We start from the raw sequence: 41,089 nt of genomic DNA on the forward strand, positions 1-41,089 counted from the left end.
CTTGGCCAACTTATCTCTCGTAGCCTAGCCTTATATGTGATTTCTGTCCGTCGGACCAGAGATTTGCTTACAGCTTCCTTCAGATTCCACCTCACGATGGACACCCTTGCTGTTCGGCTATACACTTCCCACTATCTGGGCGTGTTCGGGACTTGCACCCGTTAGAGCGCGCCCATGGCGCGCAAACCAAGAAAGAATGTCGCTTGCGACATTCTCGCGCCGAGCGCGGTTGCTGAAGGCAACATATTCCTATCGCGCGAGTGCGCATCCATAGCGGAGCGCTTTTTATGATATAGGAATTTCGGAGAAATTTCCTATATCACTAAAAAGACTGCCGCATTACTGCAGCAGTCCTGGCTATTTTAACTATCAATTTAAAATCTCATATATCTTGGACGACCTGAGCTGACAACATAATCCTCAGCAAAAATATAGGCCACAAGCTTATCGCGGTAGTAGAACTCACATCTGTTACCCACAAGCTCATCCATTACAAGAGTGATGGTGTCTACCCTTATACAATCCTCAGTCTCAGCGTACCAGAGTCCCTGCACATTCTGAGCGTAGGTGATAACGAAGTCCTTAAGCTCACAATAGTGGAATCTGTCATAGGTGATGAGCATTCGTGATCTCTTGCACTCTTCTCTTCCTGCCTTGGGAATCCTTGCGCCTATGATCTTTATCCTTCCACTCTTCATGTGTCTGAAGGAAATCATGATATCATGTCCCTCCTCAAGAGCCTGATAAAGAACAAAGGGATGTGTGCTGCAATAGAGCTTCTCACTGCCGTATCCAAGCTTTCTACGAAGCTGGGTAAGGACAAGTCTGATCTTCGCAAGAAAAGCTTCGTCCTCGCTGTCCCTTTTCACCTGGAGTCTGAGCATCACTGCATGCTCTGCCTGGAGATAATAATAGTAAGCCTTGGATATGTCCGAAGGTCCTCCTATACCCTTGCGGTACATATCACCCATCTCATAGGCGAGGTCTGCAAATCTGCATCTGTAATGACCCTTTCCTTCACTTATAAATTTCTTTAGCTCTCTTCGGTACTGGCTTCTGGTGGTGCGTCTGATACCGATTCTGCTTTCGTCTCTTTCTTTCATAACCCATATAATATCATATCTATGTTTCCTTTACACGCACGACTTTATTTCGTATACTTCTATTAGATTTTTAAGAAAAGGAGTTTATCTTAATGTCAGTTGCAAAAAAATATTCGCATCTTGGTATAGCTATAGTTTTCTACATGATATTATCCAACATTCTCGCATCAGTTGTGGTGGCAATTGCCTCATTTATTTATACACTGTTTTATATGTTTAGCATGATGGCAGATGGCGGCATGTCTACACCGACTATTGATCCGGCTCTTGCAACAGAGATAACTACCAGGTTCAGCTCAAACACAGGAATGATCAACCTTGCTTCCATGTGCGTAAGCTACTTTGTTTGTATTCCGCTCACAATTTTGATTCTTAATTCCAGAGGACACAGAGATATTCCCACACTCAGCGGTTTTAAATTCTCCACTCCTTACGAGAATTCCCTGAAAAGGAATCTCACACCCTGGGAATTTTTCAATTTCCTTATGTTTATGTTCCCTCTTGGAATAATCGGATCAGCGATAGGTGCAGGACTTGCATATCTCGTATCTCTTGTCACAGGCAACGATATGAACAACCTTCTGACCTCAATGATCTCGGATATGCCCCTGGGTCTTGTGCTTCTTCTCACGGTAATACTTGCTCCGATATTCGAGGAGATACTTTTTAGATACGCTGTTGTAGGCTACTGCAGACGTTACGGCGAATGGAATGCGATCTTTGTATCAGGCTTTATTTTCGGTCTTATTCACACCAATATATTCCAGTTCTTCTATGCATTCTTCCTGGGAATAGTACTTGCTTACGTATACGTTTACACAAGACGCCTTATATATACGATCATCATGCACATGACCTTCAACTGCTTCGGCGCCTTTATTCCGCTTTTGATCGATCCTACACTTAAAAACGCTACTTCACCTGGTATGATCATTTACAACCTCGTTCAGTATGGATTAGCCATTATAGGATTTATTCTTCTGATCATGTTTATTGCAAAAGGTAATCTGCTTCAGAACACTCCCGGAGCTCCGATCCAGGGTAAGTTCAGCATAAAGTCGATCCTGAATGTCGGCATGATCGCACTTATACTTGTATGTACCGGTCTTACAATACTTATCTCGGTGATGCTGTAAACAAGCAAAAATATCGCCCTTGTTCATTGCGAGCAAGGGCGTTTCTTATTTTTCCTATATAATTTTTTAAGCTTACAGCATCTCTACAATTTCCTGTGAGAAATCTGCATATCCGTTTTTATAGAGCTCCTGAACGAATTCTACAGCCTTCTGTCCGGATTCCTCGATCGGAACGCCCTGACTGTAAATGTACTCTATCTTATTACCGTTTGCCATGATAAAGTTCACCTGTGTTCCAATGATCTGTCCATCACCGACATCCATTCCTACTACTTCCACATCGGTAACCTCACGAACACGTCCGGCTGCAAATAATACTCTCATATAAAAACCTCCTTTTCCTGCTACTCATTAATCATCATCGGAATCGTCGGAATCAAAATTAATTTCCTTAAGTCTCTGAGCTTCCTTATAAATACCATCAAGTGAATCCTTGAAGTTCTCAAACTTCTCAACAGCATTCTGTGCATTCTTAAGTCCGTCACTGGAGAGGGCTGCAACCTCCTGGCTGGTAGCAGACAGATTGGAGATACTATCATTGATCTCATTTGTAGAGTTATTGATCATCTCCATGCTGTTTCCGATCTCTTCGATCTTGCCAATGAGATCCTCAACATTGCTGTCGATGGTTTCAAAGGCCTGTGCTGTATCACGGATAACTTCATTCTGAAGTTCAACGGATTCAACGGTATTATCGATACTTTCCATAGCCTTGTTGGCATCCTCGGTAAGCTCTCCGATAATCTTTGTGATCTCATTTGAAGCGTTGTTGGTCTGCTCTGACAGCTGTCTGATATCCTCAGCAACTACCGCAAATCCTTTTCCTGCTTCACCTGCTCTTGCTGCCTCAATTGATGCATTCAGAGCAAGGAGGTTTGTCTGTTTTGAAATCGCCATGATGGATCCCAGGATCTTCTGTACATCCTCCACCTTATTAAGAACGGCCTTGGTGGACTCTGCTGTAATCTGGCTGGCTGAGCGAACGCCTCTTGCCTTGTCACGCAGAACCTCGATTGTCTTTGCAACCTCTGCGATGGTTTCCTTGGTGCTGGCAGAAGCATCGATCATCTGCTGGCGCTGATCATCAGCAACCTGTGTCTGTTCTCTGATCTCTGCAACCTTCTGAGCCTCATCGGTAACGGCATTAGCTGTGCTCTCTGTAGATCCGGCAATATCCTTCATTCCATTAGAGGTATTCTCAATGATGGACTCCAGCTCTGCTATACTGCCCTGGGCCTGATCGAAGTGCTTGGCAATTCTGCGTGCAACCTTACCCATATCCTTGCTTGCAGCTTCCTGCACCTGATTGTGTTCTTCAATTGTTGAAAAATGCTCTTCATTAAAGGTGTACAGGAGGTTCTGAGCAAAATATGCTGACATGATAAGGAGTACTGTGGCAATTCCTGAAAGGACGATCTCTGTCATGCCCCTATCCTGTCTCGCCATAACACGGAAAGCGCAGATAACATACATAAGTAAGATTACTGTGCTTCCTCCGATTATGATACGCCTGTTCATATAGATAACGGCACATACGAGGATCGGAAGTCCGAACATAACATAGAACAGCTGGTTTTCAACGAGCATAACGATTATGAAGGTAACTGTAGCTCCAATCATAATAAGAACCGAGCCGAGCTTTTCCTCCTTGAATCTTGTAACGCCGGCACTCATAACAGCTATGCTGACGGCAACAGATACAAGCTCAAGTATTCTGCCTCCAGAAAAGCCCTGAGTAACCCCCTCAATAATAAAGGCGAGTGCACAGGTACACACAATAATAAGGCATACCGCATACGCTCGCTGATTGGCACGGGAGAATTGATATTTATCCATAATGTCCTCCTGAATAAGAAAATATATGATCGCAGTTACAAAACTTTTCCACACATATTATTTTATCAGAATAGACGAAATACAGTTGTTAATTTTTACTAAATAAAGATTTCTCCTCTTTATAATTAATTTATAATTCTACTGTCTCTCAAAATAGTCTTTTCCCGAACAAATAAAGTAGGTACGGATATATCCGTCAGTCGATACAAAGGCTATCTCATCGGTGGATTCCAGATAGTAAATAGCATCCCCGTCCTCTGCCTCTGTCTTATGAAGGGCCTCGGGGTTATTTATAAGCGCATTGGCTGCGTCAAGGTATTCCTTCTGAGTAGAAAATCCCATCTCATGGCCATGCTTTTCAAAGTGGCTTCTCAGCTTCTCATCGCTCCTAAAGCTGTAGGTGGCGGAAGCTGAGATTTTCTCCTTCTCCTCAATAGCTGCAATAGCTGCCTCGGCTGCACTTGTCGCCGCTTCATCCGTACCGGTTATAACCTCCGCTGCGTTCTCAACCTTCTCATAGGATGAGCTCTCTGCAGGCTCATCCTCAGTCTTCGCCTGATTGGGTGCTATGATGTGCGGATAGATTATTATGTAAATAGCGCACAGAAACAGGAGCGCCATCATTCCAAGGTTGTAGGTTTTTGATTTTTTTCTGGGTGTCGGTCTCATATTGCTCCATTTCTATTTATATACGAACTCGCGCTGAATCCAGAAGCTAAGCAAAAACAGGATACAGTCAACAGGTATCTTTACCAGCACTTCCGGAACGCCGGGGAAAAATCTGTAAATATAGGTAACTCCGTAGCCGCTGAGGAGAACGATCATAACTGCCAAAACGGCATACTTCACCGCACTCATCCACTTGTTCTCGGTTCCCTTAAATACCACCTTGTAATTCACACTGAAATTGTAGGTGGCGGATACGACTCTCGCTAAAATGGTGGAGAGCATGATGTATCCCACAGGAAGGCCCTGTACTCTTCTGAATATTCTGCAGAACAGAGCAAACATCAGCATGTCAACAAGGCTTGATGACAACGATGAAACTATGAACTTGCCAAACACTGCATAAATTCTGATGGAATCCCTGATAGGATGAAAATGGCTGGATTTATTCTCTTCGATATAGATGGTCTGAATATCCACCTCCCTGATGGGAACTCCCTCAGCCTTGGTAGCAAGGAGCATGTTGGTCTCAAATTCAAACCTCTCACCATTTTCATTTAAAAGATATCTCATGAAATTGGCAGGAATAGCCCTGAGCCCTGTCTGTGTGTCGGATACGTGGACACCCGCAAGGGATTTCATGACTCTGCTGGTAGTCTTATTGCCAAAAACGGATCTGGCAGGAATGCCACTCTCATCGAAATCCCTGCAGCCCATAATAAGGCTGTCCGGATACTCCATAAGCTCCGCCTTGACGCGGCCTATATCAGTGGTGGTGTGCTGTCCGTCCGCATCGGCGGTGATAACACCCACAAGGTCAGAGTACTCAACGAGACAGTAATTAAACGCATCCTTTAACGCTCTGCCCTTTCCCATATTGACTGCGTGCTTTAAGACTATAACGCCATAGTCATTTTCGGCTCTTTTAAAAATGCCACCGTAGACGTCATCGTCAGAGCCGTCATTTACAACGATTATCGGTGAAAAGCCTGCCGTATTTATCTCAGACAAAAGCTTTATTAATTTTTCATCAGGCTCGTAGGCCGGTATTATTATCGGTACTGTTGCACTCATGTTTTAAGATTAGTAACTCCATATCAGTACAGGTACACCGGTATGAGCTTTAAGCTATCTCCGGTATCCTCTACCTTATATAATTTCCAAAATTCAAATTCTTCGCCATTTTCCATAAATCCTGAAAAGGCATTCTTATCATAGAGCTGTGCAGACTCAGAAAAAACATACTCCGCATGGCTCTTTCTTATCTTATCTGTCAATGTAATGGCATCATCAGACTCAGTAAGTGTATCATAAACTGCGGGAACAGGGGAAACTTCTTTACTTAAATATGTATCGTGAACCCAATGTCCCGGATCGCCGCTTCGAAGGTTCAGTACGCGGTGTCCCCAGAGAACCCTGTGTCCGTACAGAGCCTCAATAAAGCGCTGACCGCCATCATCAATCATATCCGCATTATAAGCAGCCTTCTCCTCAAGGGTCTTTCGATATCCGTAAAGAGAATTGTAGGTGCCCACATAGTCCGCATTTAGAAGCACAAAAAGTATGATAAGAATATAAATGATATTCCTCTTGTTCTTCCAGTAATCATCATGGTCAGGATTCCCTGCTTCCTCGACAGCCCTCTTGCTGCCTGCATAGGTCAGGGCAACGCCCATAAGAAGATACATGCTTCCCATGGTAAAGGGTGCGCCGTATCTTGCAAGAGAATTAGTCATTGCGAAGGCATCAAGGTACTGATCCTCAGCCTGGAACAGAGATATGTGTGCTATGAAAATAATTCCATAAGAGATTATTCCTGAAAGCACAAAGAAAAGAGCAAATCTCTTCCTCTCTCTGTGAGGAATGATCTCCTTTTTAATCATCAGAATAAGTGCTGCAAAAATAAGGACGATCATCACTCCGATGGGCATATCAAAGGTGACGTTATGGTCTGCATGCATGGGCATGGTCCAAAGTCCCAGGAAGAAATACCACGCCTTCTGAGCGGCGTTGGCAGGTACAACGTAGGAGCCTGTAGCCATCCTTATTCCAAGGCCTGTAGCCTTGGCAACTCTTCTGTTAATAAAGCAGAACAGGAGCCAGCTTCCGTAAAAGGTCGCTGCAAAAAGTGCTGCAAGGCAGATGCCCTTTACCTTTGATGCTCTTCTTCCCTTTCCGGGATTGGTCATAAAGAAGAAAATAAGAGCGAAAACAGCCCACTCGATTCCAACGGATTTGGTCAGCAAAAGAACCGCTGTGTAGAGCGCAATCCTTCCATAATAGAAGATGTTCTGATGTCCGTCCTTATCCCAGATAGCATACAAAAGAGCACCGTAGACAATACCCATGGTAATGTCCGCGGGTGTTCCGTAAAAGATGATTCCGTTGATGATTCCGGGAAGCATGAATGCCAGGAAGGTTGCAGGAGCCGCAAGCTTGGTGCTGACTCCCTTAACGATCGGCATAAGAAATACAAAATTCAGTGTGTAGTAGCCTGCAAACTGAAGACTTTCCCTGTACTTTTTAGAACTGATCTCAAGGAATATCCACTTAAAAATGGAGGTCACCGGAGGGTAATCTCCAAACTCAGGAGATACATTTCCATATTTTCCGGGAAAGCCATTCAGATAATAGAGCTGCTTTGCATCCGATGACCAGAAGTTGATATCATCCCACCATGTAAAAATCTGATTCCTTGTAAGGAAGGTCACCACTGCAATGATAAATATAAACGCGAAAACCTCAGGCCTTGCAAAGACCTGAAGGCATCTCTTAAAGCTATGTCTGTTATGGTTTATATGTATGATCTTCTGACTGACTCCGGGGGTCTTTTTGAACATAAAATCCGCAAGACAAAGTCCGCCGAAGATCAGGATCGTTGCAATGGATGAAACATATATGAACTTCATCCCACGGAAGAGTGCCAGGACATACAGAAAAAGAATCTGTATAGCTCCTGTCACCGCAATGGTGTCACATATGCTCTCCCTGAATTTCACTGACAGCAGCGCTGCCGTTATGAAAAATGCTATTGGAATCAAAAACCACATAATGTTAATAAGTCTCCAAGTCTGATTATTTTAAAGCTTAAAGAGTGTTCCGATTATTCCTCTTCCAAGGCTGGCCCCAATATTGCCGCCAAGTGTCTTTCCGAATCTGCCAAAGCCCTTGCCGGCTGCCTTGCCGACCTCTCGTCCAACTGTTCCGCTGACAGTAGATGCGACGGACTTTGCTGCGCGCTTCTTGGCAGCCTCTTCCTGCTGCTTCTTGCGCTCCTCTGCCTTTATAGCAGCAGCTGCCTCACGCTCCTTAGCCTTTATAGCGGCAGCCTCCTCCTTAAGTCTTGCCTTCTCAGCCTCTGCCTCTGCTTTTGCTTTTTCAGCAGCTTCGGCATCAAGGACGCCCTTTCTCTGAAGCATCTCATAGGCTGAATCAGAGTCAACGGCATTAGCATATTTGCTGTAAAGGAGACTTCCCTTTATAGCGTTATCTCTTGCAGAGTCATCTATTCCGCCAATCTTACTCATAGGAGGAAGAATGAACGCTTTTCTTACAACGCCGGGTGTTCCGTCCTCATCAAGGAAGGAAACCACAGCCTGTCCTGTTCCAAGCTCCATTATCACATCAAAGGTCTTAAAATCAGGGTTCTCTCTAAAGGACTCAGCCGCAGCCTTAACCGCCTTCTGATCAGCGGGAGTATAGGCATGAAGCGCATGCTGAATCTTGTTACCGAGTTGCGCAAGAACTCCATCGGGAATATCCCTAGGATTCTGGGTTACGAAGTAAACACCGACGCCCTTTGAACGGATAAGCTTAACCACCTGCTCAATCTTAGCAAGGAGCGCCTTGGAGGTATCCTTGAAAAGGAGATGTGCTTCATCAAAGAAGAATACCATCTTGGGCTTTTCCATATCTCCCACTTCCGGAAGAGTCTCAAAAAGCTCAGAGAGCATCCACAAAAGGAAGGTGGAATATAAAACGCCGTTATTTATAAGACTCTCGGAATCAAGAATTGAGATCATTCCCTTTCCGTTAGTGTCTGTTGTAAACCAGTCTGTAAGGTTAAGCGCAGGCTCTCCGAAAAATACGTCGCCTCCCTGGGTCTCAAGAGAAACCACCGCTCTTAAAATAGCGCTCAGGGACTGCGGACTCATCTTGCCGTAGTCAGCAGCGTAATCCTTATTATTCTCAGAAAGCTCATTAAGAAGAGCCTTCAGATCCTTGGTATCAAAAAGGAACCAGCCGTTGTCATCGGCTATCTTGAAAGCAATTGTAAGAATGTCACTTTGAAGATCATTAAGTCCAAGAATACGTGAAAGAAGAATGGGACCCATCTCGGAAATGGTGGTTCTCAGCGGAATACCCTTTTCCCCGAAAATATCCCAGAATGTAACAGGATACTTTTTATATTCATATCCTGTATCCTCTAATGAAAAGCTCTGAATCCTATCCTCCATTCCGGAGCCTTCCTGAATCATGCCCGCAAGGTCGCCCTTTACGTCCGCAAGAAAAACAGGAACCCCCATATCGGAAAAGGATTCCGCAAGTACTTTTAATGTAACTGTTTTACCGGTACCTGTTGCACCCGCAATAAGTCCGTGTCTGTTTGCCATCTTAGGCAAAAGATACAGAGCCTCCCCATTATCTGCTCTGGCAACAAAAACCTTCCCATCTTTAACCATTTTTCATACCCTCCCATTTATTATTTTCAGAACTCGTCTACAACGCCCTCCATAAAGAAGTCCTTGTAGTAAGTCTTATAATCAGCATCAATCTTCCTGCACTCGGAAATGTATGCCTTCTTAACCTCATCAGGACTAAGCTTATAACCATGAGTGCCTGCAAACTCGGACATTCCCTCAAGTATAAGCTGATTTCTCTTATCATTAAGCTCATCCGTAAGGCTCGCAACCTCCCCGTCAATAGAATGAAGCTTGGCGCCAAAGCCCGCGCGAAGATCAGGATTCTGTTTTAACTTCAAAAAGAATTTATCCATGATATACCTCCGACAAAACGAATTATGCGAATAGCATCTTAAGGGCACTTTCGTACTCTTCCACCTGGCTCTTATGAACTGACTCACATATCTCGCGGCATTTCTTCTTAGATTCCGCAGAATCAGAAATGCTCATGCCATTCTCCGCGGCATAGTCCTTGATAGCGCCAATTACGAGTTCGTCCCTCTTCTTGTTGTACTCGTCGATTATTTCATTCATCTCATCAGTTTTACCTGCAAGAAAATCTCTGAGCTCATGTCTGAACTCTTCATCATTTTTAAGTCTCTCAATGAATTCGTCCACTCAAAATCCCTCCTGCCATAAGATAATTCTAAAAAAGAAAATCTATTTCTATTTTAACTAGATTTTGGGTTCAAAACAATAAACCAATAAATATATAATATTATTTTTATATTTTGGCTTTTGGGATTTTCTTTTCTTAATTTCTTTTATGTCGTTGGTATTGGTTTTTTGTGGGCATTTCTTTTACGTCAATTGGTAGAAATTGGGATAGTTGACGTAAAATTCACATTCTTGTGTTATACTTAGGAAAGTTTTTTGGGAAAACTCAGTCTGAAGGGTGATTTTTTGCAAGATTGACGTAATGTTTGTCGTATTATAGTTTGTTTGTATATGTTTTTCTGCACATCTCAGCACTCTGTTAAGTCAGTAATACAAAATAAGTCCGGATTGGTTGAAAAATTGCTGCCTTTTCGGAAATAAGCAAGCACAAAAGTAAGTCTATATAGTTTGCAAACTATATACTGACTTAACGAGTTCATGGTAGCGTTTACATTTAAACAATATATCGATAATCCAGTAAGTCAATCAAACAAATATAAAAATATTGACGTAAGAGGGACTATATAAAGACAAATCACATTCGAAATTCAGACAACAATTACCAGAATGGAGGAGACAATATGAAAAAAGGCAAATTTTTGGCGCTGGTAGCGTGTCTTGTAATAGCAGGCTGCGGTAACGCCACTAACACACAGACTCAGGAGACTCCTACTTCTTCATACGAAAGTATGGAAGCTGCTCCAAGTGACAGCGCACCGGAATCAGCAAATGATAGCATTCCGGATGACGGCGGTGATTATAGTACACCTTCAAATAGCAGCGGTGATGATCCTTCAAATGGATCCGATACTGATATAGATTTCGGAGGAGGACCCTCTTCATCAGTTGGTGATAATTCTTCTGATGATGACGGCTCTGACACAGACCACAACAACTATTCACCTGCTTCAGGTTTAGGCGGTGGTTCAGCCGATAATAGCAGCGACAATGATGACTCTTCAAATTACAGCAACAAAAGCACCAACACACCTGATGCTGATACAGATACAGACACCGATGATAGTGACTCATCAGATGCCGGAAAAACAGAAGAAAAAACTCCCGAGGATGATAGCGCAAATCAGCAGGACAACACCGGCTACGGCAATATCTTTTTCGTTGGAGATTCCAGAACCGTTGATATGTTTGATGGAAATGTTTCAGAAGTCTATGACTTAAACGCCGGCGGAATAAGAGTGTTTGCAAGAGATGGCTGTCACTGCGCGTACCTTACAGATGTACTTGGAAGCCACAGCATGGATGAGTTTGATACACTGGTTTCATGGCTTGGATGTAACGATAATAACGATGCCGCGCTCTATGAGCAGGTTTATCAGAATCTTCTTAACCAGGGAAAACAGGTTGTTATCTGCACTGTAGGTCCCACAAATGACGCATTCCTTAGCGGGGATTTTGACACAGCCAACTACCCCGATGCGAAGATGGTTGCCTTCAATCAGGAAATCACTTCATGGGCAAGCTCCCACGGAGTAAAGGTCATAGATCTGTATACCTTCGTAAAAGGCAATATTGAAATATCACCAGATGGAATACACTATAACCCTAAACCAACTACTGCTATTTGGAATTATATCCTCAGCAATTTATAAAGCGAATCAACCAGAATAGTATCTATATTTTTTCAAAACAAATAAGACAGATACTTATCATAAAAGCCGATGACACAGCGTCATCGGCTTTTCAATTACACTTAATTACACTTCCCTGATGTATAGCACCACCTGATTGTGGAGCTCCGCCTCATCCTCCCAGGTATAAGCCATGTCTGATATGGCACTTTTAAGTACTTTTATGGCAAGCTCGTCTCTCTGAGATGTCACATCAAATTTCGGACCGCCGTAGCGCACTGTCATAGTCGCCTGTGCATCCTTTTCCGAATATTCAATTGCCACATGCACACGTGGTTCTTCCAAAGCCGGAAGCAGTAATCCCATGATTTCTTCAAAGGTCAGCTGCACACGATTTATCAATTTAGGTACAATCTGATTTTTCTCACACCAGGTCCAGATTTCTCCGGCCATACCCAGGAAGTCATAATCGCGGCTTTCGATGTTAAGCTCCAGCACCTTCAGCTGATGTACAAAACGACGGGTTCTCTCCTTTTTAGGATGAACAAATATCTCTTCAGGAGAGCCGTCCTCGTATATGCCGCCTTCATCCATGAAAAACACACGGTTAGAGATTGCCCTGGCGAAGTTCATCTCGTGGGTGACGATCATCATCGTCTTACCGGTTCCCGCCAGATTCTTTATTACCGCCTGCACCTCGCCCACCATGGTGGGATCCAGGGCACTGGTAGGTTCATCAAGAAGAATCACCTCCGGATCCATTGCCAGGGTCCGCGCAATGGCGATACGCTGCTTCTGCCCTCCCGAAAGTTCATCCGGATAGTTCATGGCCTTCTCTGCAAGGCCCACTGTCCTTAGCAGCTGCATGCCTATGTCATAGGCTTCCTGTTTGGATTTTCCCAGAAGATCCATGGGTGCCATCATGATATTCTCTATTACTGTCTTGTGCCCGAACAGATTAAAGCTCTGGAATACCATACCCATCTTCTGTCGAACCTTGTTTATGTCACACTTAGGGTCTGTGATTTCCTGATCATCCACCCATATTTTTCCTGAAGTAGGTTTCTCCAGCTGGTTAATACAGCGAATAAGCGTACTCTTGCCTGTGCCGGAGGGACCTATGACGGAAATCACATCTCCGTCGTGGATTTCGACACTTACGTCCTTTAAGGGCGTGGCATTCGAATATTCTTTTTTCAAATGCTCAATCTTAATCATGTGTCCTGACCCCCTTCAGGATATCTTCCTTTCTTCGACGCTTCGGATTAAAATTCACACTGATTCTGAGAACAAACAGTCCTATCAATGCTTCCAACAGGAAATAGATGACAGTAACAGCAATAAGCGGGAAGAATGCTTCGTAAGTACGACTACGCACGATGTCACCCATCTTGGTCAGATCCTGTACAGCGATATAGCCTACGATGGCCGTAGCTTTTATCAAACCAACTATCTCACCTTTATAGGCAGGGAGCACATGGGGAAGAGCCTGCGGAAGTATTATTTTGAAAAACGTTCTTTGCTTTGAATATCCTAAAGCATATGCAGCCTCATACTGTCCGATATCCACCGCTCCGACGCCCATCTTAAGGAGTCCGAACACCGTAGCACCGAAGGTGAGGGTGAAGCCAATCACAGCGACTGCAACTCCGTCTATAGCCACCTTTCCAAAGATGATGTAATACAGAATCATAAGTAATACCACCATCGGCATCCCCTGTACTAACCAAAGGCAGAAACGGGTAACAAGATTTGCTGCAGGATTCCCGTCACGGCATAGCATGAAAACAGCAAATCCCAGGATTGTCCCAAATATTATCGATAATAGCGTGATTATAAGGGTGATCAACACACCGCTAACGAATAGTTTCCAGCGATCTTCCCGAAGAAAGGTCTTTTCAAAACTGGAGGCGATGCCGTCATCTGTTCTCTCGTCATCCGAGACTTCCACCGCAGCATCATTAAGATTACGTACGATCAGCACAAAGGCCGCAGGATAGTATTCAACGAAATCCACAGCCTGCGCCCTCTCCTCGGTGATTATGATGGATCCCGCCCCAATATCGGCTTTTCCTGACTGCACCGAGGCCAATATGGCAGCGAACTCCATACTGGTAAACTCCACATGCATATCCATTTCTTTTGCAATCATCAGGATCATTTCAAGGTCAAAGCCCTTCGGCTCTCCGTCTCCGCCGACATAACTCATAGGCTCCAGCGTGTCACAGGCTGCTACGCGAACTGTTCCATTCGCACCAGGCCAGTCCTGAGCAGGCAATACTTTGACGCTTTCATCCGCACCTGTCCATTTTTTCCAGGCTGCTTCCACAGCTTCCTCAGGAATGGCATCTAATGCCGCCTGCCAGTCATCACACCGGGCATCTCCCTTTTCAAAAGCAAGCCCAAACGTGCCTCCTTTTAGCTCCTGCGGAAAAAGTGCAAGGTCCTGATTGCGATTCACCGCCAAAGCTGCAATTGCGTTATTAGTTAAGACAGCGTCTGTTTTACCCGATTCCAGAGCCAAAAGCATATCAGGCGTACTGTTGAAGGATGTAAATCCACCTACATCCGGATTCTTGCTCTTCACCAGTTCTTCGAAGGGTGCACCTGTAAGCATGGACACCGTCTTACCGGAGAGTTCTTCAAATGTGCTATATTCCGGGCCGCCCCCTGAACTTATGGAAGCATCATCCTGACTATTCTTTGACCCACAAGCAACCATCATGCTCATAATAAGAGCCAACAGCAGAATACATGCAGTTTTTCTCATGAAACAACCTCCAGAGGCTCTTTTTCCAACTCCATGAGCCTCATATAATCAGCCACTTCTCCCCATTCCAATACGTTTCTTCCCCGCAACAATTGCATCCTCCGGACACACAAGCTTGCACAGATGACACCCCACACACTTACTTCCATCAAGCTTAGGCTTTCGGTCGTCAAATCTGATCGCCTGGTGCCCTCCGTCATTACAGGAGATAACGCATCTTCCACATCCATTGCACTTTTCAAGATCAAATGCAGGGAAAAGAATCATGTCTCTCTCCAGCACATCAGTTGAATCACTGACTGTATCAAGGCCTGCACCAATGATATCCTTCACGGATTTAATTCCCATTTGGGCAAGATAATAATTCAGGCCTTCCTTAAGGTCATCAATTATCCTGTAGCCGTACTGCATCACGGCAGTAGTGATCTGAATCGAACCGGCTCCCATCAGAATGAACTCCAGGGCATCTCTCCAGGTTTCAATTCCGCCCATTCCGCTTATATGCATTCCCTTAAGCTTTGGATTCTGTCCTATCTCAGCTATAAATCTTAAAGCTATTGGCTTTACGGCATTTCCGCTGTAGCCACCAACTGCTGATAATCCTTTTACAGCCGGTGCTGAAACAAAAGTATATGGACTGACACCAACAATACTCTTTATGGTATTTATCGCAGCGATACCATCTGCTCCGCCACGTAGTGCAGCCTCTGCAGCAGGACTCATGGTGGCAACATTAGGTGTAAGCTTTGCAAGCACAGGAATTGTAGTGCTTCTTTTTGCAGCCCTTGTGAATCTCTCCACCAGTTCAGGCACCTGACCTATATCTGAGCCAAGACCATCCTCCTGCATATTTGGACATGAAAAATTAAGCTCTATGGCATCCGCTCCGTTTTCCTCGCAGCACTTAGCCAGGGATTCCCATTCAGCCTCGTCCTGTCCCATGATCGATGCCAGAATAAATTTAGAGGGATATTTTTCCTTAAGTCGCCTGAATATCTCCATATTTTCTGCAACGCTATGGTCTGAAAGCTGCTCAATATTCTTAAAGCCGATAAGGCTTCCATTATCTCCCTTGATTGCGGAAAATCTTGGAGAAGCTTCATGGATATCAAGTGAACAGATGGTTTTAAAGCAAACTCCAGCCCAGCCTGCTTCAAAGGCCCTTGCACACATATCGTATGTAGAAGCCACCACAGAGGAAGACAGTAAAAATGGATTCTCAATCGGCACTCCGCATAAATCGCATTTAAGTCTCTCTTCATTATCAGGTATTGCAATCTCTACTTCAGGGCGAACCTTTTCATGTAAATCGGTCATGAGCTGCTTTATGGGAACTCTCCCACTGTTTACACACGCAGCTTCACACGGTGCATCACAGCCGGCGCATAGATTATTCTCACGAAGCTTCATCGCTGCCACGTCCTGATTGTCAAACCATATCCCACGCAAAGCCCTGGCGGGATCCACATTCGGACATGCAGCACTACAGGGAGCATCTTTGCATAATACGCATGAAATCATATCCAATCGTTTAATAACAGGTTTTATCATCATGATCTTATGCTCCTTTCGCATTCACGCTTACTCTATCTCCTGATAACATTCAGAAGTATCTTCTTCTGGGTAAGCTTAAACGGCGTTCTCTTCTCCACAACCTGTCTGCAGTAGTCCAACTTTTCCTGCATAGATACAACCATATCTTCAAGGTCTTTAATGATGGCTTCATCCTTCTCCTCTGCAAGTAGCAGGAAGGTCTCCTCTGTCATCTTCATGGACTTAACAGCAAAAAGCCTTTTGTTATGATTTATTTCCTCTTCGTCTGTCAGAGTGCTGATATCATAAAGTATCATAGGATTGCGGCTTGCAACCACATCGATTTCATCCGTAATACGAATCAGGGCTGCAAGATAAGGAAGGCATACCGTATTTCCATTTGGAAGCTTGTAATCCGAAGGATATTCATTCTCATCGAAAAGATCAGTTTTCCTGTGTCCTCTCGCAACCTGCTTAATGCAATAAGCATATTCAGGTGAAGGGATATCATAAATCTCCCAGTATTTATCAATATAAAGTCCACTGAACTCATGGTGGAAGATTCTTACATAATCTGCTTTAGTATCATTCGGATGGTCTGCAAAATAGTAATCTCCACCCAGTTTTTCCTTAAACTCCTCGTAATCCTTCTCGCTTATACCCATTCCAACATCGTGGAGATAGCATGCAACCAAAAGTATATATATTTCGTCAGCGTTTAGCTTTTTCACCTGACTCTCTCCGATCAGATGGTTGCAGGAATCGATTACGGTAAGGCTATGAAGCTCGGAATGGTCCGTATATTCCGGGAAAATTGCCCTGTATTTATTAAGGACGTTCTGAGACACCATTGCCACCTCCTTAAACCTCTTGTGAAGATCCTTATCAAGCTTCAGCAGGGTCTTCTCAAGAAGGAAATCATTAGCCTCAAGAGATGCAAGGTTATCCTCTTTTATAGTGGTTGTAAGGACATTTAATCCCAACAGATTCTGATAGGTAACCTCATCGGAAAGCTTGTATACCATCCTGATTCCTATGTTTTCAGTCTCTTCATTCTGAGCAACCATCTCTGCCATCTCTGAAGGATCAAAGGGTATACAGTCATCCTTGATTCTGAGCATTACATCGCCTCTTAAGTAGACAACCCTGATATTCAAAGCGTGCTTCTTTTTATCTGCAGTAAAACCATGCCTTACTACATTTCCTGCCATCTCCTCCAGACACAGAGCCGAGTACATGGAGGCCTTTTTTCCTATACCATGCTCTTCGCAGAAATTCTGTACCTTCTCGGAGGAGTCTGCCACATCGTTCATATCCCTTATCGGAAGATCAAGTGAATCCTTGGGTTCAACACCAAAGTTGGGCTTGAAGAAAAATACCTCATCCATGTTCCGGGGGATTCTTTTCCAATAGATAAGGCTATATACAGGAACAGTCAGTATAGTCAGAATAATTCCGATGGGGTTTGCTATCCATACTCCAAGTGTTCCCATAACAGGTGCCAGAATTATGGCAGGTATTACCATGGCAAAGAATCCATCAAATACCGACTGAACATTCACAAAAATATAATGCCCCGAAGCCTGAAGATAGTTGGTAAAAACCTGACATATGAGTACCAGGGGAATACAAAAGGCATATATGGCAAAAAGCTGATATGTAAGGTGGTATACGTTGGAATTTTTATCAGCAAAAAATATACTGGTGAGCAGGGGTGAAATCATGTAAATAAATGCCGCAAATACTATGCTGATAAGCAAACCCTTTGTCATAACTATTTTCATAACCTTTTTGATGGAATACTTATCCTCTTCTCCCACAAAGATGCTGACAAACATGCGAACAATAGATCCGTTTCCAAGGCAATATGCGATAAACATTCCGCTGACCATGCTAAAGGAGGCCATGGCAGAAAGTCCGTCATTACCTGAATATTTAAGAAGGATTCTGTTTATGACAATTCCTCTAAAGGACAGACAGAATATAAGAAGCGCGCCGGGAAAGCCTATACCGATAAGGCTCCCAAGATCACTCCACTTAGCCTTTTTAAAGCTGTAGTGAAGCTGCGCTTTGGAAGTAAAATAATAAGGTAAAAGAATAAACAGATAGATTGTATTACTGATGGAGGTAGCAAGGGCAAGGCCCCAGACTCCAAGCTTAAAAACAGCTACCAAAAGTACATCAAGAGTAACGTTTGAGATTATCATTCCGGCTACTCCGATATATCCGATCCAGTTCTGTCTCTCCAGCTGAAGAAATGATGCCAACTGGTCAGAAAGCAGCATTGGAAGAACACCAAAGGAATAACCGACAATATATGTCATCAGACTGGGCTTAAGTTCCTCGCTTGAGCCAAGAATATCCGCGACAAGAGAAGGAGCTCCAAGACATACGCCCGTGAAGACAAGACCTGTTATTACAGTAATGGTCAGGTTTAATGAAAAAACACCTTCCGTATTATCCATCTCGCCTTTTCCCATATATCTTCCGCACAGTACTGAGGTTCCTCCTAAGAATACTGAGCTTATCGCCAAAATAAGCCGAACCACGGAATAGAACAGTCCAATAACTCCGACAGATGCTGCATCGATAAATCTTCCTGCCATGGCACCGTCGACGATGGAATTTATGGATCCCATGGCAAATATCAGAATCTGAACAGGAAGCATATTAAAGAAAAGCTTACTCAATAAATCCTTTGAAGTTTTATTGCTTGCGCTCATCCCTTATCCCTCATTTCTTTGCATTTTGTCAGAAGTCTTTGCATGCGCTTGGCGACTGCCTTTTCATTTGATCCGATGCGCTCTGCAATTTCACCGTAGGAGAGCTCCATACCAAACCTGAGCATTAACAGCTCTCGTTCCTCGTCCGTCAGAGCTTTAAGTATGATATACGCCTCTTTGCTGTAATCATCTGACAGTCTGTCGAGCTCCGGATCCTCTGCCCCGGGGTCAAAGCCGTTCTCTAAATATACATCGTATGAAACTAACTTGTCCGATTTATCCTTCCTGAAAAAGTCCGTAAGAGTATTAGTCGCAATCCTGGAAATCCAGGTGAATACCGAGGCCTTCTCAGGATCGTAAGTGTCATAGGCATTCATAGCCTTGATAAATACGTCCTGTACGATATCCTCAGTGCTCTCCCGGTCAAGAATGCGCATGTACACACTCTTATATACCCTGTCGTAGCAAGAACTATAAACTTCTTCAAATGGCATTTTATCCTTCATCTGTTTCTACCTGCTGCCTCTTAACAAGCTCCGCAAAAGATCCGTTCAGCTTCATAAGTTCGTCATAGGTTCCATCTTCAATAATCTTTCCGCCATCAAGCACGATAATCCTGTCGCAGTTCTTAATGGTTGAAAGTCTGTGAGCGATAACAATCCTTGTACACTTAAGTGTCTCAAGGGAATCCGACACCTGCTTCTGAGTGATGTTATCAAGGGCACTTGTAGCCTCATCAAACATCAGAATCTTAGGCTTTGGTGCGATAGCTCTTGCTATCATAAGTCGCTGCTTCTGACCGCCTGATATTCCGCCGGCGCCCTCTGCTATCATCGTAAACATTCCCATGGGCATACGTCTTATATCATCTGCCATCCCGGCAAGCTCAGCCGCTTCCCAGGCATCATCCAGAGTAAGCTCAGGATTGGAGATAACTATATTTGCATAAATATCTCCCATGAAAAGTGAACCGTTCTGCATAACAGTTCCGATCCTGCTTCTGAGGGATTTAAGGTCGATACTCTTTATATCCTTGCCGTCGTAATAAATGGCACCTCGCTGAGGAGTCTCAAAGCCAAGCAGAATACGCATAAGCGTTGACTTTCCGCAGCCGGTTTTCCCAGTGATCGCAACGTACTGACCCGGCTTGATCTTAAGGTTCAGATTATCTAGTACAGGCGGTCCGTCCTCATCATATCTGAAGGTTACGTTATTAACCTCAACTGCTCCGGTTAGCCTTTCTATAACAGGCTTATCCTCTGCGACTTCGGGAACAGTCTCCATGATAGGCCTTACCATCTCCAGAATAGGCTTTATCTGAGCAACACATGTAACCATAACGGAGAAGGTTGCAAAGGAAGCACTCACCATTCCAAAGGCTGAGTCAAAGGCATAGTACTCAGGGATACTGACCTGAGTTTTTATGGCTATCATGTATATGATCACAGTTCCGATAAGAGAAATCGCCGTTATCAGAACTGAGCTTGTCTTTACGAAAAGCGGCGGATCATATTTATAAACAGCCTGCTCGGAGTACGCTCTGCCCCACTTTGCAAAGGCACGTCTCTCAGCACCCGAAAGCTTAATCTTCTCAATACCTGCAATAAGCGCATACGCAAGACCGCTCTCCTTGGCAGCAAGCTCCATCTGAACGCGGTTTATGCCTGTGCTTACAACAACCGCCATAACCGTAACTATGATGATAAGAAGCGTAACGGTGAGCGCCGGAACAGCCAGCGTTGGCGTAAAGGTAAATATCTGAATTATGTATATAAAGGACAAAAGCACCGTCAGTCCTGTTGAAAGTCCTATGTTAATAAGCTGCGTAACAAGGAGGTTCATGTAGTTTATTCTTGTGCTAAGATCACCCGATGCATAGTTCCCAAAGAACCCCGTAGGAAGTGCAAGAATTCTCATCATGGTGGCAGCTTCAACGGTCTGATCAAGCTTAAGGGCAATCCTCTCAAGGAAAAGATCACGAATCGTTCCAAACAGCATTCTTCCAAGAGATACGCTTATCATAAATATCGAAATTGCTATAAGAGCTACCATGTTTCCTGACACAGCAACGTCTGCGAACATGCTCTTTGTAATATAAGGAACAATAAGTCCAAGCAGAGCTATAAGGGTAAAAATCCCTAAATATGCGTACAGACTTCCCTTATCAATATTTGCCCAAATATAAGAGATCACATCTCTCATCCCCAGCTTCCTCACGGGGAAGGGCTTATAAAAAGCTATAGCATCAGTGGCTATCTGCTTCTCCCTTGCTGCCGTAACCCTTACATATTTTCCCGTCTCGGCATCTCTGTATTTATAGCCGGACATACCTGCCGGGATGAGCGCAAGGGGCGTATTACTGCCCTTTAGGGTGGTGAGCATGGCACCGGAGGCAGCCTTTCTCCAGCCTTCTCTAAGAGTCACTTCCCTTATCATCATTCCATTTGGTCGCAGTAGATATTCCAGAATATCCTCAAGAGAAGTGAGCTTTTCGGGAATCTCTCTTTCTGCCACGTGGTAGTATTTAAGCACCTCACCGATAGCGTCCTTAGCCTGCTGCCTCTCATCATGGAGAGCTGCAGTCAGGCTTTTTCCCATAACGGAACCCGCTATTCTAAGACATGAATCCTCGAAGGCCTCCATGTCGGCGTTTTCACGTATTTTAATTTGTTCATCAAACCAGCTCATATAAAAGCTCCCCGATTACTCACTGGTAACAAGCTGAGTATACAAACCATTCTTCGCCATCAGTTCACTGTGTGTTCCACGTTCTACGACCATTCCGTGATCAAGCACTATGATCTCGTCGCAGTCCCTTATGGTAGAAAGCCTGTGGGCAACTACCACACTTGTAATTCCTCTGTCCTTGATCGCCTTTACAACGCTGTATTCCGTCTGTGCATCAAGGGCACTGGTTGCTTCATCCATAATGATAAGCGTCGGATCCTGAGTAAGAATCCTCGTTATCTCTATTCTCTGACGCTGACCTCCTGAAAAGTTCCGGCCACCCTCCGTCATCTTATACTGATAGCCGCCGTCCCTTTGCATGATGTCCTCATGTATCTGGGCATCTCTGGCAGCAAGGATCATCTCGAAATCTTCTATGGACTGATCCCACATCTTGATATTGTTGGCGATCGTATCCTCGAACAGGATTACCTCCTGATTAACGACAGCTACTGAGGATGTAAAAACGCTTCTGTCTATCTTTTCAGCGGGAACGCCGTCAAATAATATCTCACCTTCCCAGGGCTGATACAGTCCTGAAATAAGCTTACTCAAGGTACTCTTTCCGCAGCCGGAGCCACCCACAAATGCAACGCTTTTCCCGGGATAAAGCTCCAGATTAAAGTCCTGAATAAGCGGCGGCATCAAATCTGAATAGCCAAAGGTAACGCCCTTCATTGAAAGCCTGCCGGAGAGCTTACCCTTTGATGCATCAATAGTGTCATCCACCTTTTCCTTAACAACCGAAGGATCCAGTGGATATTCCATAACATCATCGATACGCTCCATCTCGGTACGCATCTCCTGAAGACTCTGACCGGCATTTATAAATGACTCCACGGGAACAAGGAACTGTGCAAAAAGTCCCTGGAAGCCCAGCACTGTACCTGCTGTAAATCTTCCAGTCATGACCATGTAAACGCCCATTATAAGGATCAGATTATTGGTCAGCGTCATGATAATAAAAGGCACATTTCCAAAGTAGGCATTCAGCTTTGAAAGCTTAACATTCTGCGCATTCACACTGGCCTGATAGCCTGCCCATTTTCTGAAAAAGCCGTTCTCTGCGCCGCTGCTCTTAATGGTCTCTATCATCTCAATTCCGGATACAGTGGTTGAATAGAGCTTTGCCATATCACGCATCTGTACGCGGGTTATATTCACTCTCCTGGCACTGATAAGGTGTGACAGGAACAGATTTATGAAAACCGCACTCACACCTACGAGAGTCATGACCACCGAATAATTGATCATGAACAGCAGGTAGAACACAAGCATCGCGGCATTTATAAGGAGCGGAGCAAAGGTGTTAACAAGGACATCCGCTATGACCGCATTTGTAAGACGTCTCTGCTCTATGTCACCGGCCATTCTCTGTGAAAAGAACTTCATCGGAAGCCTAAGTACATGCCAGAAATAAGTGGCATTCCCTACCGCATCAAACTTACCGCTGATGCGAAGGGAATAAATGGCGCAAATCCACAACACAACTATGTGGACCATTGTGATCACAGATAAAAAGAGCAAGAACACATTTACAAGCCCCGGATTAGTGCCCGGAAGCATATAATCCATGAAGAACCTTGCTAATCCGGCACCAATAAGGAGACAAAGCGATGCCGTACATGTGGTAATTGCTACAAATGCAAAGGCTACCCCCGTTCCCTCGAGTCTCTTTTTTGCAAACTCTATCATGCTCTTCTTCTCACCGGATGGCTCGAACCCTTCTCCGGGAGAAAAAAGAATCGTAACGCCGGTAAAGCCCTCATCAAACTCCTCGTCTGTAAGGACCACATCACCTCTTGCAGGATCGTTAATATATACTTTTCCGTTCTTAAAGCCCTTAAGAACTATGAAATGGTTAAAATTCCAGTGAACAATGCAGGGAAAGGTGGCGTTTTCCCTAAGAGTCTCTATCTCAAAGCGATAGCCCTTGGCATTAAACCCATGAGCTCTGGCAGCCCTTGCAATATTGCCGGCCTTAGAGCCATCACGGGATACGCCGCAGTCCTCTCGTACCTGCTCCAGCGGAATCCATTTATCATAAAATGCCATGATCATAGCAAGGCTGGCTGCGCCGCATTCCAGTGCTTCCATCTGCATCACCACCGGAACCTTCGCAACCCCTTTCTCTACAGGCATTTTAATTCTTTTATTACTGCCCATGCTCATACGAAATTCCTTTCTCAATTGAGAATGCACGTAATAGGAGCAACAGTCTTTTCGCCAGCTTCGGTATTAACATGGATCTCACCAAAAATTCCCCATATGAGAGTTCCGGTTAAAAGTACTATAACCGCAAGCAAAATAATCCAGATCGAAGGCGTAGTAACCTGGATGTAATCGTTTAACTGTTCAGGAGAAGATACACGTTCTATACTTTTTTCTCTGAAAATCTTATTACCTTCCATAAGTCATCCTCCTTCGACACGATATACCACTTTTATTGTACAGTATGACGATTTTCCGTTTATAAACTATGTAAGAATATTTCATAAAAAAAATAAAACCCTGCATATTTACTGGGAAATATGCAAGGTTTCTACTTTAAATGGTCATTTATTCAATTAAATTTAGCAAATTGTAGTGTCGTTAGGTCTTCTCTGAGGGCCTCCGGAAAGTGTATTCTGTTTAAGCTGTTCAGGTCTTAAAACACAATCCTGTGCTATAACAGGAGTTTTTGATCTCATAACAAGATCACCTGCTATTACACCAAAAGCCAATCCACCGGCTGCATTATCAAGATCATCATCAGAAAGCTCATTTGCTAAGTTTGCATCCTGTAATTTCTTCTCGTCAGACATTTTTCCACCTCCATAAGTGTTATACGCTACTATATTTTCACTGAACAGCTGGGCTCGCAAGCGGGCTTTATGCGATTCATCGGTAAATGTTGCATTTTTAAAAATCTCTTCTATTTCTTTCATCCCATTTACTTTCACCTCCTGTTCTCTATATATTAATACGAATCAGAGACAAAAAAGGCGACATAAAAAATAATATTTTTATAATAAAAAACCGGTAGTCAGATGACTACCGGCTTTCTATTTGAAGTTTTAATTATTTCTTATTAACAAGATCCTTAAGAGCCTTACCAGCCTTGAACTTAGGAGCTACAGAAGCGGGAATCTTGATGCTCTCGCCAGTCTGAGGGTTCTTACCTGTTCTTGCTGCTCTCTTTGTGGTCTCGAATGTACCAAAGCCAACAAGCTGAACCTTATCCTTCTTCTTAAGCTGCTTTGAAACAACGTCAACGAAAGCCTTTACAGCCTTCTCAGAATCCTTCTTAGAAAGACCTGTCTCCTTTGCAATTGCTTCTACTAATTCTGTCTTGTTCATATTATTTTTCCTCCAATAATAAGAAAATTTAACTACATTGACTATACTAGCACCCAAAATGCTGAAAAACAAGCCTTTTTTAGCAAATAATGTCGAATTTTTCCGTATTTAAGCCTTTTTTAGTCATAAGTGTCAAAAAAATCTGATTATTCTTGTAAAAAATAGATATTGAAACTTCCAAAACTAGTGTTTTCAAGGTTTTCGAAAGAATACGTTCTTCTAATGCAAGTAATTACTTAATAGCTGTAAACTCCAATACGGGATGTTCCTCTCTTTCAGTCAAAAGCTTCTCAAATTCCTCACGACCTCCGGTAAATTCCTTATCGTTGTCGTAGGAGTTATCTTCTCTTAAGAAACCTGAATACTCTCCCTTTGCATCGCCATCAGTAACACAATCCTTTACCATAACTCCTACCGTTTCCTCATTTTCAAATGAGAAGTAGGAAATATACTCGTGATTGTCTCCTGCATAGAGGATGCCCTTTTCATATCTGAGAGGGTATGCGCTTCCATTGCCGGAAACAGTAGTAAGCTGATAAGGTCCAAAGCCTATATCGGTGTAAAGAGATGCTTCGTAAGCTGAATTATCCGCCTGGAAAACCATATCGGTTACCACAAGAAAATCCACATCGCTTCCATATAGATTAATTGTTGTATAGCCCTGTCCTTCCTTGAGGCTCGCAATAATCTCATCAAAATCCTTGAATTCCTTTTTTCCTGCCTGCTCCTGAACAAAATCATCATAGCCATCATAGCCCTTGCCGTCGCCAAGCAGAATCGGATCCCAGCCATAATCCTGATACTGGGTTATAGGAAGCTCATTACTGAATACATATTCGGCGATAACCTGTCTTCTGATATCCTCTCTGCCATCTGCATCTGAATAGATTGACATAAAGGCTTCGTAGTAATCTCCGAATATTCCCTTTACTTTAGCGTCAAATTCTTCGTCTTCCTCAAGTATCTCAAAATTTGTAACCTCATAGTCACTACCTGACTTCTTCAGATGAATCAGTCCGGGATAGTTTCCGCAGGAATCAGTCTCCAATGTGTCATCCTTAAGATTGTAATTAAATATCCAGAAATCTCCACCAACACGGATATCATCACTATTACTCTCATCTATGAAAATGTCATAAATAACAGGGATGCATACATCAGCCTTCTCATACTGACTTCCAAGCTTATCTATAAGGTAATTACTTACCGCATAAAGAACGGAATCCTTCTCCGGATACTCGTAAGCAGGAAGTGTAACGGTGGATTTCTTTTCGGGGATGGATGCCTTTGCAACCAGATCCTCACTGATCACTGCAGTCTTTTCATGCATCATCTCCCTAGCTGGCAATACCTGTGCGCTGCTCCCACAGCCGGTTACCGTTATAAGTGCTCCGCAAAAAAGCGAAAAACAACATTTACAAAATCTTTTCATATTGCATCTCTCCTTTACTCTTTTTTTGCATCGCTAGAACCCCAATATGTAATCCCCATCATTGTAAGATCGTCAAATAACGGAACCTTCCCGATAAACTTCTCTATACCACCCTTTACATGCTCCAGAATTTCCTTTTGATCAAGGTCATTGACCTCGTTTAACGTTTCAAGAAGCTTCTCTGCTCCGAAGAACTGTCTGTGGTGATTGGTCGCATCAATAACACCATCTGAGTAAATAAACAGTTTATCTCCAGGCTCAAGCTTCCATTCCGTCTCTTTAAATGTTGCTCCATCAACCGCTCCAAGAACCACTGAATGCTTATTCTTTATAAATTCGAATTTGCCACCGCCCTTGGCATAGGCCGGATTCTCATAACCTGCATTGGCTTCAAGAGCTCTTCCTGTCGAAAGCTCGATTTTCATCATCCAGAGTGAAATGATCATATTGTCCTCATTCTGTCCGATTATCCAGTCATTGGCCTCGGTAAGAATCTGTGAAGGAGTTTTCCCCTCCTCTGCCTTGAGCTTAATCAGCGTCCTTGCTTCCATCATGAAAAGTGCGGAAGGAATGCCATTACCTGTAATATCAGCTGCCATAAGCACCAGATGGTCATCATCAACAAAGAAGAAATCGTATATATCTCCTCCAATCTCCTTTACGGGAGCTAAGATTCCATAGATATCAAATCTCTTCTCTCTGTCCCTGTCAGGGAAGCTGTCCGGTATCATTTTGCGCTGGATATTGTTAGCTACATTTAACTCAGCCTTTATCTTTGTCTGTTCTGCAATATGTGCGCTTTTCTCTTCCTCGTATTTAGCAACCCTTTCGGCAAGAGCAGCTATATCATCGGCAAGTCTTCCTATCTCATTATTGCTCTTTATACTTCTCATCTTGCTGATCACTGTAAGAGAATTCAGATTATTGGTGTATTCTCTAAGTCCCTGCTGGATCTGAGTAATCGGCTTAATGACAGCACGATTGGTTTTTTCCAGCAAGAATCCGCACATACAAAATGACAAAAAGACAATTATTATAAGCAGAGTATTGGTGTAGTTAAAACTGGTCTCCTTAAGATAAGCCTCCCGGAGCTCAATGATTATAAGTCCTATCAGCTTATCCTCATATTTCACAGGATAGAGCACTCCTGTAAAATATCCGCCCTCATTATCTTCAATATAGAAAATACTGTCATCAACATCCTCTATTTCCTTCTCAGGATTATAAATCTTCTGAGCCTGCTTAAAGATCAGATTATCCCCTGTGGGAATCGGATTCTCAGAGGTGTTGATAAGCACGCAGTATTCCCGGTCTTCATTGGCCGTAGTAAGCATTGGACCATCGAGGGTATCCTTCTCCGTATCATTGATGAACGTAAAGTGATCAACCGCTATCCAGTAACTGAGTAATGCTATCTTACGCTTTTGTCCATCATCCATGTTCTCTACGTCTTCCATAGTGAAATCATATATAGAAGACACTTTGAATTCTTCAAACATGGCTGCAGGATTTTTCATGAATTCCAGCATCACATCGTCACTTTCCGACAGCTCATCCTTATGCTCATGCCAATATTCCAAAAGGAATGGATACGCCTTAAAGGTCTCGATGTATTCCTCTGTCTGCTGCGCCTGTGAATACGCAGTTTCACTCTCGCTTATTCTGGCCTGCTGTCTAAAGCCACGCAGGGCAAGAACTGCCACCACAACAGCCATGATAGCAAAGGCCAGAACAAACAAGTTTCCATACTGAACTAATATGTATTTATTTCGTCCGGAAGTTTTCTTCATTCTTTAATATTTTGTACCAGTTGCCTCAGGTGTAACAGCCATCAGATCACGGATAACATCATTGCCGAGGTCGCCTCTCTGGTGATAGGAGGTTGTTCCTGACTTAGTTTTCTAAAAATATTATACGTGAGGTGCTTTGAAAAAAAATATCACTAAACGTAACATATTCTGAAATTTTTAATAACAATATTAAGTGGAAATAAAGTCGTATCACCAAACTTAAATTTCCATAAAAAAAGAGCAAAACAGACAGTTTTTGCTGCCTGTTTTGCCTTTTTTGTCACATATTATTTTATATGAGCGGACTTTACTAAAGCCACAAATAATATCTTATTTAATCCAGCATAACCGGATCCCATCCGTAGTCCTGGAAAGCAGTGATTGAGAGATTATTTGTCTTAACATACTCGGAAATAATCTGCTTTCTCTGTTCCTCTCTGCTTGTTCCCTGTATTGTCTGGAACACCTTCATGAAATCGTCGTAATGCTCTCCGAAAATCTCCTTAGCACTGGAATCGAAGCTGCTACCATCCTTGCATACATCAAAGGAAGTAACTTCATAGCCTGTGTCAGTCTTCTTAAGGTGCATTGCTCCGGGATAATCACCACCTGATTCACACTCAAGAATATTTACGTTGAGATTGTAATTATCAATATAGAAATCACCGTATACAACAATGTCATCCGGGTTGCTGTCATCTGTAGTAGTTACAGTAATAACAGGTATGCTGACATCTGCAGGTTCATAATTAGTCGCAACATTTTCTATAAGATATTTATTCACTTCATAGAGAAGCGACGTCTTGTCAGGATATTCATAAACAGGAAGCTTCTCCGACGCATCAGCAACGGAGGATGCTTTTGCAGTTTCGCCATCAACAACCTCTGTCGTTTCGACTTCCGCTTCAGGTACTGCATCACTTCCAACGAGAGGCTCTGAATTACCACAGCCTGCTGCCGTTATCAGTATTCCACAAAACAATGCTAAAAATCTTTTGTCAAATCTACTCATGATATCCTCCTCTCACCAAGGAATTGTCTTACTCAAATTATTATAAGACAGACTGCATCATAAATAGTGTCACATTTTCTAAAGTTTTTCTTAAATAACCATAATCTCCTGACTTCATCATAACTAAATTTAGAAAAATTTTAGATTATTCACCGTTAATCCGCATTGTTCGCAAACCAAATAACTTTATAATTATTTTTGAAGGAGCATAATATGAGAACATATAAGTCCAAATTTGAAAACAATAAGAATATCGGAAAAATATCGATTTTTATAGTGATGCTATTTTTATGTATCACAGCGGTTGCAGGCTGCGGAATTACTAACAAAAACAGTGCTGGCACTAAAACTCCTGAAGCTGCTGTGGAATATAGCTATAAAGAAGTTCCGCTTGAAAGAAACGGTATCGCCCTGCATCTGGATTGTATGACTTCAGAAAGCACAAAAGCCAATAAGAATATTCTTCTAATTCACGGCGTCACCTATTCATCCCACGAATTTGATATTGATTATGAAGATTACAGTCTTGTGCGTTTTCTTGCACGAAAAGGATATGCTGTATGGCGCCTTGATATAGCAGGCTTTGGACAATCGGGAGAAGTGTCTGATGGCTTCCTTCCTGATTCGGATTACGCAGCAGAAGATATATATGCTGCAGTAGAAAAGATATGTGAAGTGTCAGGACAAAACAAGATAGACCTTCTCGGATGGAGCTGGGGAACCGTGACAACCGGCCGTTTTGTGACTACTCATCCTGAGCATATAGAAAAGCTTGTTTTGTATGCACCGATACTCTCCGGCGTTGGTAAATATGAAATAACTGAGTCTTTCCATCATAACAGCTGGGAACATGCTGCTGATGATTTTCAAAAAAATGAGGATGGTACCATTAATTACGAAGTTACAGATCCTGTTGTCATTGAGCTCTTTTGTTCAAGCTCCTGGCACTATGATAAAGAGACCAGCCCCAACGGTGGCAGGCGGGATATCTGTGTTGATAAATCAAAGTCACTTATAGACCTTTCAAAAATAACAGTCCCCACACTTGTTATATGCGGAGACTGCGATCCATATCTTAACTATGACAGAATAAGCGCGTGCCTTGATGAGCTGCCAGGTGACTCTGTACTGGAAGTAATCGAAGGCGCTTCTCATGTTGCTTATATCGAGAAGCCCTACTACCATGATTTCCAAAACAGATTGATACAGTTCCTGGATTAGGCTGATTCATGCGAAATGTTGATCATAAGAATATGGACCAGCAAAAAGCAGATTGCCATTCCCCAAGCAGTAAGCTTGGCTCTCTTCATGTTCATGAACATATAGCGTCATTGTCTCCTTGGAATTATATCTTTATTGTAAGAACATTGAGTCCCAGTAGACTCTGATAATTCATCTCTTTAGCGATTTTGTTTACAAGTCTTATTCCCACATTCTTTGTAATTTCATCTGTTTGAAGAATCGTAGTTCTTTCCAATGGATTAAAAGCTCTGCAATTATCCTTTATTCTAAGGATAATATCATTGTTTTTATGCACTATGCGTATATCGATTGAATGCTTTTCGGTGTCCTTGGTAAATCCATGCTCCACAACGTTTCCTGCCATTTCCTCAAGGGCAAGTCCGGCATAAAAAGCTCTCTTTTCATCAATATTTTTCTTTCTGCAAAAATCCACAACCTGCTCTGAAATAGCGGTCACTTCTTCAATCTGCGTAATACTGATATCTATTCGCTCGTCATCCGAAACACCAAATTCATCGGGAATAACCAATAGTTCATCCAGGTTCCTCGGAAGGCGCCTAAGACATGCCGCCGCGTATATAACTATAAACGAGCAGCACAAAACGCCATTAAGAACATTTGCTACATAAAGACCGTTCATTTTCATTATCGGGATAAGTAATATTGAGCACGCAATCACGAAGACCGCTCCATCCATAATAGGCAGTACATGTGACAGGCCCTTCTTCTGCATAGCCTGACCGTAACAGCCAAAATGCAGACACCACACGGAAAATCCCATACATAGCGGCAATATCCTAAAGCCCATAAGTGTCATGTTATAAACGGGGTCACTCATATCACGGTAAAACATTTGAGTAAGCGGTGTTCCAAGTGCGACTATAAGCATTGCTACTAAGACCTGAAAAATAGTGCACTTAACCAGAACTATCCGATTTATATTCTGCAGGGATCTGCGATCCTGTTCACCTATGGTAATTCCAAACAGCATACGCGTTACCGCAAGCATTCCATATGGAAGTGGCCAAAAAACAGCCATTACTGAATTAACAGCAGCAAAGGCTGACAGTCCAACGCTTCCCACATAGGTCAATATAAGAGCGTTTATGATAAAACACCTGAACATTTCCACAAATCTCGACAATGCCCCGGGATAGCCGCGCTTAATGATATGGATTGAATCACTGAATGAAAAGACTTTGCCCAGGAATTTCATCTCCGATTTCCCCGACAAATAAAACAGTCCCATAGTAATAAGAAAGCCCCACATACCAAGAGCTGTTCCAAGCCCGAGCCCCAGAGTTCCGAGCTTTAAGTACACTACTAAAACAGCATCCATTATTGTGTTGGTAATGATACATATAAAACTGGCCATCATGGTACGTTTCGTCTGATTTTCAAGTGAAAGGAACGCAAAGAACTGCTGCCCCAGAACAAGAGCCGGGATTCCGAAGGCCTGACCTATAAGGTACAGATTCATGGCACTTCGTTCTGTCTGATCAGGGATGAAAAGCTGCGTGAAATTGGTAAGTGCGCACAGTGCAAGAATGATTGATGTGGTAATTCCAATCACTACCGCGGCAATGACATCCGTGGAGAAAAACTTGTTAACTGAATCCATGTCGTTTTTGCCCATAGCCTCACCCACTAGAAGCTGTGAACCACTGACAAGAGTTATGCTGACTGCAAATAAAAAGTGATTAAGCGGCGAATAATAACCGATAGCACTCATGGCAACTTTTCCTATAAAGTTGCTGGCAAAAAGGCTATCAACTATGCCTGTAAGAGCGTTAATAATTAGCAAAAGAACCTGATAAGGCAGCAGTCTGAAGTATAGCTTTGTAAGCAATGCCTCTTCTGATGTCTTTTTCATGTCCGGATCCCCCTCCTGATGATTTATCATAGATACATCAATCATGCTTGAACCAGTTCACTTGGAACTGAAGCATTCATCTTTTTCTCCTTTACTTTTTCTTCATTACTGCCACTAATATGTCTGAGTAGTATGGAACTGTACAGATCGTACCTTCGGGCATATCAGCTGTATTATAATGATCAAAATCTGATAATAAGTCGCCGATTTTTCTATGGGCTTCAATTTCTTCATCAGTCATTTCTGATTCATTTTTTTCTGCTTCAGCTGCTCTTTCTTCTTCTGACATTTCAGCAAAAGCTGATGCAGCTTCATTTGTTCTTGTCCAGAATACTGCGTCTACTGTTCCGCTTGATAGTGCCGTTGCACGTCCGATACTGTCTACTACAACAATTTCAATATTCTTTCCTATACGTTGACTGATCTCCGCAAGAACAGCGGTATTAAAACCTGCAGGTGTGCCGTCAGCAGCCACATAATCCATTGGTGGAAGTGAACCTGTAACAGCTACTTTAATAGTATCAGCTCCTTCGATTTCCGGCATTGATATAGCCTTGGCTTCGCCTCCATTGATAAGAGTATCTATTTGTTCCTTTACAAGTTTATCCAGAGTTCCATCATCTTTCATATCTTGGATGGCAGAACTAAATTCGTCTCTCAGTGCCTCATTATCTTCCATCATAAGGAACGCAAAATTGTTACTCAGGTTACCAGATAATACAATGTTGGCAAATGTATTACGTTCTTTTTCAGTGTCTACGATATACCTAGGCTTCAGACTATCATCTGTAGCACAGAGGTATTGTCCGACCTTGTCATAAACCATCATTTCACCAATATCGCCAGCATTTAGCGCCATCAACATAGCATCCATGCTATCATAGAAAACAATTTCACGCTTAACTTTATTTGGCACTTTCACTGGAGAATAATTATTCTCTGCATAGCCATCCACATGCAAAGTGCTTAATGCAACAATCATCGCATCCCTGTATCTCACCATCTCTTCTTCTGTCATATTAAGCATGGTCAGAACACCAATTTTTCTAACTATTACTTCATCTGTAGGTGCTTCGGTCTGTTCTGCTGTAGCGGTATCACCATTACTTGCTGTTTCAGTAGTAGCTTCTTCGCTGCTACCCTCTTCACTACTTGCAGTTTCAGCCGCTACTTCTTCGCTACTTGCAGTCTCAGTGCTTACAGCCTCACTAGTTGCTGCTCCGCTATTTGCATTGTCCTTCTTTGCACCGCAGGCGCACATTGTCAGAATCATTGTAAGTACAAGTGTAATAGAAATAAGTTTTTTCATTGAAATTTTCCTCCAACTAATAGCACATAATATCGAATTAATTATACAGTCTCAGATACCTGTCTATTATTAGGGTTATATTATGTTTTTCTAAACACTATATAAAATCTGCCCCGTATTCATATACCGGAGGAAAAAATGAAATATAATATTTGTAAAGGAGGATATGTCCTATGAAGCTGATCGGTGATTTGAAAAAGAATGTAGAAAAAGCGGCTGACCTGAAGGAAGCTAAAGAAATCATCAGGGAAGCCGGTGTAGAATTAACAGACGAAGAATTAGAGCAGGTTGCAGGGGGAATAACAAGCCCGACCCCTCAAAAACTTTACTATAGTGGTAGTGCACAATGAAACACATTATAAAGAGAGGGCTGATTGCCCTCTTTTTAACAAGATTGTCTTTTCTACTTGACTCTATGAAGATTTTAATACTTGTCGCGTAGTTTTTGACTCAATATTGACCTATCCTACGCGACTTTTCTATGTCTAAGCAATTTTCACGTAGGCAAATGCTTCTAGGTGTCATTTTCTACACGACTAATCTCTGTTCAGCGTAATATGTCGCGTAGTTACTTCCCGACAGCCAATTTGGCCTACGCGACTTTACTGCCCTGTGGCATTCGACGCGTAGTCACTTCCCGACAGCCCATTTGGCCTACGCGACCTTACTAGCCCTGTGGCATTCGACGCGTAGTAACACTTTTGTAGAAAAAAATATGTTGGCCCAAAACTTTACTCAACACTTTTTCTGACAAAAAAGTGTTTGCCCCAAACTTTACCCAACACTTTTCCACCAAAAAAGTCCCCATCAACTCTTATAAACATCGATATCCAATAGCTTCTCCATCTTTGCCACAATCAATGTTACTGCTATATCGCCCGTGGTATTGGATACCGTTCTGAACATATCAAGTAGTGAATCCACGCCAATGATGAGGCCGATCGCCTCCATCGGTACACCTATCATATCAAGAAGAATTCCAAGACATACAAGTGAAGCGCCAGTGACCGAAGGGGTTCCGAGGGACAGCATGACTATTGTGATGATAATTGACAGCGCCATCGAATGAGGCACTTCTACTCCGTACATTTTCGCAAGGAACATGCTGGCTACCGCCAGGTGAACGCTGACGCCATCCATATTGATAGTTGCTCCAAGGGGAATGGAAAAATTGCAAACCTTAGGTGAGATTCCGAGGTCATCGGTACATATCTTGATGTTCACGGGCATAGAAGCACTGCTGGAGGACAGCGAGAATGCATTGAGCATACCACGCAGGTTTTTGCGGAAAAATGTGAATGGATTAAGTCTTCCTATTAGCAGTATCAGAATGCCATAAACCACCATCATGCAGGAAAGTGCCAGCACATCCGTGAGCGCCATTCCAAACATTGCCTTCATGGTTTCAAAGCCGGTTGTGGTGAGCATTATGAACATCGAGCTGAACAATACCAGCGGAATCAGCTTAGTGATAAGCGTCGTTACAGTGAGGAAAAGCTCATTAAAGGCTTCAAACAAATCCCTGACAATCTTGGAATAACTGCCTATCATACCCACTGCAGCACCTAAGAGAATTGCAAGAAAAATGATCTGCAGCGTATCAGACTCCAGGAAAGGTCTTACAATATTGGCCGGAATTATGTTGATGATAGTGCTAAGAATTGATACGGCCACTCCTGTACTTACTGTAGGTTCCAAAGTTGTAAGGTTGCCGATAAGGGCACCGCCCCACATTCCGGGATTGATAATAAAGAACATTCCAAAGCCCACAACAATGGCAATCAGAGTCGTAAGCATATACATGCATATTACCTTGACACCGATTTTTCCAAGCTCAGAGAGATTCGTAAACTGTGATATACATGTCACTATAGAAAAAAATACCACAGGCCCCACTACTATCTTTAAGGCATTCATGAACATGGTTCTGATGGGAACAAAAATGTAAGTGCATAATCCTGTATTGACAAATTCAGGAACAAACAGCTTAAAGATAACGCCAATAACAATTGATACTGCCAGAGCATACAAAGTCAGTCGTGTAGTGCTCTGCTCACTTTTCCCAACAGTTATCTTGAATAGATTAGTGCCATTATTATTGGAATACTTAACGTGCTTTTCATTGGCTACAAGTATCAGAAGTCCTGTATCAATATCTTCTTCGCTGCTTTCAAGGGTCTTGGCTGCATAAGAAATATTACCGTCGCCGAACAGCTCCGGTATCTCCTCTCCCTTAGCTTGTATTTCCACATAAGTTCCTCCAATAGAGCGCCTTATGCGTATCGATAGTGTTGTGTCTTCCCGGGCATACTGAGCCACCTTAAGAATTGCCTCTTCGCACAGGAGCTCTGCCTTAAGTAAAGCCTTTTGGTTCACTTTACGCTTTGAAAGCTCTTCAGTCAGATAAGCTTTGCATAAAGACATGTAATCCTGTTTTTTCATATCAAATCTGGTCTCAGCCATGTGACGTCCTCCAACCGTTAGAGAAAAAAAGATATATATTTTCTAAAGTTTTTCACAACAATATTAAGGTCGTATTAAATATGCCCGTCAGCTATGTTATTGTGTTTTCCCCTGAAATATAATTGTTTCTGATGATGTATTTCTTATCTTCAGAAGGGAGAATATTCGCATGAAAATTACAACCTTTAATACTTCAATCATTGCCAAGGAAGCAGAACCAATCATTAAGCTCTTCGAGGAACTCGGTTTCAAGGAGACCCATAATAAAGCCGAAAACAATGATGTAGAATTCTCTGCTCACCGCCTGAGAGATGCTAATGACTTTTTCGTTGATGTAGTCGAGGTTCCTGTTATTCCTCAGACATATACAGCAATCAGAATCAATGTTGATAATTACGATGAGGCTTATGAGTTTTTCATGTCCAAGGGCTTCAGACAGGCGAAGGGCTTTGCACCTAGCACTACTGAATCAAGTAAGTATGCTTACCTTGTTTCTCCGTCCGGATTTATCATTGACCTCTGCGAGCATATTAAGGACTGATAAATACGCACCAAAAGCGTTATATATTATACGGATGGCCAGCCACATTGCTGGTCATCTTTTTTCATTTAGAAGAATTCCCACCCGAATGAAGTATCTGTTTATTTAAAATTCCCAGCCGATCTGCTTCCTCAATTTCCTCAAAGTGAACCATCGCAATCTTAGTCGAGGTCGCAACAAAATCAAACAGCAAAAGTAATGTCGCAATGATGCCCATGTATGCTTTGGAGATTCCGCACTGCTTCATAATGATATCGATAGCTATAAGTGTTCCTCCTGATACAGGTGGAATCGCCGGGTGTACAAGGAATACAATGATCCACGTAGTGATAAACCAGAACACATTCACACTAATACCGCTGTATTCAGCCAGGAAATAAATGATAATAACAAAGGCGTTGCCCCAGTTTAGTGCATGGAACTGATTTTTAAGCGGCGTTGCAAAGCGGCTGTACTTAGCATCTATTCCAAGCTTATTTTCATTGATATCAAGCTCGGTTCCATAGGCAGCCATTGAGGATGCTGTAGTAAATCCAATCAGCAGGGAAGGATAAATCTTCTTCATAAGCACAGAGCACTTAATCTTATACTTCATACTTATCGCTAACAGCTTTAAGATCATCGCACCAACATTAATTACAAAGCAAAGTACAATTGGCTTCCACAGTTTAAAAATAACTCCCACGCCATTTTCCCAAAATAGCTGTGTAAGATTCGCAAATATGTAAAGCGGCAGCAGTCTGCATACCATCTCCATGATACTGACAAAAAGTGTATCTCCCTGAATGATAATGCTTCTGATATGCTTCACTTTGTCGCCAAGGATTATGAGCATGCCACAAATAAAAAATGCGATGACAAATATCTGAAGGAGATTTCCTTCCGCAAACGGAGATACCGGATCTGAAGGAAAGATATCCATTATGAGATTATATATATCCTTTAACCCGCCGCTCCCTTCTGATTTTCCGTATGTGAAATGAAAAAACGGAATCAAAACAAGTCCAATAATAAATATGCCCTCTACTCCTGACCAAAGGATTCTATAAAATAAATTTTTCCCTTTTCTGTTTAAATCTGTAACGCTCTCCATCCCACATGCTCCGGTGAGAATCGAAAGAAAAATAAGGATTCCTGTGAAGGTGCTAAGGAGATTCATGAAAATTGTGGATATGGTATCCAGGACATACTCATTTACAAATGAGCTGACAGCAGCAGGGATTAAAGGCCTGCATAGACCTGCAATAAGTGCAGCTGCAAAGGCCATAATAAAAATCTTCTCATTCTTTATCCTGTTACCGGGAATTTCAAGTCTGAGGGAATTTTTAACATTGTCATAACTCCAGGTCGGAGCAAATCCAAATTCGCTCAAAAAGTGGCTTGTGAGAGGGCTGATTTGATCGGTTTCAGCAGGATTGAACGCATCACCCTCATACGTAACCTCAATCATTTTATGCCCCATCTTCTTTACTATTCTGATGACGACATCTCTTGCTTCAGTGTAATGCTCTTCGATATCGATAAGCATAGACTCAAGCAAAAATACGGTAGGTATCTTTGTCTCAACCTTATTCTCGGCAAGCCATGATTCCATAAAATCAGTAACCTCGACTATTGCCTTTTTATCAAGTTTGTATTCGAGTTTTGTAATTTCAGCCATCTGTGTTTCCTTCCCAAAAAGAAAATAGTCAGGTACTGTTTTCCGATAATACTCCTTAAAAAAAATTATAAAGTAAGTTGCATGCTAAAAAATATCGCATTACCTAACTCTTTCTTAAGTTTTTCTAAATTATCCAATGCTCATTCCTCCGATTGATTTTTTCCTGGGAATAGGTTAAATTCTAGTAATGCGCGTACTAAAATATTTTTTGATCCTATTACTAAATTTACTTACATTTGCCACGCATGAGCTTGAGGGCCGTAATGTAGCGCTAAAAGACAGTTACTATCTTGGAAGTGCCAAGACTCCGGAGGGAAGAACCTTAGTTGTAAGCATTTTTGCCGATGCGGACGGATATTCCTGGAATTTTGATTCTGATGTAGATAAGAACACCATAGATAAAGTAAACCGTTATATGAAAATAGCAGGCGATTATATCGAAGATGTCGCTGCCGATTATGGAAAGGAGTCGGAATTCATAACGGATTTTCAGAAAAATTCTGATCTGTTCTACAGAGTGTCTCTTGACTGCGATATGTCTAATGATGCTACCCGTTCCTATGAGGTGTGGAAATATATAGACAAGAACATTGATACAAACGCTCTTAAAGAAAAATATGATGCTGACAATGTGATCTATTTCGTTATAAATAACACTGACTGGAATAATCACAACATCACAAGCACCAGAGACTGGTATAGTGGCATGCCCTATCCCTACGAAATCGTGTACCTGTTCACCATCGATGATAAGGAAGCCAATTGCCCCGCAGTTTATGCCCACGAGATGCTGCATACCTTTGGAGCGCCTGACCTGTATACAACAGCTGATTACTATGGCATCAATAAGGATGATGTGAAATATTTTGAAACCAATATGCCAAATGAAATCATGTATACCTGTTCTGATCTGCGTTCATCCAAATATCTGTATGACAGAATCAGCAACGAAGTAAGTGAACTTACTGCATATTATGTCGGACTTACCGATAGCTGCGATCTGGTAACAGAGCTTGGTCTTGAACCTAGTGATCATGTTAACAAGAAATAATTTCGCTTGCGAAATTCTCGCGCCGAGCGCGGTTGCAGAATGCAACATATTCCATTCGCGCGAGTGCGCATCCACGCGGAGCGTTTTAATATCATAGGAAAGCAATTTCCTATGATATTAAAAAATAACCTCAGAGCATGTGCCCTGAGGTTATTTTAGTCTCTATTTCAAAATATCATTTTGCAGAGAAGAAATCTTTATATGTTGTGTGCTGATCTAAGCCAAGTGCACCGCCATCAAGCATATAGAAATCCTGATCAGAAGCGTTGAATATCATAATAAACTTTCTGTCATTGACCTTTATAATTCTCTTAGGTGTGCAGAATACTTTTCCATGAAGGGAAATGAATACAGGATTCTCAGGCATTGTGAAGCCTTCCTTTACATCAAATGTAACACCTGCTTCAGAAATTCCGGTAGGAAGTGTGATGTGGAAAGCACCAACGATGTTTGATCCGAGTTTAGCAGCAATCTTCTGTGCAGTTCCTGTATAAACAGGATTTACATGTGTAATAACTGCTGTCATTCCGGTTACATCATCCTTGCTCTGTTTAACTCCACCAACACCTGTGGAAACAGGAATGAAAGTATCTGACTCTACCCACTCAGCACCGAGAACAGCATTATTCTCAAGCTCGCCCGGAACGATTCTGTCAGGGCACTGCGGTGCTGCACTAACTGAAATTGTCAGTGCACAAAACAATGTTGTTGCAAGAATTGCAGAAATAATTTTCCTCATTTACGTTACCTCCTAATAATAGAATTGTTTAAATGATAGAACTACTTCAATTACCTAAAAATCATAACCGATAATAGTAAAATGCCGATATAAAATGAATTAAGTGTTTATTAAAAAAAATTTTGTTTCATGATGGTTACCATCTTCCGGTTATCGTCTCTGTAATATGTCTATTATTAGGCTTGTATTATGTTTTTCTACTCGCTCTATAAATTGATTTTCATTTTCTGATGACCTGTGGTATCGACGACAGCAGGTATTTTGTATATTCATGCTGCGGATTTTTATACAGTTCATTGGCAGGCGCCGACTCGCATATCGTTCCGTCTTTCATGACACAAACTCTGTCTGCTATAAAGCTTACGACAGACAAATCATGGCTGATAAAAAGGCATGTGAGCCCCATCTGCTTTTTAAGTGTCTTGAGAAGATTAAGTATCTGAGCCTGTACGCAAACATCCAAAGCAGATACGGATTCATCACAGATAAGGAGTTTCGGATTTAATGCGATAGCTCTTGCAATTCCTATTCTCTGGCGCTGTCCGCCTGAGAACTGATGAGGATAGCGATCAAGGCAGTCCGTCCTTAGTTCCACCATATCAACAAGCTCCAGTACTCTTTCATCAAGCTCCTTTTTGGAATTATAAACATGCCAGGCTTTTAATGGTTCTGCTATGATATCTCTTACCTTCATGCGAGGATCCAGAGATGATGCAGGATCCTGGAACACCATCTGCATCTCTCTTCTATAGGGTCTGAAGTTTTTCTCGGATAAACCTGATATCTCATTGTTCTCAAAAAGAATAGTCCCCTCATCAGCCTTAAGCATTCTCATGAGAAGTCTTGCAAGGGTGCTCTTCCCACAGCCTGATTCTCCTACAAGCGCAAGGGTTTCCCCTTTATAAATATCCAGACTGATATCTTTGATTACACAGCTTCGTTTATTCCAGCCTATGCGAAAACTCTTTTTTAAATGAGATGCAGATATAATTACTTGCTCTTCCATTTATTACACCTCTATCATTCATTACGCCGATTTCACTTTTTGAATACTTCCGGCGTAAGTATCATGCCTTACTTTTTGCGGCTTGCAACCGATGTACTAATTTGTTCGCGGATAGACGTAACGGCATCTGGTAGGTTGCTCCCGCAGATAAACCAATATGAAGTAATCATCCCCAACTGACTCAACACCTCCTGCAATATGAGCTCGACC

General features: G+C 42.5%; 33 protein-coding genes and 1 pseudogene. 6 read left to right on the forward strand and 28 right to left on the reverse strand.

The features are described 5' to 3' along the window. Positions 1-374 precede the first annotated feature (374 nt). Entirely contained in the window at positions 375-1,103 is a 729-nt protein-coding gene (locus tag G601_RS0119020; protein WP_026492492.1) for an SEL1-like repeat protein, read from the reverse strand. Between the two features lie 92 nt (positions 1,104-1,195). Between G601_RS0119020 and G601_RS25465 the strand changes: the two genes are divergently transcribed. Further along, entirely contained in the window at positions 1,196-2,239 is a 1,044-nt protein-coding gene (locus tag G601_RS25465) for a CPBP family intramembrane glutamic endopeptidase (RefSeq protein WP_051206070.1), read from the forward strand. 72 nt (positions 2,240-2,311) lie between these two features. Here the strand turns inward: G601_RS25465 and G601_RS0119030 are convergent, their stop codons facing one another. From G601_RS0119030 to G601_RS0119065, 8 genes are all read right to left on the reverse strand, one after another. Continuing rightward, the gene (locus G601_RS0119030; RefSeq protein WP_026492491.1) at positions 2,312-2,563 is read right to left on the reverse strand and encodes a hypothetical protein; all 252 of its coding nucleotides are present in this window, start codon (positions 2,561-2,563) and stop codon (positions 2,312-2,314) included. A gap of 27 nt (positions 2,564-2,590) precedes the next feature. Beyond that, positions 2,591-4,075, reverse strand: a complete 1,485-nt coding sequence (locus G601_RS0119035) for a methyl-accepting chemotaxis protein (RefSeq protein ID WP_026666279.1) — start codon at positions 4,073-4,075, stop codon at positions 2,591-2,593. A gap of 138 nt (positions 4,076-4,213) precedes the next feature. Continuing rightward, positions 4,214-4,744 (reverse strand): hypothetical protein, encoded by a 531-nt coding sequence (locus G601_RS25470; RefSeq protein WP_051206072.1) that lies wholly within the window; start codon positions 4,742-4,744, stop codon positions 4,214-4,216. Between the two features lie 12 nt (positions 4,745-4,756). After that, on the reverse strand, positions 4,757-5,815 hold the full coding sequence (locus G601_RS0119045) for a glycosyltransferase (protein ID WP_026666280.1): 1,059 nt from the start codon (positions 5,813-5,815) through the stop codon (positions 4,757-4,759). Positions 5,816-5,838: 23 nt separating this feature from the next. Then, positions 5,839-7,791 (reverse strand): hypothetical protein, encoded by a 1,953-nt coding sequence (locus G601_RS0119050; protein WP_026666281.1) that lies wholly within the window; start codon positions 7,789-7,791, stop codon positions 5,839-5,841. Positions 7,792-7,821: 30 nt separating this feature from the next. Then, the gene (locus tag G601_RS0119055) at positions 7,822-9,423 is read right to left on the reverse strand and encodes a helicase HerA-like domain-containing protein (protein WP_026666282.1); all 1,602 of its coding nucleotides are present in this window, start codon (positions 9,421-9,423) and stop codon (positions 7,822-7,824) included. Positions 9,424-9,449: 26 nt separating this feature from the next. Then, complete coding sequence (locus tag G601_RS0119060) at positions 9,450-9,737, reverse strand: hypothetical protein (protein ID WP_026492486.1); 288 nt, start codon at positions 9,735-9,737, stop codon at positions 9,450-9,452. 22 nt (positions 9,738-9,759) lie between these two features. After that, positions 9,760-10,041, reverse strand: coding sequence for a hypothetical protein (locus G601_RS0119065; protein ID WP_026492485.1), 282 nt, complete (start codon positions 10,039-10,041; stop codon positions 9,760-9,762). Between the two features lie 620 nt (positions 10,042-10,661). Between G601_RS0119065 and G601_RS0119070 the strand changes: the two genes are divergently transcribed. Continuing rightward, complete coding sequence (locus G601_RS0119070) at positions 10,662-11,690, forward strand: SGNH/GDSL hydrolase family protein (protein ID WP_026666283.1); 1,029 nt, start codon at positions 10,662-10,664, stop codon at positions 11,688-11,690. 480 nt (positions 11,691-12,170) lie between these two features. Here G601_RS0119070 and G601_RS0119075 read toward each other — a convergent pair. The 13 genes and pseudogenes from G601_RS0119075 to G601_RS0119135 all read right to left on the reverse strand — a co-directional run. Then, a pseudogene (locus G601_RS0119075) lies at positions 12,171-12,887 on the reverse strand (amino acid ABC transporter ATP-binding protein); the annotation flags it as partial. Beyond that, positions 12,880-14,439 (reverse strand): ABC transporter substrate-binding protein/permease, encoded by a 1,560-nt coding sequence (locus tag G601_RS0119080; protein WP_026666285.1) that lies wholly within the window; start codon positions 14,437-14,439, stop codon positions 12,880-12,882. The gene G601_RS0119080 and the pseudogene G601_RS0119075, both read right to left, overlap by 8 nt. Positions 14,440-14,487: 48 nt before the next feature. Then, positions 14,488-15,993 carry an NAD-dependent dihydropyrimidine dehydrogenase subunit PreA gene (gene preA, locus G601_RS0119085; protein ID WP_051206106.1) on the reverse strand — a complete coding sequence of 502 codons (1,506 nt, stop codon included), beginning with the start codon at positions 15,991-15,993 and terminating at the stop codon, positions 14,488-14,490. A 32-nt stretch (positions 15,994-16,025) separates the two neighbouring features. Beyond that, complete coding sequence (locus G601_RS0119090) at positions 16,026-18,695, reverse strand: HD domain-containing protein (protein ID WP_026666287.1); 2,670 nt, start codon at positions 18,693-18,695, stop codon at positions 16,026-16,028. After that, positions 18,692-19,201, reverse strand: a complete 510-nt coding sequence (locus tag G601_RS0119095; protein ID WP_026492481.1) for an RNA polymerase sigma factor — start codon at positions 19,199-19,201, stop codon at positions 18,692-18,694. The genes G601_RS0119090 and G601_RS0119095 overlap by 4 nt, the downstream gene beginning before the upstream one ends. Beyond that, positions 19,191-21,383 carry an ATP-binding cassette domain-containing protein gene (locus tag G601_RS0119100; RefSeq protein ID WP_026666288.1) on the reverse strand — a complete coding sequence of 731 codons (2,193 nt, stop codon included), beginning with the start codon at positions 21,381-21,383 and terminating at the stop codon, positions 19,191-19,193. Before G601_RS0119100 ends, G601_RS0119095 begins: the two co-directional genes overlap by 11 nt. Before the next feature lie 15 nt (positions 21,384-21,398). Then, positions 21,399-23,594, reverse strand: a complete 2,196-nt coding sequence (locus tag G601_RS0119105; protein ID WP_242834457.1) for an NHLP family bacteriocin export ABC transporter peptidase/permease/ATPase subunit — start codon at positions 23,592-23,594, stop codon at positions 21,399-21,401. Positions 23,595-23,608: 14 nt separating this feature from the next. Continuing rightward, positions 23,609-23,833: a hypothetical protein gene (locus G601_RS0119110; protein ID WP_026666290.1), complete on the reverse strand. Its 225-nt coding sequence runs from the start codon at positions 23,831-23,833 to the stop codon at positions 23,609-23,611. Positions 23,834-23,995: 162 nt separating this feature from the next. Beyond that, positions 23,996-24,349 (reverse strand): hypothetical protein, encoded by a 354-nt coding sequence (locus G601_RS0119115; protein ID WP_026666291.1) that lies wholly within the window; start codon positions 24,347-24,349, stop codon positions 23,996-23,998. Between the two features lie 133 nt (positions 24,350-24,482). Next, positions 24,483-24,761, reverse strand: coding sequence for an HU family DNA-binding protein (locus G601_RS0119120; protein ID WP_022761419.1), 279 nt, complete (start codon positions 24,759-24,761; stop codon positions 24,483-24,485). 232 nt (positions 24,762-24,993) lie between these two features. Then, entirely contained in the window at positions 24,994-26,193 is a 1,200-nt protein-coding gene (locus G601_RS0119125; RefSeq protein ID WP_026666292.1) for a hypothetical protein, read from the reverse strand. 14 nt (positions 26,194-26,207) lie between these two features. Beyond that, on the reverse strand, positions 26,208-27,983 hold the full coding sequence (locus G601_RS0119130) for a PP2C family protein-serine/threonine phosphatase (protein ID WP_026666293.1): 1,776 nt from the start codon (positions 27,981-27,983) through the stop codon (positions 26,208-26,210). Positions 27,984-28,317: 334 nt separating this feature from the next. Next, positions 28,318-28,995: a hypothetical protein gene (locus G601_RS0119135; protein WP_026666294.1), complete on the reverse strand. Its 678-nt coding sequence runs from the start codon at positions 28,993-28,995 to the stop codon at positions 28,318-28,320. 213 nt (positions 28,996-29,208) lie between these two features. On the opposite strand from G601_RS0119135, the gene G601_RS24220 reads away from it, so the two are divergent. Further along, positions 29,209-30,216, forward strand: a complete 1,008-nt coding sequence (locus G601_RS24220; RefSeq protein WP_051206074.1) for an alpha/beta fold hydrolase — start codon at positions 29,209-29,211, stop codon at positions 30,214-30,216. Positions 30,217-30,340: 124 nt separating this feature from the next. Here G601_RS24220 and G601_RS0119150 read toward each other — a convergent pair whose 3' ends face one another. Beyond that, complete coding sequence (locus G601_RS0119150; RefSeq protein ID WP_026666295.1) at positions 30,341-32,110, reverse strand: MATE family efflux transporter; 1,770 nt, start codon at positions 32,108-32,110, stop codon at positions 30,341-30,343. A gap of 91 nt (positions 32,111-32,201) precedes the next feature. Then, entirely contained in the window at positions 32,202-33,419 is a 1,218-nt protein-coding gene (locus G601_RS0119155) for a transporter substrate-binding domain-containing protein (RefSeq protein WP_026666296.1), read from the reverse strand. Between the two features lie 173 nt (positions 33,420-33,592). On the opposite strand from G601_RS0119155, the gene G601_RS26330 reads away from it, so the two are divergent. Beyond that, a complete protein-coding gene (locus G601_RS26330) occupies positions 33,593-33,769 on the forward strand; it encodes a hypothetical protein (RefSeq protein ID WP_155834576.1) in 177 nt (58 codons plus the stop codon). Between the two features lie 457 nt (positions 33,770-34,226). Here the strand turns inward: G601_RS26330 and G601_RS0119170 are convergent, their stop codons facing one another. Beyond that, the gene (locus G601_RS0119170) at positions 34,227-35,882 is read right to left on the reverse strand and encodes a dicarboxylate/amino acid:cation symporter (protein ID WP_026666297.1); all 1,656 of its coding nucleotides are present in this window, start codon (positions 35,880-35,882) and stop codon (positions 34,227-34,229) included. Positions 35,883-36,051: 169 nt separating this feature from the next. On the opposite strand from G601_RS0119170, the gene G601_RS0119175 reads away from it, so the two are divergent. Beyond that, complete coding sequence (locus G601_RS0119175; protein WP_026666298.1) at positions 36,052-36,423, forward strand: VOC family protein; 372 nt, start codon at positions 36,052-36,054, stop codon at positions 36,421-36,423. 64 nt (positions 36,424-36,487) lie between these two features. Here the strand turns inward: G601_RS0119175 and G601_RS0119180 are convergent, their stop codons facing one another. Further along, on the reverse strand, positions 36,488-38,083 hold the full coding sequence (locus G601_RS0119180; protein ID WP_026666299.1) for a dicarboxylate/amino acid:cation symporter: 1,596 nt from the start codon (positions 38,081-38,083) through the stop codon (positions 36,488-36,490). Between the two features lie 208 nt (positions 38,084-38,291). Between G601_RS0119180 and G601_RS0119185 the strand changes: the two genes are divergently transcribed. After that, positions 38,292-39,134, forward strand: a complete 843-nt coding sequence (locus G601_RS0119185; protein WP_155834577.1) for a hypothetical protein — start codon at positions 38,292-38,294, stop codon at positions 39,132-39,134. Positions 39,135-39,309: 175 nt separating this feature from the next. Here G601_RS0119185 and G601_RS0119190 read toward each other — a convergent pair whose 3' ends face one another. Together G601_RS0119190 and G601_RS24225 are read right to left on the reverse strand one after the other, a co-directional pair. Then, positions 39,310-39,873 carry a hypothetical protein gene (locus tag G601_RS0119190; RefSeq protein ID WP_026666301.1) on the reverse strand — a complete coding sequence of 188 codons (564 nt, stop codon included), beginning with the start codon at positions 39,871-39,873 and terminating at the stop codon, positions 39,310-39,312. Positions 39,874-40,093: 220 nt separating this feature from the next. After that, positions 40,094-40,879: an ATP-binding cassette domain-containing protein gene (locus G601_RS24225; protein WP_051206076.1), complete on the reverse strand. Its 786-nt coding sequence runs from the start codon at positions 40,877-40,879 to the stop codon at positions 40,094-40,096. Between the last annotated feature and the right edge of the window lie 210 nt (positions 40,880-41,089).

It is taken from the genome of Butyrivibrio sp. FC2001 (assembly GCF_000424125.1).
Classification (GTDB): domain Bacteria; phylum Bacillota; class Clostridia; order Lachnospirales; family Lachnospiraceae; genus Butyrivibrio.

Coding starts and splice junctions, on each gene's coding strand:
- G601_RS0119030 (WP_026492491.1), bottom strand. CDS start 2,563: ATGAGAGTATTATTTGCAGCCGGACGTGTTCGTGAGGTTACCGATGTG.
- G601_RS0119020 (WP_026492492.1), bottom strand. CDS start 1,103: ATGAAAGAAAGAGACGAAAGCAGAATCGGTATCAGACGCACCACCAGA.
- G601_RS26330 (WP_155834576.1), top strand. CDS start 33,593: ATGAAGCTGATCGGTGATTTGAAAAAGAATGTAGAAAAAGCGGCTGAC.
- G601_RS0119070 (WP_026666283.1), top strand. CDS start 10,662: ATGAAAAAAGGCAAATTTTTGGCGCTGGTAGCGTGTCTTGTAATAGCA.
- G601_RS0119080 (WP_026666285.1), bottom strand. CDS start 14,439: ATGAGAAAAACTGCATGTATTCTGCTGTTGGCTCTTATTATGAGCATG.
- G601_RS0119090 (WP_026666287.1), bottom strand. CDS start 18,695: ATGAGCGCAAGCAATAAAACTTCAAAGGATTTATTGAGTAAGCTTTTC.
- G601_RS24220 (WP_051206074.1), top strand. CDS start 29,209: ATGAGAACATATAAGTCCAAATTTGAAAACAATAAGAATATCGGAAAA.
- G601_RS0119125 (WP_026666292.1), bottom strand. CDS start 26,193: ATGAAAAGATTTTGTAAATGTTGTTTTTCGCTTTTTTGCGGAGCACTT.
- G601_RS0119055 (WP_026666282.1), bottom strand. CDS start 9,423: ATGGTTAAAGATGGGAAGGTTTTTGTTGCCAGAGCAGATAATGGGGAG.
- G601_RS25470 (WP_051206072.1), bottom strand. CDS start 4,744: ATGAGACCGACACCCAGAAAAAAATCAAAAACCTACAACCTTGGAATG.
- G601_RS0119100 (WP_026666288.1), bottom strand. CDS start 21,383: ATGAGCTGGTTTGATGAACAAATTAAAATACGTGAAAACGCCGACATG.
- G601_RS0119170 (WP_026666297.1), bottom strand. CDS start 35,882: ATGGCTGAGACCAGATTTGATATGAAAAAACAGGATTACATGTCTTTA.
- G601_RS0119130 (WP_026666293.1), bottom strand. CDS start 27,983: ATGAAGAAAACTTCCGGACGAAATAAATACATATTAGTTCAGTATGGA.
- G601_RS0119060 (WP_026492486.1), bottom strand. CDS start 9,737: ATGGATAAATTCTTTTTGAAGTTAAAACAGAATCCTGATCTTCGCGCG.
- G601_RS0119035 (WP_026666279.1), bottom strand. CDS start 4,075: ATGGATAAATATCAATTCTCCCGTGCCAATCAGCGAGCGTATGCGGTA.
- G601_RS0119135 (WP_026666294.1), bottom strand. CDS start 28,995: ATGAGTAGATTTGACAAAAGATTTTTAGCATTGTTTTGTGGAATACTG.
- G601_RS0119120 (WP_022761419.1), bottom strand. CDS start 24,761: ATGAACAAGACAGAATTAGTAGAAGCAATTGCAAAGGAGACAGGTCTT.
- G601_RS0119050 (WP_026666281.1), bottom strand. CDS start 7,791: ATGTGGTTTTTGATTCCAATAGCATTTTTCATAACGGCAGCGCTGCTG.
- G601_RS0119115 (WP_026666291.1), bottom strand. CDS start 24,349: ATGAAAGAAATAGAAGAGATTTTTAAAAATGCAACATTTACCGATGAA.
- G601_RS24225 (WP_051206076.1), bottom strand. CDS start 40,879: ATGGAAGAGCAAGTAATTATATCTGCATCTCATTTAAAAAAGAGTTTT.
- G601_RS0119175 (WP_026666298.1), top strand. CDS start 36,052: ATGAAAATTACAACCTTTAATACTTCAATCATTGCCAAGGAAGCAGAA.
- G601_RS0119110 (WP_026666290.1), bottom strand. CDS start 23,833: ATGGAAGGTAATAAGATTTTCAGAGAAAAAAGTATAGAACGTGTATCT.
- preA (WP_051206106.1), bottom strand. CDS start 15,993: ATGATGATAAAACCTGTTATTAAACGATTGGATATGATTTCATGCGTA.
- G601_RS0119155 (WP_026666296.1), bottom strand. CDS start 33,419: ATGAAAAAACTTATTTCTATTACACTTGTACTTACAATGATTCTGACA.
- G601_RS0119190 (WP_026666301.1), bottom strand. CDS start 39,873: ATGAGGAAAATTATTTCTGCAATTCTTGCAACAACATTGTTTTGTGCA.
- G601_RS0119045 (WP_026666280.1), bottom strand. CDS start 5,815: ATGAGTGCAACAGTACCGATAATAATACCGGCCTACGAGCCTGATGAA.
- G601_RS0119095 (WP_026492481.1), bottom strand. CDS start 19,201: ATGAAGGATAAAATGCCATTTGAAGAAGTTTATAGTTCTTGCTACGAC.
- G601_RS0119180 (WP_026666299.1), bottom strand. CDS start 38,083: ATGGCTGAAATTACAAAACTCGAATACAAACTTGATAAAAAGGCAATA.
- G601_RS0119105 (WP_242834457.1), bottom strand. CDS start 23,594: ATGAGCATGGGCAGTAATAAAAGAATTAAAATGCCTGTAGAGAAAGGG.
- G601_RS0119150 (WP_026666295.1), bottom strand. CDS start 32,110: ATGAAAAAGACATCAGAAGAGGCATTGCTTACAAAGCTATACTTCAGA.
- G601_RS25465 (WP_051206070.1), top strand. CDS start 1,196: ATGTCAGTTGCAAAAAAATATTCGCATCTTGGTATAGCTATAGTTTTC.